We start from the raw sequence: 57,671 nt of genomic DNA on the forward strand, positions 1-57,671 counted from the left end.
CGTAACTGTCCCTGCTCCCTGAATAAATGATGTAAACAAAAAATCCCATAGTCATCCAGACTAATTTAAAAATAAAAAAGCCACTCGGTTTGTCGAGTGGCTTTATCGTTTCAGAGCCTCCTATCGGGATCGAACCAATGACCTACTGATTACAAGTCAGTTGCTCTACCAGCTGAGCTAATTGATATTCAGCATGTTACAACAATTAATAATAAATATGTCATTGAATTCTACACTCTGTAGCAAGTGAATTAATTATTTAAGATAAGAACCATTCATATCCGTTTTCTTCATTCTTCAATGCATTCTGAATACCTGTGGTAAATTCCAAAGCATTTAGACTACGATCAAGAAATGTATCGATATAACTGCTCTTGTTAGCTTGAGTGAACAGGTTATATACATTCCATAAGTTGATGTCTCCTCTATCATCACGAGAGAAACTTTCATCTTGATAGAAGTCTTTTGCAACTAGATTAATTTGACCGTCAGTGAAATGAAGTTCAGGTATAGACTTTTTTGCATCCTTTGAAAGATGCTGATAGAGTCTGCATCTTCCTACTAACTGTGCAAACTGTTGTTCAGTAAGAGAATATTCAGAAAGTTCTTTCATCTGCAAAATGTGCTTGTCCACCTTATAATTCTGAATAACACTCATAATATACCCACTTAATTGCTCCAGTGAAGACGCTTTCATCTGTTCTTGATATCCATCTGTACTTACACAAAGATTACAGCATACCAAATTCTGGAATCCTATAAAGAACTTGAATTTCTCCATACTCTTCTTTTGATACAGATTTTCCAAGTTATAACTCCTAACTCCTCCTATTGCAAGTGAGACTGTATTCCCTCCTATCTTCTCTGTTATTTCAGGAATCCTTGCAATAAATGCCATCCGTTCATAATAGATAGTTTTTTCATTGTCAAGCAGTTGACTTGCAGGTTTATGAATTGCATCTGGTGTTCTTCCTTTAATTTGATGACTTACCCTAATTTCTGGTAATTCTATGTTTATTCCTGGAATAACACTCAAACATGCATCTAAGGAGCTGTCAATAAACTCTTGATGAGAGATAGTCCTTTCATTGTCTTTTGCAAACACCGGAATGATGCAGTCATTTGAAAGATGCTGAAGCTTAACCTCCATAGTATTTGCTTCAATAAATGGTTTTCTTGCAGGTAGAGAAATTGATTGTGAAAGATCAATTTCATGATGCACGACACCATTTGACTGGGAGAATTCTTCATTCTCACCAAAGGGATTGAAATTTAAGTTCATAATTATAGATTTAAATTGAGTGAATACCCCATAAAACAGAAAGACCTACCCTTTATGAGAGTAGGTCTTCTATTCTATGGAGTAGTTTTTTAAATAAGACTTAATTCACTGAAGCAGCAATATCTTCCTTCAGGACCAATTATGATATGGTCCAGTAATGTGATATCCATCATTTCAAGTGCAGACGTCAACTTTTTTGTAAGTAAGATGTCTTGTGTTGAAGGATTCATATTACCTGAAGGGTGATTATGTGCAACAATTACCGCTGAACACATTAAATTGATTGCAGTACCAACAATGATCTTTAAATCAACCACTGTTGCACTAACACCTCCTGAAAATGTATTCATCGTACCGATTACTGTATTAGAGCGATTTAAGTAGATCACTACAAATTGTTCTTGTAGACCAACACGTTCTTGATCAATGAGAACATTTATTATCTCTACTGCTCCTTCTACATCCTTGATTACAGGTCTATTACTAAGAGTTGTGTGGTATTTATATCCAACACTTAACTCACCCAGATTGCTCAGATTCATTTTACTCCATTTGAAATAATACTTCCTAAATGAGGTATTCCATTTGTCTGATTAACATTCAATCTAAGTTGATTTGCTCTGCTGTTAAACTCTGCAATCCACTTGTCTGCTCCTTCTGTTTCTTTGTACAGTTTATAGAGGTCTTCTAGAACTAAACAGTTCTTAATTTTCTCTTCCACTATACTAGCTTTTGTAGCAGCACCTTCTACACACCACTTTGCAATCAGTTCCCCCGTATCCTGATTAATTTTAAATGGTGCATTAATATTAAAGAGTTGTGTTCGATCCTTACTCACTTTTGCATTGTGGTAAATATCAAGTTCTAGCATGATCGTAAAATCATACTCCAAACCATCACGCTGTATACCCTTCATACCTACCTTCTCAGGTACAGATTTGCCATTTTTATCAGTTATTATATAGTCTTGTTTAGATCTGATTGTGGCAATTACATGAGCTGGAGAATTAAGAATCTTTTGAATCAAAGCATTATGTCTTGGTGTAATCTTAGACCAATTGGTAAAACTGTTACCTGCCATTTGTGCATGTGATTCTAGAATTCCTCCTTCACCCTCCCATTCATGACTAAGACTGTCAATAATGATTACATCCATTGAAGATTTTTGAGATAAATCTATTGCTTCAATGTACCTTTCTGGTGTGTAGGGAGGTTTCAAAGTAATAACATTGTACTCTCCTAGATGAGAATACAAGTCTGCAGATTGATTTTCTGAATCAATTACTGCAATCTTTTTCCAATCCTTACACAATCCAAATGCAAGCAGTAAAGACGAGTAAGTCTTACCACTACCTGAAGTTCCTTGCACACCTATTCTAATGCGTGCTTGAGAACGATTTGAAAGTCGTAACTCCATAGAATTTAAATGTTTAAAATGTTAAATTATTGATTGAAATGAACTGGAATCCGTGCACGTAGATCAATTCCAGGTATTAATTAGTCTGTACACGGGGGTATACAGACTGCTTAATGCAGAGGGGGTTGAAACAAGTATAGACTCTTATTTCTCGTTGGTACAGTTGAAAAAAATTATAAATTTTAATTTTGGAATAACCCAGTTAAATAATGTACATATCCTCAAATGACATTTTTATCAATTACTTGATGAGAGTATTTCCAGAGCACTATGCTAAGATGAACTCTGAAAATGAAGCAGAATTAATTAAGATTTTTAATAAGAAAGCTCATTTAACCTCTGATACAAATGAAATCAATCAAAATTCTAGAATCTCTTGGTCATTACATTATTCACACCCGTATTTCAGAATGATGAAAAAATCACTAAATTTTAAAAGGTGTGTTAGGGAACAATTGAAGCATTATAAAAAAATCAGAGGAAATGACATATTTTAATTCTAATAATAACTAATATCTCTCAATGTAATAAACATAGGTATTTCATTTTGGTACCTAACACATTTAATCCAATCTCCAAAATCATTATATTGGTAAACATATTTATAATTTTTAGAGAGCATAGCAATATCATGAAACATAAAATCTTTTACAACATTACCAAATTCATCATATTCAAATTCTTCTTCTTGATATTTAGAATACGATGCTTCTCTCCCTCCATTATTAATAAATGATTCAGGCATATCTTTTTGGTAGGATTCAATTAATATTAGTTGGTTTAAACTGTCATACTGATAAGTTTTGAACCTATCCTGATAGACCTCCATATCTTCACCAAACTCAACTCTTCTATAAATCAGATTCTTATTACTATCAAATTTTTCAATTTGAGTTTGCTGAAGTATACCTTGACTATAAAAATCATCTGATTTATAATACTTAGTAATTACGGTATTATTGTTATCTTCATAGGTGACCATTGTGAAATTACTAACACTTCCATCGGCTTCAATTGTTTTAACACCAAACAATCTATTATATTCATCATATTTATAGTATTCTTTACCTACTAAATTCCCATCTTGAAAATTTGAGACAAGAGTAACATCTCCTAAATTATTATATTCATAATTTTGAGTAAAATTCACCTCAAGATCTGATTGAAAAAACATTTTACGTAAAACTCTCCCCTCTTTATCAAAATTCACTATACTATTTTGATTATCTATTGCCCCATCATCAAAATCTCGCTTTATCTCATCTTGAATAATTTCATCAACCTGTTCAATTGCAGTCCCTGTTACTGTCTTTATGCTTTTAATAAGAACGTCCTTATCTTGTGCACAACCGTTTAAGAATAATATTATTATCAATCCAAAAATCTTAATTGAATTATCCATATTGACAAATTTCTATTCGATCAAAAATTCCTCTTCTAATTTCAATAAATATGAAATTGTATTATTGTAATCATTTAGATTCTCAATTCTAGCCCATTTAGACTTTAACATATCAATCTCTTGAATATCTACATAAGGCTTAATAACAATCAATCTATTTCTAAATTCAAGATTCTTTTCAGATATTGATTTTTTAAAACTATGATTAAAGAAAATTAAAAGAAACAATATTACTGATGTAAATAGAAAAAGTCTATCTAGTAGCTTAACTCTTCTATCTAATGCATTAGATTTAATTGATATGCTTTTTTCTAATTCAATTAAATTATTTTCTAATTCAATATTGTTTCTTTTCTCAATCTGAGCGGGCGATAGCGTAGTATTTAAACTATCTCTAAAGGACATCTTTAATTTTGAAACCTCGTAATTAAAATTTTTAATGTTAACAAAAATTATAAATAAAACAAATTCAAATAATAAGACTAAAACTAAACTATTGTTTTGTGAAAATAAATTTGGATCATCAACTGCTATACTTTTATAATATACATTACTTATATTCTCATTAACATATATTATAAAATTAACAAATGCCTTACCTAAAATATCCAAAAATGGTTGTAAATAAAAAATAACTACACCAACTACAAATGATATTGCTATACTTTTGAAATTTCTTTTGATAAAATTCATATTAAAATTTGTTAGCTGATAACCCTCTCTACAAAAGTATCTACAAAGTCCATTACTCTTTTTAGTATTCTAGCTCCAACAGACTTTCTCTGTAGCACTGTTGGTTTATCACCTTCAATTAAATCTAACACATCATCTCGTAAAGGTTCTCTCTCTGAGAATAAGTAGTTCTCTATCAAATTTTGCGTTTTCTCAGGTGATAATTTCTCTTCTTTTACCAGCTTATCAAATGCTTTAATTTGCTCTTCAGTCCAAAACTTATCAAACTCATCTTCTAAATTTTGAGTGTCTGAGATATGAGGTAAATTCTCATTGATGAATTTTTCAATCAACTCACGCTTACTCCTTAGACTTGTTTCACCACTTAACAGATCAACTATTTCTTTCTTCTTCTTCTCTTGATCTTCTGGTTTAGAATCCTTTAATGCTGATAAAAGCTGTAGAATATAAGCAACATTTATTTCATCTCTATGAATTAGTTCTAGTTCAAAATCTACATCTTCCAGAATGGAAACTTTATCTGGTTGAATATTAGATTTCACTTTTTCATGAACATCTAAGTATTTACTCTTGTAATCTTCAAACTCCTGTTCATTGATATCAAGTACTTCCCAGGTAAAATCTACAAATGAACTCAATGTATTCTTGTATCTCATCAACTCTCTAAATGCCTTTACAAATTCAAATTCTTCCTCCTCACTTCTAAGATCATTAACTGAATCAACTGTAGGAACAAGATCTTTTAATTTAGCTACTGCTTCATTAAATTTCTCCTGATAGTTTTCAATAGGTTCCATGATGATTACATCAATCGCATTCTTATTGCTGAAGAGTGTAATAGCTTCATCTGTAGCTTGTTTGAGATTTCTAAATACAACAATATTACCCTGAGATTTCAATTCATTCAATATTCTGTTAGTTCTGCTATAAGCTTGAATTAACCCATGATACTGTAAATTCTTATCTATATATAGAGTGTTGAGTTTGGGAGAATCAAATCCAGTAAGGAACATATTCACCACTAAGAGAATATCAACCTTCTTCTCTCGTACCTTTTTGGAAATGTCATTGTAGTAGTTGTAAAAGCTCTGAGTATCACGGGTGGAAAATTTTGTACCGAAAGTCTCATTGTAGTGACTGATATACTCATCTAATTTCTCTCTGGTGTGTTTATTCAAACCGTACAATGCTCTAGGATCTTCTTCTACTACAGAGAGTTCTTCTGAAATTGATCCATTTGCATCTTTATCATCTTCATTTGCAGCATAGCTAAAGATTGTTGCAACTGTAAGATTATGTTCTCCATTCAGTTTTTTCTTTCTGAACAACTCATAATATTTGATCAATACTTCCACACTACTTACACAGAACATCCCGGTAAATTCTCTGTTGTGAGTTTTTTTAGAATGATTGGCAATAATGTAATCAGTGATTTTTTCAAGTCTACCAAAGTCTTCAATCAACTCTTTGGTGTTAATGTCTTCAACCTTAATGTCTAGAGCAGTTTTTGAACCTTCCTTTGCTTTGTATTTCCCTACATATTCAACTGAGAATTTTAAAACATTCTCATCTTTAATAGCATCAGTTATTACATATTTATGAAGACATTCTCCAAATAATTCTTTGGTTGTTCTCTTCCCCAATTCATTCTTGACTGCATTGTCAGCAAATATTGGAGTACCTGTAAATCCAAATAGTTGAATATTTGAGAAGTAAGACTTTATTCTATTATGTGTCTCTCCAAATTGACTTCTATGACACTCATCGAATATGAATACCATCCGCTCATCTTTGAGCAGATCCATCTTCTTGCTGAACTTAGCTTTACTTATTGCAGTATTAAGCTTCTGAATAGTGGTGACAATTAACTTGGTGTTATCAGAGAATTGCTCGACCAAACCTCTTGTATTTTCTGTTGCATCAACACAACCTTTACTAAAGCTGTCAAATTCTCTTGACGTCTGATAATCTAGATCTTTCCTATCTACTACAAATACTACTTTTTTAACTTCCGGTAAATTCATTAAAATCTGAGCTGATTTAAATGATGTCAAAGTCTTACCTGAACCTGTAGTATGCCAGATATATCCATTTTTCTTGGTATTGATAACTCTATCAATTAAAGCTTCCACTGAATAAAATTGATATGGTCTCAGCACCATGAGTATCTTAAATGTCTCATTAAGCACTATGTACTTACAGATCATCTTAGAAATATGACATGGATCTAAAAAATCAGAAGTAAATCCATTCAGAATATTTGTTAACCGGTTATTCTCTTTGTCCGTCCAATAGAAAGTCTGCTTGAATGATTGTTTGCTGTTATTTGCATAGTACTTGGTGTTCACTCCATTACTGATTACAAATATTTGAACATACTGGAAGAGAGCTGCACCACTTCCAAAGGAGTGTTTATGGTATCTATTAACCTGGTTAAATGCTTCTTTTAATTCTAAACCTCTTCTCTTTAGCTCTATCTGTACAAGGGGTAATCCATTAATCAAGAGTGTAACATCGTACCTATTTTTGTACTTACCCTCCATTGTGACTTGATTAGTTACCTGGAATTGATTCTGACACCAATGTTCTGTGTTAATGAATTCAAAGTATAAATCATCACCATTATCCAGCTGAATATGCTGTTTTTGACGAAGAGTCTTAGCTTTCTCAAATGCAGATCCTTTATTTAAGAGATTGAGCACTCTTTCAAATTCTGGAGCTGTAAACTTTACTTTATTGTGTTTCTCAAGCTGATTCTTCAAATTACCAATCAGACTTACTTCATCTTTAAGAGTTACATAGGTATACCCCTGTGATTGAAGTTGTTTAATGAGCTGTTCTTCAAGAACTTGTTCTGATTGACGAGACATTATTTACTGAATTAATTTTTCAATTCTATTTAGAATTCTATCTCTATCTGGTTCCCAAGTGTGATCATCATGCTTAATACCACCAAATTCTTTTTGAATTAAATATTTCAAAGAATTCCATTTCTTGCTATCATTAATTTTAAGACCATGTATAGTAGGAATTACAGCTCTTAAATCATCGAACCCTAATGGAGGAATTAAAATAGGAATACCAATTTTAGACAATACCCATGCTGCACCCATTTCACACATACTGATTTGACTTTCAAAATAATTTGGAGTGATCACGAATAACACTATTGAATTTGAGTTTATCTCTGATTTTATTCTTTCTAAAAAATCTTCCCCCAATTCAACTCCATAACCTTCAAATGAAGAGCAAAAAATTTGATTTCTACTTAACCCTATTACTTTGAGCATTTCAACAACTTCTTCAACATATTCTATATCCCTACTAGAATGACTAATAAATATTTTATTCATACCTTTTTCAGCAACTTCATTCTTAGAATAATCCCCAAACTCCTCAATACTTCCTCTAACTGCTTGAAACAAAATAATTGCATCTTCAATACCTTTATTAAAAACTTCTTTTTCAAACTTCACTCCCGCCAAATACTCAGCATAAGTAGGATTTCTTTCAAACTTTATATCCTTAAACCTTTTTGATTGAGTATTAAAATCACCAAAAATCATTGACAACCTATCTTCAACTGTTAGTTTCCAAATTTTAAATTTAGGGTTATCAACATTAGAATCTTTTAAACTCTCAGCTTCCTGTTCTAAATTAAAGAGAATTTCTATTTGCTTAATTGGTTGCATATATAGGGTCATTTAAACAAACATTTGTTGAAGTAACCCTTTCTTCCAAGTCTCAAGCTGCTCAATTTGACTTACCAACAATTCTATTTTTGAACTCAGTTTTGATATAAATTCTGCAATTTTTCTTTGCTCTGCTTCTACAACAGGGAGAGGGATTTGAGCACCATTTAAGAATGTATCATTATTAATATTCATGGTGTTTTTTGCTCCTTTTTGCACTAGAGGATTCAAATAATTATATGTGTTGATTGGAGATAGAAAATATTCATGAAGAATATAACCAAGAGCTTCTGTATCAGGAGTAAAAACTCCATATAGTGGTGAGACAACACCTGATCTATCAGTTTGATTTTGCTTAATAATTCCAAATGGAAATTCTGATGTAGGACTTTTGGTATATACAACATCCCCAGGTAGAATTACTTTATAATGTCCAATATCTTTAGCTGAATATGATCTACCTAGATGCTCTATCTGATTAATCACTCCTTTATGTTTTGCAACAGAGAATACTTCAGTTATTGAGTTCTCCTTATTTTTTGTTTTATGCTCATATAGGATTTCACTTAATTGTAATTCCTCCCAATCAGGAAAATCTTCACCATTCTCATCTTTGAATCTAATTTCTTGAGAGAACAACTGCTGCATTACTCCCTTTTTGTATTGCTCTAGTAGTTCTTTTTTTTCTTTGAGTTTATTGATCTTCTCATCTACCAAGGAGAGAAATGATGCAATTTTTTGTTGTTCAGGTTTTGTAGGCACATTTATCTGTAGTAGTCCTAATTGCTTAGGATATAAGTGTACTACAGAATTGCCTTGTGCAAGTTTTGCAATTTCAATCTTTCTCTTTCCATTTAGGTAATAGGAAAGAAACACGCCATCAATTTTAGATTTTATAATATTAAGATCACCTCCTAATGCGACCCCTTCCTTTTTCACACAAGATGCTTTAGCTATATCTATAGAACTTTCCCCAGATGCCGGTATTATGACATCATTAATTTCACTCAATATTAATTCTTTCTTAGGTGTGTTTGTTCTAGAAATGATTTCTGATATCGTTTCTCCATAATGAGTGTATAGCTCCCCATATCTAATGCACTCAAGATTACCTGATGAATCAATATCTGATTTAGATATCCCTTTACCTTTAGAAAATTTTGATACTTTACCAAGAGTAACATTATTCCAACTATCGTAGAACTCATTAAATCTAATTTCAGGTACCATATTATTTGGGTGATTCTATTCCAAGTTCATTACAGAAGACTTCAATTTGACTATCAATTGACTCTAAATCAATTTCAATAGATTTAATTCTTTCAACAGTCTCTTTTAAATCAATCTTTTCTTCCACTTCAAAAGTATCTACATAGCGTGGAATATTAAGGTTGTATTCATTCTCCTTAATCTCCTCAAGACTTGCTAAGTAAGAATACTTATCCTTCACAGTACGCTCTCTGAAGGTGCATATGATCTTTGAAATATCTTGTTCTCTTAAGTAGTTTTGAGTTTTTGCTCGCTCATAGTCATTACTTGCATCTATAAATAATACTGAGTCGGCTTGTTCTCTGCACTTTTTAAAGACTAGAATGCAGGTAGGAATTGATGTACCATAGAATATATTACCTGGTAAACCTATCACAGCATCAAGGTAGTTTTTATCTTCAATCAAAAATTGTCTGATATGTGCTTCAGCTCCACCCCTGAACAATACACCATGTGGTAATACAATTGCCATAGTACCATTATCAGCTAGGTGATATATCATGTGCTGTACAAAAGCAAAATCCGCTTTGCTTGAAGGAGCTAATTTTCCATACTGAGAAAACCTATCATCACTCATATGTAGTGGATTAGCAGACCAATTTGCTGAGAATGGAGGATTAGCAACTATTGCTTCAAACTGATAGTCAATATGCTGTGGGTATTCTAAGGTGTCTTCTTGCTTGATATCAAACTTCCTATAATGCACATCATGAAGAATCATGTTCATCCTAGCAAGGTTGTAAGTAGTTCTGTTAAGTTCTTGACCATAAAAATTACCTACTTCTTTTACTTCTTTTGCAACTCTGAGTAGGAGCGAACCTGATCCACATGTAGGATCATATACTGATTTTAATTTCTCTTTACCTGTAGTGACAATTTTTGCAAGTACTGTACTAACTTCTTGAGGAGTGTAAAATTCACCTGCTTTTTTACCTGCACCACTTGCAAACTGAGCAATCAGATATTCATAAGCATCACCTAATACATCTAACTCCGTCTCTTCCAACTTAAAGTCAATTTTATCCAGGTGAGAAAGAACTTTTGATATTAATTGATTTCTTGCTTCCGGAGTCTTACCCAACTTCGTTGAATTAAGATCCATGTCTTCAAATAAATTATCAAAGTCTTCTTCAGACTCAGATCCCATGGTACTTAACTGAATGTTATTAAGTATTCTCTGAAGATCTTCAAGAATAAAATTGCTTGAACCTTCAATATCTGAATTACCTTTTTTTGCTAATTCTGAGAATAACTCACTAGGATTGAGAAAATACCCTAACTTTTCTAATGCTTCCTCATGAATTACCTCCAGGTATTGCTTACCTAATTCAGTTTGTTCATCAATAGATTTGTAAGTGATCTTATCCTCACTAAGGATGGTATTTGCGTACAAGTCCATTTTCTCAGACAGGTACTTGTAAAAAATGAAACCTAAGATGTAATCTCTGAATTCATCAGCATTCATCTTACCTCTCAATGTGTTAGCAATATTCCAGAGCTGTTGCTCTAGTTGCTTCTTGTGATCTTCACTCATTTAATTTTGATTTGCTACTGAAAGTATCATTTTCAGCTCAACAAATGAAGAAATTAGTCTTAAAAATGTGAATATTCTTAGTAAGGAAAGACTTTATTCGCCTCCATCAAGATTGATGCTTAATCAATAGTAATGAGTTTTCAGCTTACACTTAATTATTAAGCTACATCCTTAGTTGCTATCTAGTAAAATCATGCTGGAAAGTTTTTTTGCTTGGTAATTACCTTTAATTTTCACTACAAGGTATCTGACTCAGAATGTTCTTCAGCATGGAGGTTTGCCACATTGCAATGGTTTTATTATGTACTATTTCACTTCAATTATGGCACTAGCTTCATAATATTCATTTACATTAAAAGTTTTTTTCTTAATTAATTCTCCAAATGGTAGATGATCAATTACTTTGTAATAGGAACGAGCACCTTTTGCTATTCTTTTTTTGTTGAAGTTAACAGGTTCTATAGTGCACATTACATTCAGGAGATCAAGGTCTGTTAATTCTGAAGTCCCAATAATGACATCAATATTACTTTTTCTCCTAAATTCTTCTATTATTGAAGTCAATTCATCTTTGTAAATCTTCTCTCCAATCTTAAAGTACTTATCTCTTAATGCTTTAATTGCGCTCGTCTCTTCTAAAAAATGGAATGCTAACCGAGCAGCTAAGAGAGAGAAATTTTTCTTGCTTTGTGGACTTGAAGCCTTTTTTATCATTCTTATAAGTTGTTCATGGTTCATTTTTGCTTGATATTCCTCGAACAATGAACTGATTAATATTCCTTCTTTTCCAATTTTTTCAGCAGGTAGCATCTTGAATATAAATGGATTAACCTCGAATTTTCTAAGAACATTAATAAGCATCTTTTTTTTATAAGCATTTATTTCACGGATTGTTGTTTGTCCTGATATTTTCACTTTGCTAATGTGCTCCCTGGAGATCACAGTATGTCCTTCCACTTTTAATCTTTTTTCCAAACTATCTTTGCTACTATAATAAGTATTCCTTGAATCCTGAAGTTCTAAAATTGCATCTATACCTAAGTAAGACACCTCTAGTTTTTGAATCCTATCAAATTTATCATAGAATGTTAATCTAAAACCTTCGACATTTAAGTTTTTGGTTGAATTTTCAAGCACTTTTGGAAGTTTGTTTGACAAATACTTATCACCTTCAATATTGTGCTTCATACATCCAGATAAATCGACTACATTTTTAGCACTTTCTTGTAGATCTTTCAGGTTATAGATTGGATAGGAAATACCATGTTTAAAGGATTGTACTATTTTGAAACTAGCTAACGATACTCTACACCTTCCAGCAATTTGAGTTAGTCTCGATGCAGATGGTGAATTATTTGAGTCTGTATTATCAGTTAGTGCAATGAGGTGGTAACTCTCCTCTATATCAATTCCGTTGTAGTAGGCAGAAGTTTTAAAATTGATATTTGAAGGTAAAATTCCGTCTACAATTTCACGATTAAACTTACCAGCTTTACCTTTTGAGTGAGATCCACATAGAATAGAAATATCATCTTGAGATATTCCAAGTGATGAAAGCTTGTTCGCTAAAACTTTTGACATTATTACAGAATTTAGAGCTACTACAATCTTAGTATATGGTTTACTCATCTTCACATCCTCTAGAGATTGCTTGACGAGTTCCATAATCAGCTCTATAATAGTTCCATAAGGATTTACTGCATGAAGAAGTACAATTTCGAAAACTTTCTTTTCCTCAAAGTCAAGCTTTATTCTCCTCTCAAAAGAAAGATTAGGATCATTGAATATTACAGGTGTTGCTGTAATCAGAGCTCTTTTTTGCAATGGAAATGTCTTATAGATCTTCATCGCAATATTCATTAAAGCTCTATAACTAGAGTCCATCTGCATTGAGTCAGATTCATCAATTAATAAAAAATATTCTTCTTTTTGTTCTTCAGACATTTGATCTAGGATTCTCGGTAGACTGTCAGTTACACAAATGATTTTCTTGTGAGGTATTGATGAGTTATTGAAATAGTTCTTGATATCCTCATCTGTTGGACATTCTAATTCATGTGTAGCTGACCCTACGTAAAGAGAATTAGGAGTTTTCTTAGCTTTTGCTGATGCAGTTGCTTTTGTTGGTTCTACAATAATTGAGTTCCTTGTTGCTTTAAGCTCCAATGTAGTTGCTCCAACACCAGTTTTTGTTTTGTCAATTATCCCATAAGGTGTTTCTTCTAAAACTTCTCCTAGATACTTTACATTCTTAGGGAATTCATAATGAAAATAATTGTTTACAGAATCTTCCGTGATCACCTTGACAGATGATCCTTCAATAAAATTTAACATGAATTATCTTATTAGTAGATAAGTCAGGGTCAACTCACCTAGATTAAAAAAATAATGGTCTTAAACCATTCTTCACCAATACCAGCTTTACCCTGCTGATATGGTCTTAGTCAAAAATAGATCTATTGATCGATATAAATGGAATATTGAAAATTCCTTAGAGGCAGTTTAACGTGATTTAATGATTAAATGGTTTCAATTTTTAAAAAAAAATATATAGTAATCTGTATTTCAAGTATTTAAACACATAAAACTTCCCTAATGATTTCATCATTCATTTTGTCAAGCACCTCTTGATCAAACAACTCAAGATATATTCCTGTAACAGAGTTGCCATATTCATGTCCCAGTGCTTCAGCAATTAGATCCTTACTATACCCAAGTTTTTTTGCAATATTGGCATAAGAGTACCTAAATACATAGGTTGTTAGCTTCTCATTAGTACCGATCATCTCTCCTATTTTGGTCAATTTATAGTTTAATCTTTTTGTAATCTGAGCACGGTAATGAATTGATTTAGACTCATTTCCAATATATTCATCTAGTACCATACCTAATAAAGTACTTCTATCATTTTTAAACAAATCTAAAATTCTAGTCATTTCTGGATGTAACCCAATTGAGTACATCTTACCTGTTTTTCCTCTTTTATAAATGATTCTATCTCCCTTGATGTTCTTTTCAGTTAAGAAAACTAAATCTCTGAGATTGATACCTCGGAGCATAAAAATTAACTTCCCTACATTCCATGCTTTATACAATGGACTGTTTTGCTGAATATCTGCATCAAAATAATTTCTCATCTCCTCTAATGAGATAACTCTGGGTACAGTCTTCTCAGACTTAATTTTATACCTCCTAAATGGGTACCATTCAAGGTCGGCTAGATTGTAATTGATAGCTCGGTTACAAACAGCTCTGAATGTTCGCATGTAGACACCAATTGAATTGTAATTATTCCCTCTAAGTCTTAACTCTTTTTCTACAGTCTGAAGCTGTTTAATACCAATACTTCTGAAGTTGCAATCAAGGTTAATTATCTTGGAAAATACAGATAGGGTGTTTTTGTAAGTTTTTGCAGATCCTCCTCTATTTGATTTCAGTAATAAATCAATGTTATCCTCCCAAAATTCTCTAACAGTTAACTCATTTGGTTGCTTTTGAAGGATGCTAAATTTTATATCCTCTAGAGAATACGTCCTACCAATATTGTCAAATTGAAATTGCCTTAGTCTTTTGGAGTATTTAGCTTTTATTTCTTCAAGTTGAAGCTGTAGTTCAATATCTCCTAAAACCCCTTTATTAGCGTCAAATTTGTCTTTAGAGAGGTAAATACCTGTTGGTATATCAAAATACCTATTAAGATGTCTAATCCTTATTACAACAGCTTGTGTGGTATCTTTCCTTTTTCTGCTGTTTAAAGTGATAAGTAGTGTTGCCATATCTAGTAAGATTATGGCTACAGAGTGTAAGTGAAATTGTCATTGAAATCACCACTATTACCTAGTCACATAGGTGGTAATTCATAAAAATCAATAACTATTCTAATTACATCTAGGATTAAAATAAGAAAAGAGTCACACATTATGTGCAACTCTTATTCTTAGAGCCTCCTATCGGGATCGAACCAATGACCTACTGATTACAAGTCAGTTGCTCTACCAGCTGAGCTAAGGAGGCTTTTTCCTTTAACGTGGTGCAAATATAGGCCTTGCTTATATTCACTCCAAACCCTGCTAAAGGATTTTTTCTATCTCTCTAATTCTGAGAGAGATTAATTTAAAACTCTCTTAAGATGGATAGTTTTTTCTTCAACTTATCAATCTCTTCTTCTGCTTTCTGAATCTTCACATCAAACTGATCCTTCAGCTTATCTGCAGTTTTGGAAGCTGCAAAAAACTCCAAGTTGTTTTTCCAAAGGGTAATGTTATTCTCAAGGTCAGAAATCTGTTTTCTAATGCCATGCTCCTTCTTATTTAAGGTTTTCACAGCATTAGGATCCGATTGAATTTTATTCAAGTTTAATCTGAACAAGAAATCATCCCGATCAAAATTCTCTGGATCAAGTTTTTCAAGATAAGTATCGACAGCAGCTTTAAATTGAGCCTGGATTTCCTTCATGCTCTTTCTTGGCACAAATCCGATTTCATTGAATGTACCTACAAGTTCTGTAAGCTCTTCCTCACTTGCCTCTCCTTTTCCTGCAGAAGTCTCAATCTTCTTGATTACTTCCTGCTTCTTGACAAGGTTGGACTCAAATTCCGCATTATTCTGCTTGTTGGCATTTCTTCGATTATCAAAGAAGGTATCACAAGCAGCTTTGAATTTTTTATACAAAGCATCTCTGCTTTTTTCTGGAGTTGGTCCCAATCGCTTCCAATCTTGCTGCAATTTCACCAATTGATTTGCAGTATTCTGCCAATCGGTATTATTCATCAACTCCTCTGCTTTGGTTATCAATTCCTCTGCTTTGGCTTGATTAGTTGCACGGATTTCATCCAGTTCCTTAAAGAAGAGATTCTTATTATGGAAGAAAAGCTTAAATGCAGCCCAGAAGGCTTTATTCACTTCTTTTCCGGATTCTTTTGGCACAGGACCTATTTTTTCCCAAGCCTTTTGAATCTCTAAAATTTCTTTGGTCTTGGTATTCCAGTCTTTGATTCTCTCAGCTTTAAAATCAGAGAATGATTCCAGCTTCTTGATCAAAGCTTCTTTCTCTTCTTGATTTTTTTGGAAAACCTCTTTTTGACCTTCGTAATATTCTTTTCTTCGATCGTAAACTGCATCAGATGCTGCTTTGAAACGTTGCCACAAAGCTTCTTGCTCATCTCTTGGCACAGGGCCGATGTGCTTGAATTCCTCATGCAATTCATTTAAAGCTTTGATCGCATCTTTCAGATCTTTGACATCCTTTAATGCTTCAGCTTTTTCACAAAGTTCAGTCTTACTTTCAAGATTTTTCTTTCTGTCAAGCTCTTTCAGTTCAAAATAGATACTTCTATTATCATAGAATCTATCCATTAGGGCATTATAGCTTGCCCATAAACTTCTGTTTTGAGAAGAAGGAACTGGTCCGATAGACTTCCACTCTTCCTGAATAGCTTTAATTGAGGCCATGCTGAGAGTAGTCTCCTCCCCATCTACATGTTCTCTTAATTTATTGAGCAACTCCGTTTTAGCAGCTAGATTTGTTTCTTTTTGCTTTTCGGCGTCTTTTCTGATTGTATTTACCTGCTTTCTGAATTCGTAATAATAGGTATTGAATTCTTTTTCTTCGTCGCTTGGTCTAAAGTCGAAATCATCTTCCGCTCCACCCTCTGCTTTGAATTTCTCCAATGCCTCATCACGCTCTTTATGAATAAATTCATCAAAAGCAGCCTTAATTTCATGTACAAGTTTATCAAGCTTCAACACATTACCTTGTTGAGCTTTTTCTTTTAGAAGTTTGACTAGTTGAGTTTTTGTAAGAGAGGACAAATCAATTTCTTCTTCATGATGATCCTCTTCCTCTTCTTCTGAGTTCTCCTCCTCATCTGAATCATCTGTAGCAGCTACCGCAGCCACTTCTTCTTTGGCTTCAGCTTGTTCCTGAACCTCAGTAGCTTCCTCTTCTTTTTCTACTTCAGAAACATCTTCTGATTCCACGGCATCAACACTGGCTTCCACTTCTTCCGAAGTTTCTGCTTCAGCTTTTACCTCCTCCTCAGTAGCCTCTTCTGTAGATTCTACACTTTGTTCTTTTTCGATACCCTTTCCCTCTTCATTTTGGGAGGTTTGAGTCACCTTGTCCTTGTCGGACAAATCATTACTTTTTTCAGTCATAAAAACGGTACTATTTCAAGGCAATATGGGCAAAAGTAAGGATTTTGCCTAATTTAATCTTGGGTCTAGGGGATAATTTGCCATTACCTTAAACTCCCCTCCCATGTTTTTCAAGAGCTTTCTCCAAAGCTCTTCTGGTGTATATTCAAAAGTTTGTAAATCCACTTCTTCTCTACAAACAATCCAGGTATTTTCTTCTAATTCCTCTTCCAACTGATTTAAACCCCAGCCACTATATCCGATAAAGAAACGGACTTTTTCAGGATCAATTAATCCTGTTTTCAATTTTTCAACTAATTGCTCATAATCTCCTCCCCACCACAGTTCCTGACCTATTTGTATACTTCTATCCAAGGCCTTCTCTCCTAGGTAGATATAATGCAAGGTATTCTGTTCCACTGGTCCTCCTACAAAGACTTCATTTTCTAAAAATTCCAGCTCTTCCACTAATTCTCCCAATTTGAGAATGGAAAGCTTATTAAAAACCAAACCAAAACTTCCTTCTTCATTGTGTTCACAAAGCAGCACAACAGATCTGACGAAGTTTTCGTCTTGCAAAAACGGCTCGGAAATCAACAAATCTCCTGCCTTGGGTTTTATCTTTTCATTTTGACTCATTCAGTAACTGATATAATTAAAGGAAAAATATAGATCATAATTTTTTAAAATCAATAGCCATAGTACATTTATCTAACAAATTTTACTGAAAATTAACTTGTGATGAATATTTCAGCTATTCGTAAAGACTATAGTCTCAAAACATTGGAAATCAGTAGTTTAAATACTGATCCATTGCAACAATTTAAGGTATGGCTGCAAGAAGCAATAAATGCGGAAGCTCTGGAAGTAAATGCCATGACTTTGGCTACAATAGGATTAGACGGAATGCCAAGTGGTAGAATCGTGCTCCTGAAAGAGGTGGATACGGGCTTCGTTTTCTACACAAACTATGAAAGTCAGAAAGGAAAAGAGATTGAAAATAATCCCGTTTGTTCACTTACATTTTTCTGGCCTGAATTGGAAAGGCAAGTAAGAATCAAAGGGAATATAGAAAAAGTAAGTGCTCAAGAGTCAGATGAATATTTCCTCTCCAGACCTGTAGGTTCTCAAATTGGCGCATGGACCTCCCCTCAAAGTCAAAAGATAAGTTCTCGTGAGGAACTCCTTTCAAGACAAGCCACAATAGAGAAACAGTTTGAAAACAGCCCGATTACAAGACCTCCTCATTGGGGTGGTTATCGAGTAATACCAAGTACTGTTGAATTTTGGCAAGGCAGACCTAGTAGATTACATGATAGAGTACGATATCAGGCTTCAGAAAATGGAAATTGGGAGCTTTCTATTTTAGCTCCCTGAGATTATTTCAAATCGAATAAATCTGAAACTCCAATATATCTTTCCACTGTAAAACCCTCCCCATAGGTACTCATGATCCTATGACCAAAATCCCTTGCTCGAGATTCAATGAAAGGGAGAAATTCAGGATCGGATATAAAACTTGCTGGCTCCTGATTATTGGGATCAAAAAATTGGGATTTAAAGGCTTTAATGCTTTCCACCTTTTGATCCCAAAATGGAGTTATATCCACGATAAAGTCGGGCTCAATGTAATTATTTTGAATGTAGTGGTAAACGAACTTTGGCCTCCAAGCTTCTTGTTTTTTCCCTTCGAAGCTAGTTTCTATTTTCCTTAAACCACTCATAAAACAGGCTTTAGTAGCCAATTCTGCACCTTTTCCATGATCAGGATGACGGTCATTGACTGCATTTGCCAAAACAATTTCAGGTCTGTATTTTCTTATTACCTGAATAAGTTGATGCTGATGCTCTTCATCATTAGCAAAATAAATGTCTTTAAATCCCATATTCTCACGGGCAGACAATTTCAATATTTTACCAGCTGCTTCTGCCTCTTGAAGCCTGGTCTCTGGTGTTCCTCGGGTTCCCATTTCACCTTGTGTGAAATCTACAATCCCTACTTTATATCCCTTTTCTACTTGAGATAAGATAGTACCTGCACAGCCTAATTCAGCATCATCCGGATGTGCTGCAAAAACCAAAATATCAAGTTTTGTCATTTTTGACCAAAGTTTAAGTCTTTACCTCACTCGGAGATTCTGACCAATTCTTAATATACTTCTAGTAGAAATTCCATTCAAACGGGTGATAGTGTTGATTGAAACTCCATATTTCCTTGCAATTGAACCTAAAGTCTCTCCCTTTTTCACACGGTGATAGGCCGCAGTTCTAGCTTTGACAACTTGTGAAAAGGTACTTGGTGTAATTAAATAGTTTGGGCCGATTATTTTAGCCTCATCAAATTCGTAAACCAATTGTGGGTCAAATGGTAAGCCTCGATACCTGAGCTCATAATGAAGGTGTGAACCTGTACTTCTTCCTGTACTCCCTCCTTTTGCAATCAGATCTCCTGCTTTTACTTCTTGACCCACATCTACAAGAAACTTTGAAAGGTGTCCATAGAGTGTTTCTAAACCATTTTTATGACGAACCACCAAATAATATCCGTAGCCATAGCGATCATAGGATCTAACTCTGACAATTCCATCAAAACCACTGTAGACAGGATCTCCAGTATTTAAGTCTAAATCAGTCCCATAATGCCATCTTCCCCATCTAGATCCAAAAGTGGATGTTACAGGAGTTTTCTCAAGAGGCATTTTCCAATCATAACCGAAAAACGGATCATATAATCGAATATTGACTGAATCAGTGAATGTCTTTGGATCAAAGTTATAAATGTCAATCTTTTTGCTATCCCAACTGGAATAATACTCGTAAGCTGTGATCCATATACTGTCTATTTGTATCTGCTCAGAAACTTTTACCAGTTGATTGGTCGGAGCCCAAATCATAACATTCGGGTCTTCACTTACAATGGATCTGACTTTGCCCAGATTGACATTATTTTCAAAAATAATGGAATCTGTGACGGAGGACAGTGTTCTTAAATATGACTCTTGGTCAAATCCTCTTAATTCTATATTTTTTCTCTCCTGAGTACCAGAAGATTGCGTGGTATTATTATTTCTCTTGATAATCTTTGGAAAAACTTGAGCATTGGCTTCTGTCAAACCAATGCTCAAAAATATTCCTAAAACTAACTTTAGAACTGTGGACCTCATGAATTGGGTTTATGGATTCTCTATTTCGGCTAAATACCGTTCTGCATCCAAAGCAGCCATACAGCCTGTTCCTGCGGCAGTAACAGCTTGTCTATAAACATTATCTTGGGCATCTCCGCAAGCGAATACTCCTTCAATATTTGTTTTTGAACTACCTGGAATAGTTTTGATATAGCCAGAATTATCCATGTGGATAATGTCTTTGAAAATTTCAGTATTTGGTTGATGTCCAATAGCAACAAAGAAGCCAGAAATTGCCAATTCTGATTTTTCTCCGGTTTTATTGTTAAAAATTCTAACGCCGGTTACTTCTTCCTCACCCAGGATCTCATCTGTCTCTGAATTCCAAAGGATTTCAATCTTTGGATTGTTCATTACACGTTTTTGCATGATTTGAGATGCTCTCATCTCATCTTTTCTCACCAACATGTATACTTTGCTGCAAATATTGGATAAATAAGTAGCCTCTTCGCATGCTGTATCTCCAGCACCAACGATAGCAACTTCCTGATTTCTAAAGAAAAAGCCATCACAAACCGCACATGCTGATACTCCTTTTCCATTCAGGCGCTGCTCACTTTCCAAACCAAGCCATTTGGCTGATGCTCCAGTGGAAATAATAACTGTTTCAGCATGAACAGTCACTTGATCGTCTACGGTCACTACTCTTGGATGTACATTGAAGTCAACCTTAGTAACCATTCCGTATCTCACTTGGGTACCGAATCTTTCTGCCTGCTTACGGAAATCCTCCATCATTTGTGGTCCCATGACACCATCTGGGTATCCCGGATAATTTTCCACATCATTGGTAATAGTCAATTGACCTCCAGGCTGTCCTCCTGTATATAAAACTGGCGATAAACCTGCCCTTGAGGCATAAATTGCTGCAGTATATCCTGCTGGTCCTGAACCGATGATCAGTACTCGAACCTTTTCAATTTCTTGATTCATTAATAGCTTGTATTAAATCGGTTAAATTTTGTCAATTATGATGGGTAAACAATATTCGGCTCTGTTAAAATTCCCTAAGAGAATTCAAGCTTGTAATTCAAATCTGAAAATGTTCTGATTTGAAAAAGAGTACCAGTACCGTGTATATTAAAAAAGGGGCTAAAAGCCCCTTTCTATTTTTTTGACTTTTATCCCAAATAGGGCTTCAAGGTCTTGCTTCTTGAAGTATGTCTAAGTCTCCTGATTGCTTTTTCTTTGATTTGCCTTACTCTTTCCCGAGTCAGGTTAAATTTCTCCCCGATCTCTTCCAAAGTCATGGCATGCTCTCCGTTCAGTCCAAAATAAAGGGTGATGACATCGGCTTCACGTTGAGTCAAAGTAGATAAAGCTCTCTGAACTTCCTTACGAAGAGAATCATTCATCAAACCATCATCTGGTTTTTCATCTCCATCGTTTTCCAAAACGTCCAAAAGGCTATTCTCTTCTCCTTGAACAAATGGAGCATCCATTGAAACGTGTCTACCAGAAATCTTCATGGTATCAACAACTTCACTTGCAGTTACTTCCAAAACCTCAGCTAATTCTTCCGGAGATGGCTCTCTTTCGAATTTCTGCTCAAGTTCACTGAAAGTCTTGCTTATTTTATTCAAAGAACCAACTCTATTCAAAGGCAAACGAACAATTCTAGATTGTTCAGCCAAAGCTTGCAAGATAGATTGTCTAATCCACCATACAGCATAGGAAATGAATTTGAAACCACGAGTTTCATCGAATCTTTGAGCAGCTTTTATTAGACCCAAGTTACCCTCATTGATCAAATCACCTAATGATAAACCTTGGTTCTGGTACTGTTTTGCTACAGAAACGACAAATCGAAGGTTGGCTTTAGTCAATTTTTCCAAAGCCAATTGGTCGCCTTCTCTGATTCTTTTGGCCAGAACTACCTCTTCATCTGCTGTCAACAGGTCTACCTTTCCAATCTCCTGAAGATATTTATCCAGTGACTGGCTTTCTCTGTTGGTAATCTGTTTGCTAATTTTTAGCTGCCTCATTCAGAATTATGATTTGTGAATTTTAATTTAATAATATAGTGTCAAAATAATCAAATAGGAAATTAACCCTGTTCTTTAGATGCAGGTTTTTCAGGTTTTGGCAATAAAGCCTTTCTTGAAAGTTTAAATTTCCCGGTCTTTTTATCGATATCGATTAGTTTAACCATAATTTCTTCTCCCGGCTCCAATACACCATCCATGGTCTCTACTCTCTCCCATTTGATCTCCGAGATATGTAGTAAACCATCTTTACCCGGCATAAATTCCACAAATGCACCGAAAGGTTGAATATTTTTCACTTTTCCAGTATAAGTCTCTCCTATTTCAGGCTGAGCCACAATAGCTTTGATTCTGCTAATCGCAGCATCCATGTTATTTTGGTTCGCAGAGAATACACTGATCTTTCCTTGATTATCTACTTCCTCGATCACAATCGTGGTAGAAGTATCTTTTTGGATCTCTTGGATCACTTTACCTCCAGGCCCGATTACAGCTCCGATCAACTCCTTAGGAATCATCATCATAAATGATCTTGGAGTATGTGGTTTCAAATCAGCTTTTGGCTCAGCCAAAGTCTTGGAGATTTCATCCATAATATGAAGTCTTCCTTCTCTCGCCTGATACAAAGCTTCCTTCAATACAGAGTAATCCAAACCTTCTACTTTAAGGTCCATCTGACAAGCAGTGATCCCAGCTCTAGTTCCAGTTACTTTGAAATCCATGTCACCCAAATGATCTTCATCACCAAGGATATCAGAAAGGATTGCATAGTTTCCAGTTTTCGCATCAGAAATCATACCCATTGCAATTCCTGTAACAGGAGCTTTGATTTTGATACCTGCATCCATCATGGCCAATGACCCAGCACAAACTGTTGCCATAGAAGATGAACCGTTTGATTCTAAAATATCAGAGACAATTCGAATAGTGTATGGATTCTCCAATTCAGAAGGCAAAACCTTCTTCAAAGCTCTCATAGCCAAGTTGCCATGACCTACTTCTCTTCTACCTGGACCTCTGTTAGGCTTTACTTCGCCTGTAGAGAAACCTGGGAAATTATAGTGTAGGTAGAATTTATTGTAACCAGAAATAACAGCTCCATCAACCATCATTTCATCCATCTTAGTACCTAAAGTACAAGTGGTTACAGATTGAGTTTCTCCTCTGGTAAATACAGCAGAACCATGTGCAGAAGGCAAATAATCAACGACTGACCAAATTGGTCTAACCTCGTTCAATTTCCTTCCATCCAATCTCTTCTTTTCCTGAAGGGTTAGATTTCTTGCTGCTTCCTTATGGATTTTATGGAAATAAGGACCGATTAAGCTGGATTCAAATTCATGTTCTTCGCCTAAACTTGCCACAAACTCATCCTTGATTTCTTTGATCAATGCTGATCTTTCAGACTTATTAGCGATCTGCTTGCTTACTGAGGCATATAATTTGTCATAAACCTCAGCTCTCATTTTCTCATACAAAGCAGGATCAGACTTCTCGTGAGAATATTCTCTCTTCACTTCTTTTCCAACAGCTTTGGTCAATTCCAACTGAACCTGACAATGCTTTTTAATTTCTTCGTGAGCGAATTGCATTGCCTCAACCAATTCATCTTCAGAAATCTCACTAGACTCCCCTTCTACCATAAGGATGTAATCCAATGAACCGGCTACTATAAATTCCAAAGTTGCCTCAGCTAATACAGCAGGACTTGGGTTAATACAAAGTTTGCCATCTACTTTTGCAACTCTAACTTCTGAAATAGGTCCATTGAAAGGAATATCAGAAACTGCAAGGGCAGCTGAAGCAGCTAGGCCAGCAAGACAATCAGGTAAAACCTCATCATCTGCAGACATCAAAGTGATAGCTATTTGTGTATCTGCATGATAATCGTCTGGAAAAATCGGACGAATTGCTCTATCAACGATACGGCTAATTAAAATTTCGTAATCAGAAAGTCTACCCTCTCTTTTCAAAAATCCTCCGGGAATCTTTCCGGATGCAGCAAATTTCTCTTGGTAATCAACGGATAAAGGTAAAAAATCCACCCCTTCCAAAGCCTCTTTTTTGGAAACAACTGTAGCCAAAAGCATGGCTTTTCCCAACTTCACTACAACAGATCCATCAGCTTGTTTAGCCAATGCACCTGTTTCAATAATAATTTCTCTTCCATCTTCGAGTTTGATGGATTTGGTGATCAAGTTTGGTAACATAAATGCGTGTTAGTATGAAAGCGTCTAAATATAAAAATGTTTGGTACTACCCTAAAAAAAGAAAAAGTAAGGTTCTCAACATAGAGAACCTTACAATAAGGGTTATTTTCTGATTCCTAAATCGGCAATGATAGCTCTGTATCGCTCGATTTCTTTTTTATGAAGATAGTCAAGTAGAGATCTTCTCTTACCTACTAATTTCAAAAGACCAAGTCTAGAGGAGTGATCCTTCTTGTTTGACTTCAAATGCTCAGTCAAATGCTTGATTCTGTGTGTAAAGAGGGCAATCTGAGACTCAGGAGATCCTGTGTCAGTTTCAGATTTTAACCGTCCATGATTCTTAAACAACTCTTGTTTCTTCTCTGAATTTAAATACATGTTTAGCTAAATTTTTATAAAACAACCACAAAGGTAAGGCTATTATTGAAATAATAAAAGGTCAGGCCGATTTTGACTGAAGAACTTTCACTCGTTTCTGAATACTTTTCCAAATACCCAAATAGAAATCCGGCTCAAATAATCTGGCATCTTTTCTGGCTTGCTTCAAAAAGAACAAACCAAAAGGAATAAGACACAAATTGGAAAACCAAGTTCCAAAAAGAGGGTCAACCAATCCTTCTTTGGCCCATTTTTCTCCGGAAATAGTCAGCATATAAAAAATGATAAAGAAGATAATCGAAATCAATACAGGCATCCCTAATCCACCTTTTTTGATAATAGCGCCTAATGGAGCTCCGATCAAGAACATCGCAAAACAAGCAAAAGCTTGAGTGTATTTTTGATACCAGGCAATCTGATATCTTCTAAATTCTCTTTCATCCGTGTCTATTTGAGACTTTTTGATATCATAGGAATTTTTCAGATTTCTGGCATTATTTGAAGCCATCGTCATAGCATTCGTAATCAATCCTTTGTCATAGACAGCGGAATCAATTCTGGCTTTCTCCTCCTCTGTTAATGGCTCGGTCCGGATGTATTTTGTTGAAGTGACTTTCTTAATTGCCACTACTCCTGTTTCTATGTCCTGATCGGAAATGGAATCTATTTCAGCATTGTCATTTCTTCTAATCTCCCTTTTTTTCAGGAACAAGGAATCACTGTTTTGGGATTTGGCAACATTAGTGACGGAGCCCTGAACATTCCTTCCATCATTCACTGAAGGAGGTTTTTGATCTTCTAAAACCTTTGCACGCTGGGTGCTATCCTGTTTCTCCTTGAGCCTTCCTAGGGAATCGGTAATGGCCCGTTCCTTCTCCATTTTGAGCTGTCTCAAGGAATCATCGTAGACTCTTCTCTCTTTGACATGAGGCAATGGCTCCAGTTTTCGATTTCGGGTGTAAAAAGAAAAATTCGCCTCAGTAGCCTGGTAGTTCTGATAGATCTTATCGTTTACCAAGGTATTGATCGAGTCAAGGCCAAGTTTTATACCTTCTATATCTTTTATAGCACGGTTGGTAGACCAAAGATCCTCCGGCGTTCTATCCATCTGAAAGGCATCTAAACTGAAAATGATCTCATTTTCATCAAATTTTGCGCGAGTAAAATTGACTGGTTTTTCGTTTATGCCTCGAGTATTTCTTTCTTCATTATAATTGGTCCCATTGTAAAGGGTCATCCGCATATAATTATCATTGAAAAAAGGCTCCATACGGCCTGAATCAGCTAAAGTAACATCTAGATTCCCTTGAGGACCATTATGGCTATAAATGATGATGTCTTTTAATCGCACATCATCCAGTTTCTTATTGACCTTAATGCTAAATCCCGGAATACCATTGTAAAAAACACCTTCCTTGATATCAAAAGCCGGTGATTTCATACGGATATCGTAAAGCAAGCTGAAAGTTTTCAGATTGACTTTTGGAACAAGGTGATTATTGGAAAGGTAAGCTGCAAAGGATAAAATGACGACAAAGACACCGATTGGTCTCAAGGCTCTCACAAGTGAAATCCCACTGCTCTTAATGGCAGTCAGTTCAAAATGCTCTCCCAAATTACCAAAAGTCATCAAACTGGAAAGCAATACTGCAAGTGGTAAGGCCATAGGAGATATGCTGATCACGAAATACGAAATCAGCTCCATATATATCCAAAAACCCAGGCCTTTACCGAAGATTTCATCAAAATACTTCAGCATGTTGACGGTCAATAGAATAAAATCGACCACCAGAAATGTTAATAAAAATGGGCCTATAAAAGACCCAAGAATAAGCTTATCAAGTTTTTTCATGCGTTAACTTACTTCCAAATGGCTTTACGTCCTTTTAGAAATGAAGTTCAAAAATGGTGATTTGTCTTCACATTACCCACCAATTATCTCTTTAAGACTTCCAATTAATCCTTCCCAAATAGCTGTCAGTTCTTCGTCATCATAGCTATCGGAATAATCAATGACTTTCAAAAACAAAGTCTGAGTCAATTCATTCTCTTCCAATTTGAATTCAATAAAGGAATGATCTGAAGATTCTGGATTTTTTGGATCGTAAAATTCAAATTTTACATGAGAGTTGGTACGGATCGAAGCCAACTTGGCATAGTGGTCTTCGTTGTCGAAATTGAATATATAGTTTTTATCCTCGTTTATTTTTACCTCATCAGCAAACCACTCCTCCAATCCACTCGCGGTACTTAAATATTGGAAAACAATTTTTTTGGAGGCATTGATTTGATAATCAGCAACAAATTTATTTTTGACCATGATATCTACTTTTTCTTTGCGAAAAATTCACTTTTTTAAAGAACTGTAACTTGCATTTCACAGTACAAGACCTCATATTTGCATTCCCATTCGGAAGGGAGGTTTTCGGGTTACATTAATTTAACTGAAAGCCATTGAGATTTTGATCTTCGACGGCGGTTTAATATAGCCATTAATTTCAAAATTCAATACCTGAAAAACGTTTCTGGTATTTAAAAAAACCTAAATAGAATTTTGACCAAATAAAAAATACCTGGCGAGGTAGCTCATCCTCGATAGTTATCGGGAGGTTAGAGTGCAGGATTCATAATTACAAAAGTAAATATGGGTTCAATTCAGCTTCAGGTTAGTAAAATATTAAAATACCTGGCGAGGTAGCTCAGTTGGTTAGAGCGCAGGATTCATAACCCTGAGGTCACGAGTTCAACTCTCGTCCTCGCTACAAAGGCTTTCAGAAATGGAAGCCTTTTTTATTTTTATCTCATGAATGAATTTGTAGTCTATGTTCTTTTTTCAAAATCCTCTGGCAAAACATACACAGGTATGACTTCTGATTTGATTACTAGATTCCATTTTCACAACACTAAATCTACCAAGGGATTTACAACCAGATACAGACCTTGGATGGTTATTCATGTTGAGTTCTTCAAATCCAAAAAAGAGGCAATGCTGAGAGAGAAAGAATTAAAAACAGGAAAAGGGAGAGACTGGATAAAAAAGTTTCTTTTTCCCTTTTACAAATTATGACCGTAGGATTCAAATCCCTGCCTGCCGGCAGGCAGGCGCTGCTCTGGACACGAGTTCAACTCTCTCCCGATTATTATCGGGACTCGCTACAAAGGCTTTCGGAAACGGAAGCCTTTTTTTATTTAGAAAAATTGCAGGATTCAAATCCCTGCCTGCCGGCAGGCAGGCGCTGCTCTGGACACGAGTTCAACTCTCTCCCGATTATTATCGGGACTCGCTATCCCGATAGCAATCGGGACTTTTCAGAAATGGAAGCCTTTTTTATTTTTATCTCATGAATGAATTTGTAGTCTATGTACTTTTTTCAAAATCCTCTTGCAAAACATACACAGGTATGACTTCTGATTTGATTACTAGATTCCATTTTCACAACACTAAATCTACCAAGGGATTTACAACCAGATACAGACCTTGGATAGTAATTCATGTTGAGTTTTTCAAATCCAAAAAAGAGGCAATGCTGAGAGAGAAAGAATTAAAAACAGGAAAAGGGAGAGCCTGGATAAAAAAGTTTCTTTTTCCCTTTTACAAATTATGACCGTAGGATTCATATCCCTGCCTGCCGGCAGGCAGGCGCTGCACCGGACACTAGTACAACTCTCTCCCGATTATTATCGGGACTCGCTATCCCGATAGCAATCAAGACTTTTCGGAAACGGAGCCTTTTTTTTGTTTTAAATCTATATCCTGTTTTCTACTTGTATAACTCCAAAAAGAAACTTAGAATAAGTTAAATTCTAGATTTTAGGCCACTTCGGTCATCTGTCATCGGACTTCCAACTAAAGAACTATAGAAATTAAGAATACTGGCATCTTTTTGAATAATCATATTTTCCTATTTTTAATCAATGACATCGCCCAAAATAAAAAATCCACCTTCCTTATTTTTTGAAAAACTAAAATTCTTAGGCCCTGGGTTTATTCTCTCTGCATCCATTGTTGGTTCGGGTGAATTAATAGCCACCACAGTGCTCGGAGCGGAAGGGGGATTCATTACTTTCTGGGTTATTCTTGTCAGTTGCTTGATCAAAGTAGCCATCCAACTGGAATTCGGGAAAAACACGATTCTCACAGGCAAACCTGTCATGTCTTCTTTTTCTAGTTTGCCCGGCCCTAAAAACTGGGCAGTCTGGAGCACTTTTATCCTAACGGGATTTAAAATTATTCAACTAGGAGGCATGATTGGAGGTGCCGCTATAGCATTAAACCTTTTACTCCCCTCTTTATCTCCCTTTTTACTTGCTTTCTTTTTGGGGATAATTGCCAGCCTTCTGATTTATAAGAATTATTATAAGCTAGTAGAGCGAACTTCCATGTTCATGGTATTTGGCTTCACCCTATTTACACTGGCTTCCTTAATCGCTGTCAATTTTAGCCCTTACAGTTTTGGCCTATCCTCTATTCTAAGCGGATTGACTTTCGAACTCCCACCTCATTTACTGTTTGTAGCCATAGGAGCATTTGGGATCACAGGAGTGGCCAGTGACGAGATCATAGCCTATACCTATTGGTGTCTAGAAAAAGGCTATGCAAAATTCACCGGAGTAAATGATGGCTCTGAGGAATGGAAACAACGAGCAAACGGCTGGATCAAAGTCATGTATTTAGACGCCTTTGTAGCTATGCTTATTTATACTTTGGTAACCTCGGCTTTCTATTTACTTGGAGCAGCTATTCTTTATGGAAATAAGGAGATTCCATCGGGAAATCAATTGATCGAAACCTTGGCAAATATTTACACCCAGACGCTAGGTGAAGGTGCCAGAACCATGTATATCACAGGAGCCTTTTTTGTCTTGTTCTCCAGCGTATTTGCCACTTTGGCCTATTGGACCAGACTGCTACCAGACATTTTTGGGGAATTGGGCTGGATCAACTGGAATGATGTGAGGATCCGGAATAAATGGGTTGCTATTTTGGCTTGGACTCTTCCTGTTTCTTGGGCATTGGCATTTGCATTTTTGAAGCTACCCGCATTTATGGTTTTGTCTGGAGGGGTGGTCGGATCTGTATTATTGCTTCTTGTGGTTTATGCAGGAGTTCAATTCAGATTGAGAAATAAAAAATATAAGCTTGCAGATGGCTTAGCCTATCAAATGCTATTCTGGCTCAGCGTACTTTCAATTGGAATGGTTTCGCTTTATGGTATAATCAAACTCTTTTGAAAAAGCATAAAACAAAAAAAGCCTTCCCGAAGGAAGGCTTTCGCAAAATAAGGTAGTGCGACCTTATTTTACTCTTTCAACTACAGCTTTAAATGCTTCTGGGTGATTCATAGCTAAATCAGCCAAAACCTTACGGTTAAGTTCGATTTCTGCTTTCTTCAATAATCCCATTAATTGAGAATAGGAAATGCCATGTGCTCTTGCACCTGCATTGATACGCTGAATCCACAAAGCTCTGAATTCTCTTTTCTTCGCTTTACGGTCTCTGTAAGCGTACTGAAGACCTTTCTCATACTTGTTTTTTGCTACTGTCCAAACGTTGCTACCTCTTCCGAAATAACCTCTAGTGGCCTTAAGCACTTTTTTCCTTCTTGCTCTTGACGCTACCGCGTTGACTGATCTAGGCATAGTTTTTTGTTTTTTGACGCTTGGTGTTCCATTTTACCGGAATCTTGTCAACCAAAGTGTCTGGTGAATAAATAAACCTTAATTAATTTTGAAACAGGTTGATCAGATTCTCAACATGTCTTTTACTCTACCTTCGTCAGAAGTGTGAACTAGACCAGCTTTGGTCAATTCTCTCTTTCTTTTAGTAGATTTTTTGGTCAGGATGTGGCTTTTGAAAGCGTGTTTCCTTTTGATTTTGCCGGTTCCTGTCAAAGTGAACCGCTTCTTTGCACTTGATTTGGTTTTTACTTTTGGCATTTTGCTGTGTATTTAAGTTGAAATTTATTTTTTTCCTGCTTTCGGCGTAATAAAGATGTTCATACGCTTTCCTTCCATTTTTGGAAGCTGCTCCACAGCACCATATTCTTCTAATGCCTGCGCAAACTTCAATAGCAACATCTCTCCTCTTTCTTTGAAGACAATCGTACGACCAACGAAATGAACGTAAGCCTTTACTTTTGCTCCCTCTTTCAGAAAGTTTTGAGCATGCTTTACTTTGAAGTTAAAGTCATGATCATCGGTATTAGGACCGAATCTAATTTCCTTCAAAACAACCTTCGCAGCGTTAGCTTTGATTTCTTTTTGCTTCTTTTTCTGCTCGTATTTAAACTTTGCGTAATCAAGAATCTTACAAACTGGTGGATCAACATTCGGAGAAATCTCAACAAGATCCAGATCATTTTCCTGGGCTAGCTTAATTGCTTTATCTGTTGGAAGCAATGCATTGCCTCCCTCTACGAATTCTCCCACTACCCGTACTTCACGAGCTCTGATTTTCTGGTTTACTTTATAAGGTTCCTCTTGTCTACCTCTAAATGGTTGTCTGTTGTTGTTTCTCAAGTTTGATTTGATTGTTTTTATGAAATTGCCTGCAAATATCGGAATAAATTCTAATTAAGAAAAGATATGTCAATTATTCGCAGCTGATGACTGATTCAAAGAATCTGAAATAATCCCTTGAAAGTATGCTATAAACTCCTCTGGTGAGTAGTTACCTAGATCTCCCTGACCATGTTTTCTGACTGAAAGTTTACGCTCCTCCTGCTCCTTTTCCCCTACAATAAGCATAAACGGTACTTTTTTCACTTCAGAATCCCTGATCTTTCGACCAATTTTCTCATCCCGATTATCAATAGAACCTGTGATACCGGCATCTTCTAAAATACTTTTAATTTCCTCAGCATAATCTACAAATTTCTCAGAAATAGGCAGAATATTTATTTGCTCCGGAGCCAACCAAAGCGGGAAATTACCGGCACAGTGCTCAATTAAAACGGCAACGAATCGCTCCAAAGAACCAAACGGTGCTCTGTGGATCATCACTGGTCTGTGTTTCTGATTGTCGGATCCAATGTATTCCAACTGGAACCTTTCTGGCAACTGATAATCTACTTGTATAGTTCCCAACTGCCATTTTCTGCCCAAAGCATCTTTGACCATGAAATCAAGTTTTGGACCGTAAAAAGCAGCCTCTCCGAGTTCAGTTACAGTCTCCAATCCTTTTTCAGCAGCAGCCTCTATAATTGCAGATTCAGCTTTATTCCAAGCTTCATCCCCGCCAATGTACTTGGATGGATTTTCAGGATCTCTCAAAGAGATTTGAGCGGTATAATTTTCAAAACCCAAGGCCCTGAATACATACAATACCAAATCAATTACTTTGATAAATTCATCCTTCACCTGATCAGGTCTACAGAAAATATGCGCATCATCCTGAGTAAATCCTCTTACTCGAGTCAAACCATGCAATTCTCCACTTTGCTCATATCTGTAAACAGTTCCGAATTCCGCGTAGCGGATTGGCAACTCCTTATAAGAATGTGGCTTATGCTTATAGATTTCACAGTGATGAGGACAGTTCATCGGCTTCAATAAAAACTCCTCCCCTTCATGCGGAGTCGCAATAGGCTGAAAGGAATCTTTCCCATATTTTTCGTAGTGACCAGAAGTCTCATACAATACTTTATGACCGATATGCGGAGTTGTTACCTGCTGATAACCAGACTTATCCTGCGCCTTTTTCATGAAATTGATCAAGCGCTCTCTCAAAAGGGTACCCTTTGGCAACCAAAGTGGAAGTCCCATTCCCACTTTTTCTGAGAAAGTAAATAGCTCAAGCTCTCTACCGATTTTTCTATGATCTCGCTTTTTAGCTTCTTCTAAAAGAGTCAGATAATCCTGAAGTTCTTTGGCCTTCGGAAAAGTAACACCATAGATACGAGTCAGCATTTTACGCTTCTCATCTCCTCTCCAATAAGCTCCGGCAATATTGGTAAGCTTTACAGCCTTGATAAATCCGGTATTTGGAATATGCGGACCTCTACAAAGGTCTACGAAGTTACCCTGCTGGTAAAAAGTGATCGAACCATCTTCCAATCCTTCCAAAAGATCCAACTTGTACTCATCACCTTTCTCCTGGAAATAAGCTATTGCTTCTTTTTTGGAAATATCTTTTCTGATGTATTCGTTCTTTTCGCGAGCCAATTCCACCATTTTCTTTTCTATGGCTTCCAACTCGGATCCGTCTAGGGTTTTATCCCCAAAATCCACATCATAATAGAATCCGGTTTCGATCGGAGGACCGATGCCGAATTTGATTCCTGGGTGAAGTGCTTCCAAAGCTTCCGCCAATAAGTGAGCGGAGGAATGCCAGAAGGTGTTTTTACCCTCTCCATCATTCCAGGTTAAAAGTTGAACTGAAGCATCTTCTTGGATAGGACGAGTAGCGTCCCAAACCTGTCCATTTACTTTTGCGGCTAGAACGTTTCTCGCTAAACCCTCGCTGATACTGGCAGCAATCTGTAGTCCGGAAGTTCCTTTTTCATACATTCTTTCGGAGCCATCCGGAAGAGTGATCTTGATTTGTTGTGACATGTGTGTTTATTCTCTGCCCATACAAACAGGCATTTGGTTTAAGTTGCAAATATGCAAATAGCACCTGCAACCAAAAAATTTATGGGAAAGGAATCCAAAAAAGAATGCTTATTTCTTGGAAGTATAGACGATCAACACTGGATTTTCGGAATCCTTGGCCTCAAAAGCTGCTTGAGCAAAGTTTTTACCCTTTCCTTTTACATATTCTTCAAAAGCCTCTTGCCCAAGTTCTTCTTTCTTTTTTTGTAAGATTTCAAAAAGATTCTTGCCAGGGATTCTTAGCCCAACTTTATCCATTCCAAAATTGTGGTTAAACCCGAATGGATCATATCCAGCATCTATATCATTCTCAATCGTTCTTCCTAACACACTCGTTTCACCGGTTTTTCTATTGTAAAAAACATTATAACTTTCCTGTTCATACTTAAAACCAGAATGAAAAAGAGAACTGTTAATAAACCAAGCGTGTGGAATAAAATAAAGCTTTGCCTTTTTATTAATAAATTCTAATTCTTCTGGTGGGGATAAGTTTTTTTTATTGCTTTTTAGTTCCGCTACATTTTGCTTGTAAGAACCAAAATCTAAAAACAATTTAGGTTCAAATTGTCCCTCTGACAATTTCAAAATAGTATCATTAAATGGTCTTCCTAAATAGATCTCATCGCTAATTATAAAGTTGTTTCTGCTAGGAAAGCTTCCATAGTATCCATCCAAATCAAAAGGAAAGTATCTCATTGTGTCTTGGAAGGATTTATTGACACTTGTAAGAAAATATTCTTCTGGACCTATAAAGGGTGAATAAAAATAATAGCGAAGGTCTTCCTCAGAATATACCCCCGAACCAATATGCTGTTTAAGTTTTTCTTCTCTTAAAAAATCTCCATTCAAAGAAAACCACATCAATTTCGGAGGAAAAACTCCCATTAATAACAATTCATTATTTACAATTTGAGCATCATCAAATTCGAGGTATTTTTCAGGCCCTTCTCCATATGCTCTGATTTTTGATAGGTAATTGCCCGATTTATCAAAGACCTTGATACAATGGCAGCCAAAAATATCCAAGGTCAGGATTTTATCTTCATGAAAAATAATATTGTGTAATCCACCGCTTAATTGAGCATCCTCCGAATCATCCTTGAGCCAGATATATTCAATTTCAGGCTCAAAAAACTCAGAGAGTTTACCATCTCTTGCTTCGGAGAGATCAATTTTGATGATTTCTAATCCATTATTTACTTCATCCGAACTTACCTTATCATCTGAAGAACAGGAAAAAAAAACGCCTGATAAAAGGAGGAGTAAAAATAAGATAGACTTCTTCATAATAAATTGATTATTTCAATGCTCTCTAAAAAGGTTCTTTTGATTGGGGAGTTAAGCATTTTGTAGAGTAAAAAGTCAATTGGTTAAAAACTCTTTCCAAAACTCAATCCAGCAAACCTTGGCTCAAAATTCCAAGTTTTGTCTTCTCTAATTGGAATATTAATTAATGGAGTATATCCTACTCGGAAAAAAAATCCCCCATTAGGCTTCTGGTATCTATATCCAATTCTAACAGGAAGGATTGCACCAAAAACCACCTTATCTACACTTTCAAATGTTTCCTGATCAAAATATATACTATTGCCCAAGTATGAAGTAACTCCAGCCCCCAATTCCAGATGGTGTTTTGACTTACCATAGAATGCTGTTAGCTCAACGGGTATAGCTGGGAGCCATCTTGTATTAGAAATTGATCCCTGATACCACATGGAAAACCCAGCACTTGCACTTAGCTTTAGCTTCCCTTTTTGATGGAAAACTCTCCCATAAGTAACGGCATATTGTCCGGCATTCCCACCGAGGTCTAGATAGACAATATTTTTGGCAGTAAATATTTCAGCCTTGGATTGAGCCTTACTTTCTATTGAAATAAAGAAAAATAAAGCACCAAAAATGGCTAAAATTGGGTTGAATAAAGATTTTGTATTCTTCATTCAACTAAAATAGTAAAAATTCCTAGAGTATTATCTGTGCGCTTATTTTTACCGCAAATGGCTTTGCTTCAGGACTATCCAGATAAGTCATTCTATGGAAGAAGTCTACTCGGAAAAACTTAAAGATATTCTCTATTCCGTATCCAAGTTCCACATAGGGTTTCTGAGGATCCAACCTACCAAATGTTTCCAAAGGATTTCCCTCAGGATCTACATTGGGAACATTGCTGATGTTTTTATCCTGAACCGAACCAAAAAGCACATTGGCATTGGCCACAGCTCTCCATTTGAGCTTCTTGATAGCTGGGATTTTATTCAAAAGAAAACCCTCGAAGAAATGTCTATACCTCAAGCTCACAAACTGATCTGAAGCAAATTCATTGAAATTCATCGTATTAAATGCCGCAGAGGTATAAAACAGCGTTTCATTCCCCAAGTGGTTCTTTAGAATAGGATACGGAACTTCCCCAAATACTTTACCTGCATCTAACTCATATCTGGAAACTCCCAGCATGCCCATATTCAGGCGCTGATAGAGATAAAAGCTTAATTTATCATAGGTCAAGTCCCCTCCTAGCCATCTCAATCCTCTGGCATAGCCAACTTGCACAATTGGCCATTTAGAAGGACCAAAGGAAACTCTTTCGTTATCATTGATGATGATAATTTCATCCCTTCCATACCGTACTGCAAACCTAGCCTCGGTGGTCTCAAAGCTGGATCTGTAATCTCTTGTATCCTTGTCCAGATAATAAAAGTCAAACAAAGGATCAAACCGAGCCACATTTGCATCTGCACTGAAAAGCAGGCCTTTAAAAAGTTCTCTCTGGAAATTCAATCGATGATTGGTGGTGATATAAGGTCTTCGCAAAGTCCCAAACCTACTTGCAGCCAGGAAAATACTATTACCTTCTAAACTAGCGATCTCCAAACCCACCTGATCAATCTCTTTTTGAGATGTCAAGCTCATCGTAGTCCAGTGGGTTCTGTCCAAAATCCTTGTTATCGAACCTGTGTATTTAAAGCGTTCGTCTTTAAAACCATAAGCCAAATAGCCCTGTAAGAGCCATTTTTTGCTGAAATCTGCATTGGTTCGGAATCCCATCCCCAATCGAATCCCTTCTACATTGTTGTAATTAAAGAATCCAGGCCAAGGCCCCACATCGATTTTGCCATGTTTTAAATAGCCTGTGGCAAAGAACTTTAAGCCTTCGGAATAAAATCTAACAATAGGAATTTTCTTCAGAGTATCCACCATCTGCAATACTGCGAGATCTTCGGCACTCAGTGGGTCCTGTCTGTTTTGCCTCCAGAACTCATCTGAGGCCTGATCAAAGTCTGGCCGCAACTCCACTGCCTGATTGAAGAATGAAGTGGGTTCTGGTTCACCTATTTTCACACTGTCTGAGGAGGTATAAAACTTGGCCAAAAGTCCAGCTGTTTTTGGAGTTACCTGACCTATCTTAATTAAAATCCTGCTTTTAGAGGGAATCAAAGGCCCTGCAGTAGTGGGAACCAGTTCCTGCTGGATTTTGATTCGCTCCACAAAATTAAGGTTGGTCTCTTTCGGAATGGTCAAATCCACCTGCTTCAGCGCATAGGTTTCTTTATTGATCCAAATGGTCCCGGAAAATGCCAAATCCTGCTCTCTTCTTGGATAAACCTGAAGTTTGTAGCAGGAATCCTGTCCCACCAAAACCGAATCGAGTAAATCGTAATCATAAAAAGCTTTCCATCCATCTGCTATTGGAGAAACAAAATCCTTTTCGAGGATATTCAGCCAGTTTTTATAAAAGTTGTACTCCTGAAAAACAGATCCAGTAATCTGGGAAGTAGTGGATCCATCAGTAATTCCCACTCCGGTTACTTTCGATTTTTCGACTATTTCTTTTCGAAGCTCAGGATTGTTTCGGTAGTAAAATTTAGAAAGGGTTTCGGAAAAGAAAACAGGTAAAATCTTCTCGCCCTCGTCATTGGTCAACTGCTTGATACTATCCAAAACTGAGGTAACTTTCTGTACAGACTTTCGCTGAGAAAACTCCTCAGAGACATGATCAATGTCTACTTCAATCTTTGTATAGTTCTTTGTTTCATAAGCATTTAAGCTCCTCTTGTCAAAGTCCTTTTTCTTTGCTACCGCCTGTCGGATTATTTCAAATGCAGGGTTTTCTCCGGATTCAAAAACAAAAGCCTCCAGCTCAAAATCTGATGGTCTTAATTGAAAATTCAGGACTTGTTCTGGCTTGTTTTCCAGCGCTTTTTCCTGAGTCAAATACCCAATATAACTGACTACAATACTATCTGGAAGTGAGTTGGAACTCAAGGAATAATTTCCTTCAAAATCTGTGTTCATTCCAATGGTAGTACCCTTCAAAAGTACAGAAGCAAATGGAATTGGATCTCCAGTCTCAGCATCTGTTATTTTGCCTTTCACGACAAATTGAGCAGAAGCCTCAGACCAGAATAGGAAGGTAAAAATCAATAATAATGCTCTATACATGCTTTGGTGGTTCCCGCAATAAAATCTGATGCAAGATAAATTCAATGATTGAGGTATTTATTTATAATTCGTTAAAAATTCCCTCCTACAAGCAAATTGATCTGGAGGGAAGTTCATGAAATTGAAATTTGCTCCTGTATATTTGAAGCTCAAACAGGATTAGTATGATATACGACATTGTCATCGTTGGAGGAGGAATTGTTGGGTTGGCAACCGGCTTAAAAATTCAAAAAGCAAATCCAGCCTTGAAAATTGCCATTTTGGAGAAGGAAAATCAGCTGGCTAAACATCAAACTGGTAATAACAGCGGAGTAATCCACTCAGGATTGTATTACAAGCCAGGGTCTTTGAAAGCTACCAATTGCATCAATGGATATCATGAATTGGTTCGATTTTGCGAGGAAGAAAAAATTCCATTTGAAATCACTGGAAAGGTTGTTGTCGCAACCCGCCAAGAGCAAATTCCTCTATTAAATACACTTTTAGAAAGAGGCCTGCAAAATGGTCTTACCGGCACTCGTTCCATTACATTGGAGGAGCTTAAAGAATACGAACCGCATTGTGCAGGAGTAGCTGCGATTCACGTGCCCCAAACTGGAATCGTGGATTATTACAATGTTGCCATCGCGTATGGAAGAAAGATTGTACAGCAAGGCGGAGAGATATTTTTAAATCATAAAGTATTAAATATCAATCATAAAGAAGGTATCAATTACATTGAAACTTCAAAAAAGGAATTCCAATCTAAATTGATCATCAATTGTGCCGGTCTCTATTCTGATAAAGTTGCTCAGATGAATGAAGAGGAAGCGATTGATGTCAAAATCATTCCTTTTAGAGGTGAATATTACAAGTTGAAAGCTGAAAAGGAATACCTGGTGAAGAATCTGATTTACCCGGTTCCGGATCCCAACTTTCCATTTTTAGGTGTGCATTTTACCCGTATGAAAAAAGGAGGCGTGGAAGCAGGCCCAAATGCTGTTTTGGCTTTCAAAAGAGAGGGATATAAGAAATCGCAGATTAATCTGGGCGAACTGGCTGAAAGTCTTGCTTGGCCAGGTTTTCAGAAAGTCGCTGCCAAATATTGGAAAACAGGGTTTGGAGAGGTTTATCGATCCTTTTCAAAGTCTGCCTTTACCAAAGCATTGCAGGAATTGATCCCAGAAATTCAGGAATCTGACTTGGTAGATGGAGGAGCGGGCGTACGTGCACAGGCCTGCGATAGAACTGGCGGTCTTTTGGATGATTTTGCCATCCGAGAATCACAATACGCCATTAATGTGCTAAATGCTCCTTCCCCGGCAGCTACAAGCTCTCTGGCTATCGGCGGAACAGTCGCAGCTATGGCACTGAAGAGGTTTTAAGGCTTTCTAAAGCATTTTTCTCCCGCAAAATCGCCAAGGCGCAAACAAAGATGTAGTAACCGAATTTTCTGGAAAAAAGCTACTCTTTCCATTAGCCTATGTTTGCTTTTCGGATAGAAATAATAAAACCTTCGAGAATATAAAAACCTCAAAGCTTATCTAAAATTGCGTCTTTGCGGGATACTTCTAAATCTAAACTTGAGTATTCACAGTATCAGGGAAGTAGCGGTTGGCCAACTTCACCATTTCATCTCCTTTGACCAGATCATGGATGCTGATTTCTGAGGTATGGGTATGCCCAGTAGCGCCTAAAAGTTCCTGAACAGCATGAACAGTGTTTTTATGAAAATTATAAACCCGCTCCGCTTTATCGGTTACTACCAATCCCTTCATCAGGCTTTTTTTCTGGGTTGCCACTCCTGTTGGGCATTCATTGGTATTGCATCTCAATGCCTGAATACAACCCAAACTAAACATAAATCCTCTGGCAGAATTGCAAAGATCCGCTCCCAAAGCTATATTCTTGATGATAGAGAATGCCGACAATGCTTTTCCTGAGGCTATGATTCGAATTTTCTCTCTGAGATGATATTTTTCCAATGTACCATTGACAAAAATCAGGGCTGGTTCAAGTGGTAAGCCCACACTATCCGAAAATTCCAATGGTGCCGCTCCGGTTCCTCCCTCTGCCCCATCCACTGTAATGAAGTCTGGCCAGGTATGCTGAGCAACCATTTCCTTGCAGAGATTGACAAATTCCTCCGTTCTTCCCACGCAAAGCTTAAATCCAATTGGCTTTCCTCCAGATAATTCACGGAGTTGGGCAATAAACTGAACCAATCCCTTAGCATCATTAAAGGCAGTATGAGCCGGTGGAGACAAAATAGTTGTTCCCGGTTCCACTCCCCTGATTTCAGCAATCTCATGGGTATTTTTTACTCCAGGCAAAACCCCACCATGCCCGGGCTTGGCTCCTTGTGAAAGTTTGATTTCTATTAATTTTACCTGCGGCCAATTCGCTTTTTCCTTAAATTTCTCAGGATCAAAATTTCCATCCTTATCCCTGCAACCGAAATAGCCTGTACCAATCTGCCAAACTAAATCTCCTCCTCCATCTCTATGATGATGACTGATTCCTCCTTCTCCTGTATTATGATAAAAGCCTCCTTTTTTGGCTCCTTTGTTTAAAGCTAATACGGCATTGGCACTTAAGGAACCAAAGCTCATTGCCGAAATATTAAAAATGGAGGCAGAATAAGGTTGCTTGCAAAATTCGTTTCCAATCGTAACTCTTGGCTCTTCTTTGAGGGGCTTCACCGCATAAATTGAATGCCTCAAAGCCATGTATTCCTCTCCTCCCAAATCTCTTTGGGTACCGAAAGGATGGGTATCATTTACGTTTTTGGCTCTTCTGTAGGCTAGAGAGCGGATATTCCTACTAAATGGTCTTCCATCTGTATTGCTCTCTATAAAATATTGCTGAATTTCTGGAGATATGGCTTCAAACATGTATCTGAAATGCCCCACAATCGGAAAATTCTTAAGAATCGCATGTTTGGACTGGATTACATCATAAAGGCCAATCAGGAAAAGAACCAGCAATATTCCCAAAAAGATATATCCAAAACCAAAGAAATAAATTGTAAATGCAGTGATTCCAATTAGTACAAGGGCGCTGGTAAAAAAGATTGTTCTCATAAAAAAACCTGTATTATTTAATGTAAAACTAACAATTCAGCGCTTAGTTTTAGTCTATTAGAAATTCCAGAAGCCTGTTTTCTGCCCAGGTAAACTCCTGCCCTTTCTGTGTAAAGCCCGTATGTCCACCTCTTTTGGGCATTTCCAAGAAGAGATTTTCCTTCGTTTTAGCCAAATTAATTGGATAGCATTCTGGACCTAACAAGGGATCGTTTAGGGCGTTGATGATCAAGGTCGGAACAGCTATAGCATGCATCCAATTATCAGGACTCACCGATTGATAGAAATCCGCTGCATCCCTAAATCCATGCAATCTAGCAGTGAAATGGGTATCGAAGCTATCGAAGTCACTAACCTCTTCCAGTAACTTTAGATCGATCAACTCGGGAAACTGACTGGCTTTGGCAGCAATTTTCTTCTTGAGTTTGCTCAGGAATTTCTTTTTGTAGAATACGTTGGACTTGATTTTCAAAGTTGCTGCACTGGATGGCAAATTGCAAGGAGTGGAATAAACCCCCGCTTTCTTGATTTCTTTTGGCAACTCCTCTCCTTTTTCTCCCAAGTACTTCAAAGTTTGAGCTCCTCCCATACTGATACCGGAGAGATAAATTTCTTCGTATTGGTAGTTTTCCAGGACATATTGGATGGTGGTATCGAGATCATAACTCGCACCATGATGATACAAAACAGGAAGTTCGTTGAGTTCTCCGCCACAGGTTCTGTTATTCCAGACCAAAACATCGATTTGATGCTGATTGAATAGCTTCACCAAACCTTTTGCATAATGCCGATGGGAATCTCCTTCAAGTCCATGGGAAATAAGCAGTAATTTTTTGCTCTGCACCTCCGACCAATCCAAATTTAAAAAGTCTCCATCCGGAGTGGGTATTTTTTCCCTTCTGTAGGATACACCTTCTACTTTCCTGTACAGACTTGGAATGATGGTTTCTAAATGTCCATTGAAAAGATAAGCTGGAGGGCCTGGATAAGAAGAAGGGATAATTGGCATGGAATAATAAAGGAATTCCTTTACAAGAAGTTCATTTTTAGGTAACCTCTTTTGAAAATCGAGAGACTACATTTGTCTCATTCTTCATAGGGTAATATAATATAAAAAGCGGAGCGGCGGGTGTTGCTCCTTTTTTGTTATAGCAGGCTTTTGACATCTGCAATAGCTGCAGTCAGCATCTGGTTAAAAACCACTAAATGCTCGGAAAACTCCTTGGTGAATCCATCGGATTCCAGGATTTCCTTTCCTTTTTGCATTTCCACAATCAGGTTTTCAAACTCAAACATTGCCAAGGTAGGCTTCACCTTATGTCTGATTTGCTGGATTTTAACGATGTCCTGCTGTTCTACACCTTCTGAATAAACTTCTTTCAGTTCAATCAGACCTTGGTAAATTGCATTGGTAAGCTCTAGTTTGAACTCTTCATCACCTTCAGCAATTTCTAGAATCTTTTGATTAAGCTCAGGGTAAAGTCGAATCATATTGAATTATTTACTGATGAAATTCCGGCTAGATATCCTGTGGACCAAGCAGCTTGAAAATTGAATCCTCCAGTGATACCATCTAGGTTTAATACTTCCCCGGCAAAGTAAAGATTTGGGTGATAGATACTTTCCATTGTTTCCGGATTAACTTCTTTGAGAGAAATTCCTCCAGCAGTTACAAACTCTTCTTTAAAGGTGGTTTTACCTTTGACGGTCAAAATATAGCAAAAAAGATTTTGTACCATCTTATTAAACTGCTTTTTAGACAAAGTATTAAATATTTGGGTGGAATCTATCTCTGATTTTTCGCAAAAATGCTCCCAAAGTCTACTTGGAATGTCAAAAAGCGGATAATTCACCACCTTTCTATGCGGGTGACTTTTGGCATAAGTTTGCAAATGCTCCAAGTATTTTGGCTCATTAAAGTCTGAATTCCAATTGATTATTGCTCTGGCCTCATAGGCATGTTCATGCATCCATTCAGCTCCAAAAGCCGATAATTTTAAAACCGCAGGTCCTGATATTCCCCAATGCGTAATCAACAAAGAACCTTGATAATTAAGCTTTGTACCTTCTATTTTAACATGGGCATCAGGCACAGCCAAGCCCATCAACTTTCTTATTGGTTCCTGAGGTGTATTAAAGGTAAACAAGGATGGAATAGGTTGGTCGATTTGATGCTTAAGTTGAGACAAGAAAGCATAGCCATCCAATTTGGGATGACCTCCTCCTGCAACTATGACCTTATCTACGATAAATTCTCCCTTCTCGGATTTCAACACAAAAGCATTTTCTTTAGGCTGAATGCTTTTTATTCCAGTGGAGGTAAGAACCTTTATTCCCAATTTCCGGGCTTCAATTTGCAAGGCATCAATGATGCTCTGTGAATCATCAGAAACAGGAAAAACTCTTCCATCTGATTCGATCTTTAAAGGAACTGACCGGGATTCAAACCACTGCATGGTATCCTCGCTTTTAAAATGCCGGAAAACCCGCTTAAGAAATTTTTCTCCTCTAGGATAATTCTTGACCAATTTGGAAATCTCCAAAGGTTGATGGGTAACATTGCATCTTCCTCCACCGGATACTTTTACTTTGGAAAGCAGCTTGGGTGATTTTTCGAAAATAGTGACTGAATGAGCCTTAGAACTGGCATGAATGGCAGCAAAATAGCCCGCAGCCCCTCCTCCTATTACTGCAATTTCCAAACTCTTATTCAATTAATTATCAATACTTTATACTTACCTTCTTTTACCAGAAAATGAACCTAGAATTCCCCTGGCTAACTCGCGGAAAAGAGTTCTACCCAATTGGCGAACCATGGTGTTCTTGCTCAGTTCTTCTATGAGTGATTCTTCTTCTTTTACCCTTCCTCTAGGTTTTGGAATAGAAGGTCTTGGTAGCTCAGCCTTTTCTTGGGCTTTTTCCACTTCGTCCATCTTTTGCTCCAGCATCTCAAAAGCACTTTCCCTATCCAGCTCCTGATTGTATTTGAATACCAAATCAGAATTACCGACCAGACTATCTATCTCTGAATCTGTAAGAATATTCATTCTACTGATAGGAGCTCGGACTAAAGTATGTGCCAAAGGTGTTGGAATCCCTTTTTCATTCAAAGCAGTAATCAAAGCCTCTCCAATCCCCATTTTAGTGAGGACTTCAGAGGTATCATAAAAAGGTGAATCAGGATAGTTTTCGGCAGTTTTTTGAATCGCTTTTCTATCTTTTGCGGTAAAGGCCCTTAATGCATGCTGAACCTTCAAACCCAGTTGCCCCAAGATACTCTCTGGAACATCAGTAGGCGTCTGGGTACAGAAATAGACTCCTACACCTTTTGAACGGATCAATTTGACAATGGCTTCAATCTTTTCCAGCAGATCCTTGGATGCCGTGGAAAACACCAAATGGGCTTCGTCTATAAACAAGCAGAGTTTTGGCTGATCTGCATCTCCCTGCTCTGGAAAGGTCTCATAGATCTCAGACAAGAGGCTGAGCATAAAGGTTGAGAATAGCTTTGGAGTAGATTGAATATCAGTCAAACGAATCACTGAGATCACACCTTTCCCATCTTTTTGTCTGACGAAATCGGCAACTTCAAATGATTTCTCTCCAAAAAAGCGTTCGGCCCCCTGTTGCTCCAACTCAATGATTTTACGCATAATGGTATTCACAGAAGCAGAGGAAACCTGGCCAAACTCCTTGGTGATGATCTCTTTGCCTTCATTGGAGATGAATTGAAGCACTCTTTTGAGGTCTTTCAAATCCAAAAGTGGTAAATGTTGTGTATCGCAATATCTAAATACCAAAGCAATGACTCCTTGCTGGGTATCATTCAAATCCAGAATCTGTGAAATAAGAACAGGACCAAATTCAGAAACCGTAGCTTTCAGCTTCACTCCCTTTTCCTTGGAAATAGACATCAATTCCACGGGTAACCCCATTGGATTGTACTCCACTCCTATGACATCAGATCGCTTTTGGATGAAATCATTCAGTTCACCTGGCTTGGCCAATCCGGAAAGATCTCCCTTTAAGTCCATCAACACAGAAGGAATGCCTTTGAGTGAAAGTTGCTCGGCAATTACCTGTAAAGTCTTTGTTTTCCCAGTTCCTGTAGCCCCGGCAATCAAACCATGGCGGTTTAAGGTTTTTAAAGGGACCTTGATCTGTGCATTTTCTACGGGTATGCCATCTAATACACCAGTACCCAAAACGATAAAATCCCGCTTATAAACTTGACCTTCAGCCAAGTGGTTTTTAAATAATTCTGTATTACTCATCGCAAAAAAGATTTGAATTCTAAACTACAAAAAAAACCTTGATGCCATCGGCAAAAAGGTTTTTCATGAAAAAAGGTATTTACAAAAATTCTTAATGAGTCACTACCGGATCCAAAGTCTTGGCATGCTCAATGTATTTTTCTACCTGAGAAAGTGCAGGAACTGCTCTGGTCAATCCTTTTTCTTCCTGAGTTTTCACCAATGCAGCGTGAAGATTTGCGGCATTTCTGGTTCTCAATTCTTTAACTGTATCTACGCCAGCTGCTTTTAATAATTCTGCAAATTGACTTCCTACTCCGTCAATTCTGAAAAGATCGGCCATATTCACCCAATCCAAAATTTTACCTTCAGCAATGCCTGAGGCATCAGCAATTGCTTTTCTGCCAGACTTAGAGGCACCTTTTTCTAATAATCCTTCCACTGAAGTTACGCCCGCTGCACCTAATTTTTCTTTCATTACCGGACCGATACTTTCAATCATTGTGATTGGTTTTGCCATAATTATTCGGATTTAAATTGTTATAGTGATTAAAATAAACTTAAAGAATGACTTTTGAAATCAGTTAGATGCCATGAAGCATTCGAAATCCTAAAATAAAGACAATTTTTATCTTCCAAAATCCATTTTCAATAATTCTTGAAAATTCTACGCTTTATAAAGTTTAACTTTTACTTCAGGAAACATCTAACTTTATTGCGTCAATAAATGATTTGAATACCCGTGAAATCTAAAATAACCTCTCTCTTTCCCTTCCTCATTACGCTGTTTTTACTCGCAGGTAGCTTTAATTCCTTCGGGCAAATCGGCCCCAACCTTGGACAGACCGATAGCTGGATGAAAAGTGCAGTAGCAGCCATGGAGCGAAATGATTACCAAGCAGCCAATGGGATTTTCAGAAATCTGATTGATTCTGGACTTCCCCTGCCTGAGGAAATGCCTTATTATTTTGCAGAAACGCTTTTTCAATTAGGTCAATACGATAACTCAGCCAACTTCCTCAATAAATACCTAGAGCTATCCGGGTTTACAGGAGACCATTACAAAGGTGCTCAGGAACTCCAGAAAAAGCTGGAAGGACCGCTTCATGACATACAATCCTGCCAGCTTTGTGATAGAAAGGGCTATAGATATAAAGTATGCTTCACCTGTGATGGCAACAAGCAGATCGAGCAGGAATGCAGCTATTGTAAAGCCAAAGGAGTGGTAGGATGCAGCAGATGTGGTGGCACAGGTATGATCACCAAAAAGAACATTTTCAATATTGTGGAATACTTCGAATGCGAGCGATGTAGCGGTAAAGGAAGATTGACCTGTCCTGTTTGCAATGCCTCATTAAAAGAAGTAAGTGCCTGCAGAACCTGTGGCGGTTCAGGAAGATTGGCTTCTGAAGTTCTTTGTGATCACAAAGCAGAAGAAGAACATACACATTAAAAAATCGAGATATCAAGACATAAAAAAACCGGCCAATTCATTTAGCCGGTTTTCTTTTTTATATCATTTACAATATTTCTCCAAGGCTTCGCTGGCACCTGGATATTCCAGACCATTTGCCAATTGGAAATCCTCACAGGAACTTCCAATATTTCCTAGGGCTACTTTCAACAAGCCTCTGTTATAATAAGCCTGTCCAAATTCCTTATCCCTTTTGATCGCATTAGCATAAGAAGTCAAAGCTTCCTCTGATTTACCCATTTGATGCAAGGCTCTTGCCTTGATAAAGGAAGCCATTGCTGGCGCGCCTGGGATCTCTTCTGCCCTGCTGGCATAAAGCAATGCATTGGTATAGTTCTTTTCCTTATGGTGCAAATTTGCAAGGCTCAACAAGACTTGAAAATTATTGGGATCTAATTCCAAAGCTTTCTCGAAGTCATTTTTCGCATTTTCAAACTCCCCCTGCTCTTCATAGGCTCTTCCTCTATTGTAGAGCATACGCACATCATTGGGGTTGAATTTTAAGGTTTCAGAATATTCCGAAACTGCTTTGGCATATTCGCCTGCGCTGAAATACTTATCACCTGGATTTTGCTCCGGTTTCGAACAAGCCCAGATCATTCCTGATAGGGCTATCAGAAGCAAGGCTTGGTTTAACTTTTTCATTTTAGTTGGTTTAGACTGCTACACTATTATCTCTTAGCGCATCATTTAACGATGTTTTAAGATCAGTAGACGCTTTTCTCTTACCAATAATTAATGCACATGGTACATGGAAAGTTCCCGCTGCAAATTCCTTTGGAAGGGATCCTGGGATCACCACAGATCTTTCCGGAACAATTCCTTTGTATTCCACAGGCTCAGAACCTGTTACATCAATGATTTTTGAACTTGCTGTCAAGGTAACTCCCGCACCAATTACTGCTTCTTTACAGATCCTGACACCTTCTACGATAATCGCTCTCGAACCAATGAAAGCACCATCTTCGATGATTACAGGAGCTGCTTGAACTGGCTCCAACACGCCTCCGATACCTACTCCACCACTTAAATGAACATTTTTGCCGATTTGCGCACAAGAACCGACTGTAGCCCAGGTATCAACCATCGTGCCACCGTCCACATAAGCGCCGATATTAACATAACTTGGCATCATCACCACTCCACTCGCCAAAAAAGCACCATATCTTGCCACAGCATGGGGAACTACACGGACTCCCTGCTTTGCATAATTGGTTTTAAGGGCCATCTTATCATGAAACTCAAAAGGTCCCACTTCTATAGTCTGCATCTTCTGAATCGGGAAATAAAGGATAACTGCCTTCTTCACCCAATCATTTACCTGCCAGTTACCATCAGCTAAAGGCTCAGCAACTCGAGTATGACCTGAATCCAAATCGTCAATGACTGCTTTTATAGCTAACTGTGTTTCTTTCTCCTTTAATAATTCTCGGTTTTCCCAAGCTTTTTCGATGATGGTTTTCAGTTCCATTATTTTAATTAGTTTCGTTTATGGGTCAAAGTCCAACTGCTAAAATCCCCGTTTTAATCGCCTCGAGCCTAAAACCGCTCCGAGATACCAGAGCCTGGGAGAAGCTTGGACTTTCACTGCGTGAAACAAATAAATACGCCCTAAACATCATAGGATTTTCAAGTAAATTCATCCAAAAAAATCAAAGTACAGAAGATGTACGCTGGTTTTCCTCGCTTCGAAATACCCAATCCACCTGGCAAAGATTCTTTTCCCAGTTTCGTTTCATGCGGGCAATTTGGATCAGTAAACCAAAAATCCTGATCTGCTGTACCTATGAATACCTTCCTATAGCCAGTATTTTCAAACCTATTTTTGGCTATAAATTGATCTATGATGTACAGGAAAACTATATCAAAAACCTGGATCTAAATCCCAATTTGACTAGCTCAAAAAAGAAGAGAGCCAAGGAATTTATCCAGCTATGTGAGGGAATAAAGGGAATCGATTTTTACTTTTTGGCAGAAAAATGTTACCAAAAAGAGATGCCTGAAAAGCAACCTTTCCTACTCTTGGAAAACAAAAGTGCTCTGGAAATCCTACCAAAATCTGTATTGAATTATCAGGGAAAATCAGGATTTCGCTTTTTGATTTCTGGCACCTTAAGTCCAGCATTTGGAACCTTGGAAGGCATACAATTCTTTTTGGAAATCCTAAAGTTTTTCCCTGAGTCAAGCCTCAAAATTATCGGCCATACACCTCTCAAAAAGTACCGGGAAGCCATCCAAAATCTGATCAAAAACAAGCCTCAGATTTCAATAAATGTTTCCGAAAACCCAATCGCTCAAGCTCTGATTTTGGAGGAATTTAAGCGGGCGGATTTCTGTCTTTTAACCTATCAAAATCATGAGGCAATCAAGGATAAAATGCCCACAAAACTCTTCGATGCTATGGCTCTGGGAGTACCGGTTTTGATCAGTAAAAATCCCCTTTGGGAGGAATTCTTAGCAAGCTACCGAGGAGGAATTTCACTCGACTTCCAAAAGCCTGATGAGGCAGCAGAGGAATTCCAATCAGCGATCCAAGCTCCATTTTTTACCAGTCTGCCAGGAGCAGAAGTTCTATGGGATTCCCAAAAATCCGAACTCCTTTCCTTCCTTTCTCAGCTGGATTAAGTATTCACAGCCTTGTGGATATCCACAATAGTTATCCACCCACCTCCTCTTTTTTACACCCAAATACCTGAAACGGAAACTCCTTTTCAAAGACCCATTTTTTCGTTCTTTGAAATTTATCAGTCAAGAATCAGTCTATAAAATACTGTATTTCAATAATATAGGATTTTTATTTTTACAGTCTAAATATATTTTTAGCCTATCCTAAAATCGAAATAACATTAAAATTTAGCTTATCCACAGTCGATTTAGTCTCTATCAATATTTTATTTAGGTATCTCTAAATAAATATTTATATTTGTCCAATAAATTCATGTAAGAATGGAATTGACTACAGCAGAAGAGAATTATTTAAAAGCCATATACCATCTCTCCGATGGGGGAAAGAAAAGTGTCTCCACCAATGATATCGCCGCAGAGATCAAAACCAAACCGGCATCCGTCAGTGATATGCTGAGGAAACTCGGAGATAAAGAGGTCATCGAATACCGAAAATATTACGGAGTAAACATCACGGAGGAGGGTAAAAAAAGAGCCCTCGGCACCATTCGTAAACACCGACTTTGGGAAGTCTTTTTAGTGGAAAAATTACAGTTCGCCTGGGACGAAGTTCATGAGGTTGCGGAGGAATTGGAACACATCCAATCCCCCCTACTCATCCAGCGTTTGGATGCCTATTTAAACTATCCAAAATTCGACCCACATGGTGATCCGATTCCGGACGAATTTGGGGATGTGAAGGCTAGACCAAGAGTAGCTTTAAACGAAATGGAACTGGAGCAAACCGGACAAATCGTAGCAGTAAAAGATAGCTCCGCTGCCTTCCTCAGATACCTGGATAAAGTGGGTGCCTACATCGGCGCAAGGATTAAAGTTTTGGATAAGGTGGAGTTTGACGGTTCATTAGAAATTCTGGTCGACCAAAAGAAAACTCTCTTCATGTCAAAAGATGTGGCAGCAAATATTCTTGTCCAGCAATCATGAAAATTTCCTCTCTCCTTCTTCTGCTTTGCCTGGCTTTTTTCTCCTGTAAAAGGGAGAACAAAACGCAACGCTCCAAACCTCTGATCGTTGCCACCACCAGCATACTTGCGGATGGTGTTAGAAATCTGGTAGGTGACAAAGCGGATGTCAAAGCTTTGATGCCGGCTGGAGTGGATCCCCATCTTTACAAAGCCTCAGTCAGAGATCTGGACTTATTACAAGAAGCTGATATGGTCATTTACCATGGACTCTTTTTGGAAGGAAAAATGACTGAGATCTTCGAGAAATTAGCCTATAGTCAAAACCTGATTAATGCAGCAGAGGAAATTCCTCAAGACTTATTACTTCGATCCGGACCGGAAGCGCATAGCGTGGATCCGCATATTTGGTTTGATGTCAAGCTTTGGAAATTAGCCCTGACACATGTCTCTAAGGAATTAGCTCTTTGGCAGCCTACATGGAAAGATGCCTTAGCAGAAAACACCAGCTCCTATTTAAATCAATTGGAGCAATTAGATCAGGAAATTCAAACTCGAGTGGATGAGCTTCGTCAAGCCAACCAAGCTCTGATCACCGCTCATGATGCCTTTGCCTATTTTGGGGAGTCTTACAATTTCGAAGTAAAGGGACTTCAGGGCTTATCCACCTTAAGCGAACCCGGACTGCGTGATTTGACGGGATTGATCACATTTATAGTAGATAGAAATATCCATGCGGTCTTTGCAGAACAGACCATTTCACCCAAAGCCATAGAAGCTGTAGTGGCGGGCTGCGAAAACCAAGGACATAACATAACATTGGCGGGCCCCCTATTCACTGATAGCCTTGATGCTCCAGATACTCCCGCCGGAACGTACATAGGAATGGTTGAAACCAATCTCAACACCATTTTCAAAAGCCTAAAACCATGATCACACAAGTAGATAATCCTATTCTTGAAATACATGACCTGATCGTCAGCTATGATCAAAGTCCCGTGCTTTGGAACGTGGACCTGAGCTTACCATCGGGGAAACTGATCGGAATCCTTGGCCCCAATGGAGCCGGGAAGTCCACACTTATCAAAGCCATTATGGGATTGGTCAAGCCTAGCAGCGGCTATGTAAAGATATTTGACAAAACCCTGGAGCAGGTTCGGTCCAGAATCAGCTATGTTCCCCAGCGGGAATCCGTAGACTGGAATTTCCCCGCATCTGTGCTGGATGTGGTCATGATGGGAACTTATGGGAAATTGGGCCTTTTCAAAAGACCGGGTAAAAAGGAGAAAGACATTGCTTTGAGTTGCTTGGATCAGGTGGGCATGATGTCCTTTGTGAACAGGCAGATTTCTGAGCTTTCCGGAGGACAGCAGCAACGCGTTTTTATCGCTAGAGCCTTGGCACAGGAAGCAGATCTTTACCTGATGGATGAGCCATTCGCAGGCGTGGATATGTCTACCGAAACAGCCATTTTCCATTTATTACAGGAAATGACTGCCCAAGGCAAAACCGTGATCGTGGTACACCATGATATCCATTCAGCCATGAACTACTTCGATTGGATGATTATGCTAAACCTGCATTTGGTAGCTTCTGGACCCAATGAAAAAGTGATGTCGGAAGAGTTACTCCGAAAAACATATGGAGGAAAACTCAATCTTTTGACCAAGGTCACAGACATCATCAAACAAAAAGACTTCAACCCATTGAAAAACTGATATGGAAGATTTTCTATACTTCTTCACTTTTCAGGATAGCTCCATCGCCTTTGTGGTGATAGGAATCACCCTTTTGGGTTTGGGTTCGGCATATGTAGGCACCTACAGCTTTCTGGACAAAAAAGCCTTGTTGGGAGATGCCATTTCCCATGCCGTACTTCCAGGAATCTGCTTAGGCTTTATGTTGGCCGGAGAAAAGAATCCGATCTACATCGTAAGCGGAGCCTTCTTTTCAGGAGCTTTGGCCACATTCCTTACTTCTTGGATCAGAAACAACACGAAGCTTTCTGAGGATGCGATTATTGCGTCTATTCTCTCCATCTTTTTTGGATTTGGAGTAGTGCTCTTGACGGTGATTCAAAAATCGGGCAACCCAGAGATGGCAGGATTGAATCAATTTATTTTCGGAAATGCTATCGCCATTCTGGAAGAAGACCTCTATATCTATGGTGGATTGGCCATTCTGATTATCATCACCCTGACGGTATTCCAAAAGGAATTCAGTCTACTTGTCTTTAATCCTGACTTTGGGATAGCAGTTGGATATCCCATGGGATTGATCCGATTGATATTTAATGTGCTGATGATCCTGGCTGTGGTGATAGGAATCCAAGCCATAGGAGTTGTGCTGATGGCTGCCTTATTAATCACTCCCGGAGCAGCCGCCAGATTCTGGACAGATCGATTGCATAAGCTACTTATCATTTCAGGAATATTTTCCGTGATTTCAGGCATAGCCGGCACTTACATTTCCTTTATACTTCCTCAAATGCCAACAGGTCCTTGGGTTGTGGTTTGCTTATCCTTTTTGGCTTTGTTCTCCTTTCTATTTGCTCCTAACAAAGGGGTACTTTCTAGGACAATTTCAAGGAACAAATACCTTCGAAAAACTCATCAGGATCACTTATTGAAAGCCCTGCATCATGCAATAGAAGAAGGCAAGAAATACCTCACCATAGAAGAAATCTATGAGGCCTTCCCCTACCAAAAGCAGAAAAACAACAAGTCAATCGATGATTTAATAAAAAATCGATTAGTAACTAAAAATCAGAATATTATAATCCTTACTAATGAAGGGAAATCCGAATCAAAACGGATTGTACGATTGCATAGATTATGGGAATTGTACCTCAATGAGTACATGAATATAGCTCCGGATCACGTGCATGATACTGCCGAAAAACTCGAACATATCCTCACTCCTGAGATGGAAGCACTACTAGAAAAGCGACTGAACTTTCCTAAGCTGGACCCCCATCAAGAAAACATTCCAAGAGACTATGATGACCTTTGATCAAAACGCATTTCTAATCATTTTAACAGCTTCCCTGATCGCCATTTCCTGCGGTTTGCTGGGAGTGTTTATGATGCTTCGTAAAATGTCAATGACAGGAGATGCCATATCCCATGCGGTATTGCCAGGAATCGTTATTGGCTTTTTCGTTTCCGGAAGCCAAAGAGGCCTGGAAGTAATTATAGGAGCCGGAATCTTGGGCATTATCGCTACGCTGGTTATCGATTGGCTTAGACAAAAAGCAAGAGTTCAACTTGATGCTTCCATTGGAATTACCTTTACCCTCCTCTTTGCCATAGGCATTATCCTGATAAACCTCTTGGCCTACAAAGTAGATTTGGATCAGGAATGTGTACTCTATGGTGAAATCGCCTACCTACCCATTGACCTTTGGATCTCTGATTCAGGTTTTAATTTCGGCCCAAGAATCACCTATTTAGCTGTACTCAATGTCACTTTGGTAGTAGCATTTATTACCCTACTCTTCAAAGAGTTATCCCTGACCAGCTTCGATGAAAACTTCAGCACTGTAATCGGCCTGCCAACCAAAGGAATCAACTTGGCTTTGATGAGCATGGTATCCTATACCACGGTGAGTAGTTTTGAAGCGGTGGGAGCAATTTTGGTCGTTGCCCTATTGGTTGTCCCTCCTGCCACAGCCTTCCTTTGGACCAAGAAATTAATGCCTCTGATTCAGCTCACTTCTGCTTTGGGCATTTTTATTGCAATAACAGGGTATTACTGTGCTTACTTGGTGGATAGCTCCATTGCAGGGATGATGGTAGCTGTTTCTGGCGTCTTGTTTTTGGGCACAGTGATAATTAAAGGTAAAAAGTCTAATTTTACATTTGAACTTCCTTGGAAAAAGAGTCGTTTAGCCTTAGAAGACAAAACTTTATGAAAAAGATATTCTTACTAGCATTTACTTTCATTTTTGCCCTAGCGGTTCAAGCGCAGGATAAAATTGAATGGATGAAATTTGAGGAGGCAGTTGCTGCCAATCAGGCCAACCCAAAAATGCTTATAGTAGATGTTTATACAGACTGGTGCGGTTGGTGCAAGAAAATGGATGCCTTGACTTTCCAAGATCCTAAGGTGGTAGAATATATCAATGATCAGTTTTATGCTGTCAAGCTAAACGCAGAGGATACGCAACGCACCTTTGAATTTATGGGAAAGAAATATTCCGAAGCTGAAATGGCTGCCGTGATGCGCGTTCAATCCTACCCTAACTTCGTGATCATCGATCCTACCTTGAAAAATATCACCCAATTACCAGGCTACCGTGAACCAGAACAATTTTTAGAAGGTTTGGGCTACATCGTAAAAAAAGGATTTAGAGGACAATGAGTTTTTCCCTTTCCGAAAGGAATGATACCATTATTGCTTTGGCAACACCCCAAGGAGTTGGAGCCATTGCAGTTATTAGATTATCCGGAAAAGATGCCATCAAACTCACCAATGAGGTGTTTTATGGCAAGGATCTGGAAAAACAGGATTCCCATACCATTCATTTTGGAACCATCCGTGATGGCGAAAAAGTCATTGATGAGGTATTGGTTTCCCTATTTATCGCTCCTAAAAGCTTTACCAAGGAAAATGTGGTTGAAATCTCAACTCACGGTTCCTCCTATATCATCAATCAGGTCATCAAGCTTTTCCTAAAGAAAGGCGTAAGACCGGCAAAAGCAGGAGAATTCACCCAGCGTGCTTTCCTCAATGGACAATTCGATTTGGCGCAAGCGGAAGCGGTGGCAGATTTGATCCATGCAGACTCTGAAGCCAGCCATCAGGCAGCATTAAGCCAGATGCGTGGAGGTTTCAGCGGTGAAATCCAGCAGTTGCGGGAGAAACTGATCCATTTTGCTTCCATGATTGAATTGGAACTTGATTTTGGTGAGGAAGATGTAGAGTTCGCCAGCAGGGAAGAGTTAAAAACCTTAGTAGAGCGGCTACTTCGCGTAGTGGAGGAATTGATCCTGAGTTTTGATTTGGGAAATGTGATCAAAAATGGAGTGCCCACGGTGATCGCTGGAAAACCCAATGCAGGTAAGTCTACCCTATTGAATGCCTTGCTCAACGAGGAAAAAGCTATTGTTTCAGACATTGCCGGAACTACGCGGGATTTTATAGAAGATGAAATCAATATAGGCGGAGTGATTTTCCGCTTTATCGATACAGCAGGTTTGCGGGAAACGACCGATACCATTGAGGCGATTGGGGTCAGCCGAACTCAGGAAAAAATGAAGACTGCTTCTCTGATCCTTTATCTTTTTGACTTGGGAGATACAGACCTGATAGAAATCAACCAGGATGTAAATAAACTGGAAAATCTGGGTGTCCCTTTTCTTAAAGTTGCCAATAAAATAGATAAGGCTAAACCTCTTCTTGTAAATGAATTAAAAGAGAAGCATCCGGATAGTATTTTTATTTCTGCAGGAAATAAGGAGAATCTGGAAGGGCTGAAAGTCAAGATCCTGGAACTGGTGAATCTGGATAAGTTTAAAACCGGAAATACGGTTGTGACCAATGTGCGTCATTACGATTCCCTGATCAAAACCAGAGATTCGCTTTTGGATATTCTAAGAGGAATTGATAAGCAGATCACCAATGATTTTGTGGCGATGGATATCCGTCGTTCTTTACATTACTTAGGAGAAATCACTGGAGAGATTACTACGGATGACCTTTTAGCAAATATCTTTTCCAAATTCTGTATCGGAAAGTAATTACATTTCCTTTACTACTCTAAACCCTTCTTTTACTATCATTTAGGCGGTTTTTCTTTCCTTTACTTGTTGCTAATTTTCCCTTTTTTTGCTTATATTTGTTTCTAATCTGTTGTTGGTAGCAACAGGTTTGTTGGTAGCAACAAGATTTTTAGCAACAGGCGAAATCATGTTACATAGAGATACACCCCGATACAAAGGGATATTCTCTGAGACATTTTTAAGCCAAAAAGGAAAACACCATGAGCAGCAGTATAGAAGTTCCAAAGATTTGTCAGGACTGCGGAAAGTCTTTCATCGCAAAGACAACCGTAACCAAATTTTGCAGCCACAAGTGCGCCTCCCGAAACTACAAGAAGCGTAAGCGAGAAGAAAAGGTTGAGGAGGTCGCCCCTATCGTGGTACAGAGAATTGAATACAATCAGGAACAGTTGAAGGACAAAGATTTTCTCAGTGTAGAGGAAACCTGCAAGCTCTTAGGTGCAAGCCGCATGACAATCTATCGGCAGATAAAAGCCGGAAACATTCGAGCGGCAAAGATTGGCAGTCGCACAATCATCAAGAGAACCGAAATCGATAAACTGTTTCAGATATGAAGGTAACACTAAGACAACGCAACCAGGGCGGACAGACCAGCTTATACCTCGACTATTACCACAAGGGAAAGCGGAAAACCGAGTACCTAAAATTGTACCTCGACCCCAATGCAAAGACCAAGGAGGAAAAAGAGGTCAATAAAAAGACCATGCAACTTGCAGAAACCATCAGGGCGCAAAGACAAATCGAAATCCAAAACGGTGTTTATGGCTTTCGTGATCAGGAGAAGCAAAAAGGCAGCTTCCTTTCCTACATTGAATTGCTTGCGCAGCAAAGAGACGACAGCCCCGGCAATCATGGCAATTGGACCAGCATGATTAAACACCTGAAAGCCTTTTGCACCTATGATTTATCTTTCACCGAAGTTGACAGGCAATTTGTCCAGGACTTCAAACAATACCTTGATAAGAAGGCCATAGCCCACGGAAACCAGAAACTATCTCAAAATTCCAAGTACTCCTATTTCAACAAGCTTAGGGCAGCACTAAAACAGGCCGTAAAAGATGGCATCATTCCAACCAATCCTTCTGAAGGTGTAGAAGCTTTCAAGCAAGGAGAACCTGAAAGAGAGTTTTTGACACTGGATGAGCTGCAAGCAGCAGTAAAGGCAGAATGTGAAATTCCCATCCTGAAAACGGCATTCATTTTTTCATGCCTTACAGGGCTTCGCTGGTCAGATATAAATAAGCTCCTTTGGTCTGAGGTGCAGCACTCAAATGAAATGGGCTACTACATCCGGTTTA

At 37.7% G+C, this 57,671-nt stretch carries 53 protein-coding genes and 2 tRNA genes (1 of these 55 only partly in view); 18 read left to right on the forward strand and 37 right to left on the reverse strand.

Features of this window, described 5'->3' with window-relative positions; genetic code table 11:
* Positions 1-259 precede the first annotated feature (259 nt).
* The 14 genes from J0A69_RS15195 to J0A69_RS15260 form a co-directional block, all read right to left on the reverse strand.
* A complete protein-coding gene (locus J0A69_RS15195) occupies positions 260-1,282 on the reverse strand; it encodes a DUF3871 family protein (protein ID WP_206587457.1) in 1,023 nt (340 codons plus the stop codon).
* A gap of 89 nt (positions 1,283-1,371) precedes the next feature.
* Entirely contained in the window at positions 1,372-1,824 is a 453-nt protein-coding gene (locus tag J0A69_RS15200; RefSeq protein WP_206587458.1) for a JAB domain-containing protein, read from the reverse strand.
* Positions 1,821-2,699, reverse strand: a complete 879-nt coding sequence (locus J0A69_RS15205; protein ID WP_206587459.1) for an AAA family ATPase — start codon at positions 2,697-2,699, stop codon at positions 1,821-1,823. The genes J0A69_RS15200 and J0A69_RS15205 overlap by 4 nt, the downstream gene beginning before the upstream one ends.
* Before the next feature lie 499 nt (positions 2,700-3,198).
* The gene (locus J0A69_RS15210; RefSeq protein ID WP_206587460.1) at positions 3,199-4,101 is read right to left on the reverse strand and encodes a hypothetical protein; all 903 of its coding nucleotides are present in this window, start codon (positions 4,099-4,101) and stop codon (positions 3,199-3,201) included.
* 12 nt (positions 4,102-4,113) lie between these two features.
* Complete coding sequence (locus J0A69_RS15215) at positions 4,114-4,794, reverse strand: hypothetical protein (protein WP_206587461.1); 681 nt, start codon at positions 4,792-4,794, stop codon at positions 4,114-4,116.
* 11 nt (positions 4,795-4,805) lie between these two features.
* Entirely contained in the window at positions 4,806-7,664 is a 2,859-nt protein-coding gene (locus tag J0A69_RS15220; RefSeq protein WP_206587462.1) for a type I restriction endonuclease subunit R, read from the reverse strand.
* 3 nt (positions 7,665-7,667) lie between these two features.
* The gene (locus J0A69_RS15225) at positions 7,668-8,486 is read right to left on the reverse strand and encodes a toll/interleukin-1 receptor domain-containing protein (RefSeq protein ID WP_206587463.1); all 819 of its coding nucleotides are present in this window, start codon (positions 8,484-8,486) and stop codon (positions 7,668-7,670) included.
* Positions 8,487-8,498: 12 nt separating this feature from the next.
* On the reverse strand, positions 8,499-9,716 hold the full coding sequence (locus tag J0A69_RS15230; RefSeq protein ID WP_206587464.1) for a restriction endonuclease subunit S: 1,218 nt from the start codon (positions 9,714-9,716) through the stop codon (positions 8,499-8,501).
* 1 nt (position 9,717) lies between these two features.
* The gene (locus tag J0A69_RS15235) at positions 9,718-11,289 is read right to left on the reverse strand and encodes a type I restriction-modification system subunit M (protein ID WP_206587465.1); all 1,572 of its coding nucleotides are present in this window, start codon (positions 11,287-11,289) and stop codon (positions 9,718-9,720) included.
* 306 nt (positions 11,290-11,595) lie between these two features.
* Complete coding sequence (locus J0A69_RS15240) at positions 11,596-13,623, reverse strand: hypothetical protein (RefSeq protein ID WP_206587466.1); 2,028 nt, start codon at positions 13,621-13,623, stop codon at positions 11,596-11,598.
* A gap of 239 nt (positions 13,624-13,862) precedes the next feature.
* Positions 13,863-15,065: a tyrosine-type recombinase/integrase gene (locus J0A69_RS15245; protein ID WP_206587467.1), complete on the reverse strand. Its 1,203-nt coding sequence runs from the start codon at positions 15,063-15,065 to the stop codon at positions 13,863-13,865.
* 165 nt (positions 15,066-15,230) lie between these two features.
* Positions 15,231-15,303, reverse strand: a tRNA-Thr gene (locus J0A69_RS15250).
* Between the two features lie 99 nt (positions 15,304-15,402).
* Positions 15,403-17,445 (reverse strand): DUF349 domain-containing protein, encoded by a 2,043-nt coding sequence (locus J0A69_RS15255; RefSeq protein WP_236032893.1) that lies wholly within the window; start codon positions 17,443-17,445, stop codon positions 15,403-15,405.
* Between the two features lie 48 nt (positions 17,446-17,493).
* Entirely contained in the window at positions 17,494-18,063 is a 570-nt protein-coding gene (locus tag J0A69_RS15260; RefSeq protein WP_206587468.1) for a YqgE/AlgH family protein, read from the reverse strand.
* A gap of 102 nt (positions 18,064-18,165) precedes the next feature.
* On the opposite strand from J0A69_RS15260, the gene pdxH reads away from it, so the two are divergent.
* A complete protein-coding gene (pdxH, locus tag J0A69_RS15265; protein WP_206587469.1) occupies positions 18,166-18,801 on the forward strand; it encodes a pyridoxamine 5'-phosphate oxidase in 636 nt (211 codons plus the stop codon).
* A gap of 2 nt (positions 18,802-18,803) precedes the next feature.
* Here pdxH and bshB1 read toward each other — a convergent pair whose 3' ends face one another.
* The 8 genes from bshB1 to J0A69_RS15305 all read right to left on the reverse strand — a co-directional run bounded on the left by bshB1 (position 18,804) and on the right by J0A69_RS15305 (position 27,502).
* Entirely contained in the window at positions 18,804-19,523 is a 720-nt protein-coding gene (gene bshB1 / locus J0A69_RS15270) for a bacillithiol biosynthesis deacetylase BshB1 (RefSeq protein WP_206587470.1), read from the reverse strand.
* Positions 19,524-19,544: 21 nt separating this feature from the next.
* Entirely contained in the window at positions 19,545-20,588 is a 1,044-nt protein-coding gene (locus J0A69_RS15275; RefSeq protein WP_206587471.1) for a peptidoglycan DD-metalloendopeptidase family protein, read from the reverse strand.
* A gap of 9 nt (positions 20,589-20,597) precedes the next feature.
* Positions 20,598-21,542, reverse strand: coding sequence for a thioredoxin-disulfide reductase (trxB, locus tag J0A69_RS15280; protein ID WP_206587472.1), 945 nt, complete (start codon positions 21,540-21,542; stop codon positions 20,598-20,600).
* 188 nt (positions 21,543-21,730) lie between these two features.
* Complete coding sequence (locus tag J0A69_RS15285) at positions 21,731-22,594, reverse strand: sigma-70 family RNA polymerase sigma factor (RefSeq protein ID WP_026954085.1); 864 nt, start codon at positions 22,592-22,594, stop codon at positions 21,731-21,733.
* 62 nt (positions 22,595-22,656) lie between these two features.
* Positions 22,657-24,804 carry a polyribonucleotide nucleotidyltransferase gene (pnp, locus tag J0A69_RS15290; RefSeq protein WP_206587473.1) on the reverse strand — a complete coding sequence of 716 codons (2,148 nt, stop codon included), beginning with the start codon at positions 24,802-24,804 and terminating at the stop codon, positions 22,657-22,659.
* A 102-nt stretch (positions 24,805-24,906) separates the two neighbouring features.
* Positions 24,907-25,182 carry a 30S ribosomal protein S15 gene (gene rpsO, locus J0A69_RS15295; RefSeq protein ID WP_184497409.1) on the reverse strand — a complete coding sequence of 92 codons (276 nt, stop codon included), beginning with the start codon at positions 25,180-25,182 and terminating at the stop codon, positions 24,907-24,909.
* Between the two features lie 61 nt (positions 25,183-25,243).
* Positions 25,244-27,034 (reverse strand): LptF/LptG family permease, encoded by a 1,791-nt coding sequence (locus tag J0A69_RS15300; RefSeq protein ID WP_206587474.1) that lies wholly within the window; start codon positions 27,032-27,034, stop codon positions 25,244-25,246.
* Between the two features lie 72 nt (positions 27,035-27,106).
* Complete coding sequence (locus J0A69_RS15305; protein WP_206587475.1) at positions 27,107-27,502, reverse strand: START-like domain-containing protein; 396 nt, start codon at positions 27,500-27,502, stop codon at positions 27,107-27,109.
* Positions 27,503-27,870: 368 nt separating this feature from the next.
* On the opposite strand from J0A69_RS15305, the gene J0A69_RS15310 reads away from it, so the two are divergent.
* The 5 genes from J0A69_RS15310 to J0A69_RS15330 all read left to right on the forward strand — a co-directional run bounded on the left by J0A69_RS15310 (position 27,871) and on the right by J0A69_RS15330 (position 30,414).
* Positions 27,871-27,944: transfer RNA gene (locus J0A69_RS15310), tRNA-Met, on the forward strand.
* 41 nt (positions 27,945-27,985) lie between these two features.
* Positions 27,986-28,249 carry a GIY-YIG nuclease family protein gene (locus J0A69_RS15315; protein WP_206587476.1) on the forward strand — a complete coding sequence of 88 codons (264 nt, stop codon included), beginning with the start codon at positions 27,986-27,988 and terminating at the stop codon, positions 28,247-28,249.
* Positions 28,246-28,527: a hypothetical protein gene (locus J0A69_RS15320; RefSeq protein WP_206587477.1), complete on the forward strand. Its 282-nt coding sequence runs from the start codon at positions 28,246-28,248 to the stop codon at positions 28,525-28,527. The genes J0A69_RS15315 and J0A69_RS15320 overlap by 4 nt, the downstream gene beginning before the upstream one ends.
* On the forward strand, positions 28,524-28,787 hold the full coding sequence (locus J0A69_RS15325) for a GIY-YIG nuclease family protein (protein ID WP_206587478.1): 264 nt from the start codon (positions 28,524-28,526) through the stop codon (positions 28,785-28,787). The genes J0A69_RS15320 and J0A69_RS15325 overlap by 4 nt, the downstream gene beginning before the upstream one ends.
* Positions 28,788-29,097: 310 nt before the next feature.
* On the forward strand, positions 29,098-30,414 hold the full coding sequence (locus tag J0A69_RS15330; RefSeq protein WP_206587479.1) for an Nramp family divalent metal transporter: 1,317 nt from the start codon (positions 29,098-29,100) through the stop codon (positions 30,412-30,414).
* Positions 30,415-30,477: 63 nt separating this feature from the next.
* Here the strand turns inward: J0A69_RS15330 and rplT are convergent, their stop codons facing one another.
* The 7 genes from rplT to J0A69_RS15365 all read right to left on the reverse strand — a co-directional run bounded on the left by rplT (position 30,478) and on the right by J0A69_RS15365 (position 38,214).
* Entirely contained in the window at positions 30,478-30,822 is a 345-nt protein-coding gene (gene rplT, locus J0A69_RS15335) for a 50S ribosomal protein L20 (protein WP_206587480.1), read from the reverse strand.
* Positions 30,823-30,924: 102 nt separating this feature from the next.
* A complete protein-coding gene (gene rpmI / locus J0A69_RS15340; RefSeq protein WP_206587481.1) occupies positions 30,925-31,119 on the reverse strand; it encodes a 50S ribosomal protein L35 in 195 nt (64 codons plus the stop codon).
* A gap of 24 nt (positions 31,120-31,143) precedes the next feature.
* Complete coding sequence (gene infC / locus J0A69_RS15345; RefSeq protein ID WP_206587482.1) at positions 31,144-31,701, reverse strand: translation initiation factor IF-3; 558 nt, start codon at positions 31,699-31,701, stop codon at positions 31,144-31,146.
* A 69-nt stretch (positions 31,702-31,770) separates the two neighbouring features.
* The gene (gene thrS / locus J0A69_RS15350; protein WP_206587483.1) at positions 31,771-33,735 is read right to left on the reverse strand and encodes a threonine--tRNA ligase; all 1,965 of its coding nucleotides are present in this window, start codon (positions 33,733-33,735) and stop codon (positions 31,771-31,773) included.
* Between the two features lie 108 nt (positions 33,736-33,843).
* Positions 33,844-35,061, reverse strand: coding sequence for a 6-bladed beta-propeller (locus tag J0A69_RS15355; RefSeq protein ID WP_206587484.1), 1,218 nt, complete (start codon positions 35,059-35,061; stop codon positions 33,844-33,846).
* An 83-nt stretch (positions 35,062-35,144) separates the two neighbouring features.
* Positions 35,145-35,714 carry a hypothetical protein gene (locus J0A69_RS15360; RefSeq protein WP_206587485.1) on the reverse strand — a complete coding sequence of 190 codons (570 nt, stop codon included), beginning with the start codon at positions 35,712-35,714 and terminating at the stop codon, positions 35,145-35,147.
* Positions 35,715-35,736: 22 nt separating this feature from the next.
* Positions 35,737-38,214, reverse strand: coding sequence for a DUF5686 and carboxypeptidase-like regulatory domain-containing protein (locus J0A69_RS15365; RefSeq protein WP_206587486.1), 2,478 nt, complete (start codon positions 38,212-38,214; stop codon positions 35,737-35,739).
* Positions 38,215-38,378: 164 nt separating this feature from the next.
* On the opposite strand from J0A69_RS15365, the gene lhgO reads away from it, so the two are divergent.
* Positions 38,379-39,578, forward strand: coding sequence for an L-2-hydroxyglutarate oxidase (lhgO, locus tag J0A69_RS15370; RefSeq protein WP_206587487.1), 1,200 nt, complete (start codon positions 38,379-38,381; stop codon positions 39,576-39,578).
* 192 nt (positions 39,579-39,770) lie between these two features.
* On the opposite strand, the gene J0A69_RS15375 is transcribed toward lhgO, so the two are convergent.
* The 6 genes from J0A69_RS15375 to J0A69_RS15400 form a co-directional block, all read right to left on the reverse strand.
* Positions 39,771-41,276: an FMN-binding glutamate synthase family protein gene (locus tag J0A69_RS15375; RefSeq protein ID WP_206587488.1), complete on the reverse strand. Its 1,506-nt coding sequence runs from the start codon at positions 41,274-41,276 to the stop codon at positions 39,771-39,773.
* A gap of 49 nt (positions 41,277-41,325) precedes the next feature.
* On the reverse strand, positions 41,326-42,285 hold the full coding sequence (locus tag J0A69_RS15380) for a YheT family hydrolase (RefSeq protein WP_206587489.1): 960 nt from the start codon (positions 42,283-42,285) through the stop codon (positions 41,326-41,328).
* A 137-nt stretch (positions 42,286-42,422) separates the two neighbouring features.
* Positions 42,423-42,767 (reverse strand): hypothetical protein, encoded by a 345-nt coding sequence (locus tag J0A69_RS15385; RefSeq protein WP_206587490.1) that lies wholly within the window; start codon positions 42,765-42,767, stop codon positions 42,423-42,425.
* Positions 42,764-43,990 carry a BaiN/RdsA family NAD(P)/FAD-dependent oxidoreductase gene (locus J0A69_RS15390; RefSeq protein ID WP_236032900.1) on the reverse strand — a complete coding sequence of 409 codons (1,227 nt, stop codon included), beginning with the start codon at positions 43,988-43,990 and terminating at the stop codon, positions 42,764-42,766. The genes J0A69_RS15385 and J0A69_RS15390 overlap by 4 nt, the downstream gene beginning before the upstream one ends.
* Positions 43,991-44,011: 21 nt before the next feature.
* Positions 44,012-45,550 (reverse strand): helicase HerA-like domain-containing protein, encoded by a 1,539-nt coding sequence (locus J0A69_RS15395; RefSeq protein ID WP_206587491.1) that lies wholly within the window; start codon positions 45,548-45,550, stop codon positions 44,012-44,014.
* 91 nt (positions 45,551-45,641) lie between these two features.
* Positions 45,642-46,049 (reverse strand): DUF4332 domain-containing protein, encoded by a 408-nt coding sequence (locus tag J0A69_RS15400; protein WP_206587492.1) that lies wholly within the window; start codon positions 46,047-46,049, stop codon positions 45,642-45,644.
* Between the two features lie 222 nt (positions 46,050-46,271).
* Here J0A69_RS15400 and J0A69_RS15405 point away from each other — a divergent pair, with 222 nt between their 5' ends.
* Complete coding sequence (locus J0A69_RS15405) at positions 46,272-46,982, forward strand: outer membrane protein assembly factor BamD (RefSeq protein ID WP_317194873.1); 711 nt, start codon at positions 46,272-46,274, stop codon at positions 46,980-46,982.
* Positions 46,983-47,045: 63 nt separating this feature from the next.
* Here the strand turns inward: J0A69_RS15405 and J0A69_RS15410 are convergent, their stop codons facing one another.
* Positions 47,046-47,648, reverse strand: a complete 603-nt coding sequence (locus J0A69_RS15410) for a tetratricopeptide repeat protein (RefSeq protein ID WP_206587493.1) — start codon at positions 47,646-47,648, stop codon at positions 47,046-47,048.
* A gap of 10 nt (positions 47,649-47,658) precedes the next feature.
* The gene (locus J0A69_RS15415; protein ID WP_206587494.1) at positions 47,659-48,474 is read right to left on the reverse strand and encodes a 2,3,4,5-tetrahydropyridine-2,6-dicarboxylate N-succinyltransferase; all 816 of its coding nucleotides are present in this window, start codon (positions 48,472-48,474) and stop codon (positions 47,659-47,661) included.
* A gap of 20 nt (positions 48,475-48,494) precedes the next feature.
* Between J0A69_RS15415 and J0A69_RS15420 the strand changes: the two genes are divergently transcribed.
* From J0A69_RS15420 to J0A69_RS15465, 10 genes are all read left to right on the forward strand, one after another.
* Entirely contained in the window at positions 48,495-49,628 is a 1,134-nt protein-coding gene (locus J0A69_RS15420) for a glycosyltransferase family protein (protein WP_206587495.1), read from the forward strand.
* Positions 49,629-49,949: 321 nt separating this feature from the next.
* Entirely contained in the window at positions 49,950-50,612 is a 663-nt protein-coding gene (locus tag J0A69_RS15425; RefSeq protein WP_206587496.1) for a metal-dependent transcriptional regulator, read from the forward strand.
* The gene (locus J0A69_RS15430) at positions 50,609-51,523 is read left to right on the forward strand and encodes a metal ABC transporter solute-binding protein, Zn/Mn family (protein ID WP_206587497.1); all 915 of its coding nucleotides are present in this window, start codon (positions 50,609-50,611) and stop codon (positions 51,521-51,523) included. The genes J0A69_RS15425 and J0A69_RS15430 overlap by 4 nt, the downstream gene beginning before the upstream one ends.
* The gene (locus tag J0A69_RS15435; RefSeq protein WP_206587498.1) at positions 51,520-52,308 is read left to right on the forward strand and encodes a metal ABC transporter ATP-binding protein; all 789 of its coding nucleotides are present in this window, start codon (positions 51,520-51,522) and stop codon (positions 52,306-52,308) included. Before J0A69_RS15430 ends, J0A69_RS15435 begins: the two co-directional genes overlap by 4 nt.
* A gap of 1 nt (position 52,309) precedes the next feature.
* The gene (locus tag J0A69_RS15440; RefSeq protein WP_206587499.1) at positions 52,310-53,602 is read left to right on the forward strand and encodes a metal ABC transporter permease; all 1,293 of its coding nucleotides are present in this window, start codon (positions 52,310-52,312) and stop codon (positions 53,600-53,602) included.
* The gene (locus J0A69_RS15445) at positions 53,589-54,503 is read left to right on the forward strand and encodes a metal ABC transporter permease (RefSeq protein WP_236032902.1); all 915 of its coding nucleotides are present in this window, start codon (positions 53,589-53,591) and stop codon (positions 54,501-54,503) included. Before J0A69_RS15440 ends, J0A69_RS15445 begins: the two co-directional genes overlap by 14 nt.
* Positions 54,500-54,952, forward strand: coding sequence for a thioredoxin family protein (locus tag J0A69_RS15450; protein WP_206587500.1), 453 nt, complete (start codon positions 54,500-54,502; stop codon positions 54,950-54,952). The genes J0A69_RS15445 and J0A69_RS15450 overlap by 4 nt, the downstream gene beginning before the upstream one ends.
* Positions 54,949-56,331 carry a tRNA uridine-5-carboxymethylaminomethyl(34) synthesis GTPase MnmE gene (gene mnmE / locus J0A69_RS15455; protein WP_206587501.1) on the forward strand — a complete coding sequence of 461 codons (1,383 nt, stop codon included), beginning with the start codon at positions 54,949-54,951 and terminating at the stop codon, positions 56,329-56,331. The genes J0A69_RS15450 and mnmE overlap by 4 nt, the downstream gene beginning before the upstream one ends.
* Positions 56,332-56,573: 242 nt before the next feature.
* Positions 56,574-56,927 carry a helix-turn-helix domain-containing protein gene (locus tag J0A69_RS15460; protein ID WP_184497459.1) on the forward strand — a complete coding sequence of 118 codons (354 nt, stop codon included), beginning with the start codon at positions 56,574-56,576 and terminating at the stop codon, positions 56,925-56,927.
* Positions 56,924-57,671, forward strand: partial view of a site-specific integrase gene (locus tag J0A69_RS15465; RefSeq protein WP_206587502.1) — the 5' portion only. 347 nt of this gene lie beyond the right edge of the window; only the first 748 of its 1,095 coding nucleotides appear in the window; it begins with the start codon at positions 56,924-56,926; its stop codon lies off the right edge, out of view. The genes J0A69_RS15460 and J0A69_RS15465 overlap by 4 nt, the downstream gene beginning before the upstream one ends.

This window comes from Algoriphagus pacificus (genome assembly GCF_017254845.1).
GTDB classification, from domain to species: domain Bacteria; phylum Bacteroidota; class Bacteroidia; order Cytophagales; family Cyclobacteriaceae; genus Algoriphagus; species Algoriphagus pacificus.

Coding starts and splice junctions, on each gene's coding strand:
- J0A69_RS15260 (WP_206587468.1), bottom strand. CDS start 18,063: ATGAGTCAAAATGAAAAGATAAAACCCAAGGCAGGAGATTTGTTGATT.
- J0A69_RS15325 (WP_206587478.1), top strand. CDS start 28,524: ATGAATGAATTTGTAGTCTATGTACTTTTTTCAAAATCCTCTTGCAAA.
- J0A69_RS15460 (WP_184497459.1), top strand. CDS start 56,574: ATGAGCAGCAGTATAGAAGTTCCAAAGATTTGTCAGGACTGCGGAAAG.
- J0A69_RS15235 (WP_206587465.1), bottom strand. CDS start 11,289: ATGAGTGAAGATCACAAGAAGCAACTAGAGCAACAGCTCTGGAATATT.
- J0A69_RS15415 (WP_206587494.1), bottom strand. CDS start 48,474: ATGGAACTGAAAACCATCATCGAAAAAGCTTGGGAAAACCGAGAATTA.
- J0A69_RS15425 (WP_206587496.1), top strand. CDS start 49,950: ATGGAATTGACTACAGCAGAAGAGAATTATTTAAAAGCCATATACCAT.
- J0A69_RS15205 (WP_206587459.1), bottom strand. CDS start 2,699: ATGGAGTTACGACTTTCAAATCGTTCTCAAGCACGCATTAGAATAGGT.
- J0A69_RS15435 (WP_206587498.1), top strand. CDS start 51,520: ATGATCACACAAGTAGATAATCCTATTCTTGAAATACATGACCTGATC.
- J0A69_RS15245 (WP_206587467.1), bottom strand. CDS start 15,065: ATGGCAACACTACTTATCACTTTAAACAGCAGAAAAAGGAAAGATACC.
- mnmE (WP_206587501.1), top strand. CDS start 54,949: ATGAGTTTTTCCCTTTCCGAAAGGAATGATACCATTATTGCTTTGGCA.
- J0A69_RS15315 (WP_206587476.1), top strand. CDS start 27,986: ATGAATGAATTTGTAGTCTATGTTCTTTTTTCAAAATCCTCTGGCAAA.
- rpsO (WP_184497409.1), bottom strand. CDS start 25,182: ATGTATTTAAATTCAGAGAAGAAACAAGAGTTGTTTAAGAATCATGGA.
- rplT (WP_206587480.1), bottom strand. CDS start 30,822: ATGCCTAGATCAGTCAACGCGGTAGCGTCAAGAGCAAGAAGGAAAAAA.
- J0A69_RS15275 (WP_206587471.1), bottom strand. CDS start 20,588: ATGAGGTCCACAGTTCTAAAGTTAGTTTTAGGAATATTTTTGAGCATT.
- J0A69_RS15195 (WP_206587457.1), bottom strand. CDS start 1,282: ATGAACTTAAATTTCAATCCCTTTGGTGAGAATGAAGAATTCTCCCAG.
- J0A69_RS15200 (WP_206587458.1), bottom strand. CDS start 1,824: ATGAATCTGAGCAATCTGGGTGAGTTAAGTGTTGGATATAAATACCAC.
- J0A69_RS15375 (WP_206587488.1), bottom strand. CDS start 41,276: ATGAGAACAATCTTTTTTACCAGCGCCCTTGTACTAATTGGAATCACT.
- J0A69_RS15385 (WP_206587490.1), bottom strand. CDS start 42,767: ATGATTCGACTTTACCCTGAGCTTAATCAAAAGATTCTAGAAATTGCT.
- J0A69_RS15445 (WP_236032902.1), top strand. CDS start 53,589: ATGATGACCTTTGATCAAAACGCATTTCTAATCATTTTAACAGCTTCC.
- J0A69_RS15305 (WP_206587475.1), bottom strand. CDS start 27,502: ATGGTCAAAAATAAATTTGTTGCTGATTATCAAATCAATGCCTCCAAA.
- J0A69_RS15360 (WP_206587485.1), bottom strand. CDS start 35,714: ATGAAGAATACAAAATCTTTATTCAACCCAATTTTAGCCATTTTTGGT.
- J0A69_RS15395 (WP_206587491.1), bottom strand. CDS start 45,550: ATGAGTAATACAGAATTATTTAAAAACCACTTGGCTGAAGGTCAAGTT.
- J0A69_RS15330 (WP_206587479.1), top strand. CDS start 29,098: ATGACATCGCCCAAAATAAAAAATCCACCTTCCTTATTTTTTGAAAAA.
- bshB1 (WP_206587470.1), bottom strand. CDS start 19,523: ATGACAAAACTTGATATTTTGGTTTTTGCAGCACATCCGGATGATGCT.
- J0A69_RS15355 (WP_206587484.1), bottom strand. CDS start 35,061: ATGAAGAAGTCTATCTTATTTTTACTCCTCCTTTTATCAGGCGTTTTT.
- J0A69_RS15380 (WP_206587489.1), bottom strand. CDS start 42,285: ATGCCAATTATCCCTTCTTCTTATCCAGGCCCTCCAGCTTATCTTTTC.
- J0A69_RS15410 (WP_206587493.1), bottom strand. CDS start 47,648: ATGAAAAAGTTAAACCAAGCCTTGCTTCTGATAGCCCTATCAGGAATG.
- J0A69_RS15230 (WP_206587464.1), bottom strand. CDS start 9,716: ATGGTACCTGAAATTAGATTTAATGAGTTCTACGATAGTTGGAATAAT.
- J0A69_RS15255 (WP_236032893.1), bottom strand. CDS start 17,445: ATGACTGAAAAAAGTAATGATTTGTCCGACAAGGACAAGGTGACTCAA.
- J0A69_RS15240 (WP_206587466.1), bottom strand. CDS start 13,623: ATGTTAAATTTTATTGAAGGATCATCTGTCAAGGTGATCACGGAAGAT.
- J0A69_RS15210 (WP_206587460.1), bottom strand. CDS start 4,101: ATGGATAATTCAATTAAGATTTTTGGATTGATAATAATATTATTCTTA.
- pdxH (WP_206587469.1), top strand. CDS start 18,166: ATGAATATTTCAGCTATTCGTAAAGACTATAGTCTCAAAACATTGGAA.
- lhgO (WP_206587487.1), top strand. CDS start 38,379: ATGATATACGACATTGTCATCGTTGGAGGAGGAATTGTTGGGTTGGCA.
- J0A69_RS15225 (WP_206587463.1), bottom strand. CDS start 8,486: ATGCAACCAATTAAGCAAATAGAAATTCTCTTTAATTTAGAACAGGAA.
- J0A69_RS15320 (WP_206587477.1), top strand. CDS start 28,246: ATGACCGTAGGATTCAAATCCCTGCCTGCCGGCAGGCAGGCGCTGCTC.
- J0A69_RS15450 (WP_206587500.1), top strand. CDS start 54,500: ATGAAAAAGATATTCTTACTAGCATTTACTTTCATTTTTGCCCTAGCG.
- rpmI (WP_206587481.1), bottom strand. CDS start 31,119: ATGCCAAAAGTAAAAACCAAATCAAGTGCAAAGAAGCGGTTCACTTTG.
- J0A69_RS15400 (WP_206587492.1), bottom strand. CDS start 46,049: ATGGCAAAACCAATCACAATGATTGAAAGTATCGGTCCGGTAATGAAA.
- J0A69_RS15365 (WP_206587486.1), bottom strand. CDS start 38,214: ATGTATAGAGCATTATTATTGATTTTTACCTTCCTATTCTGGTCTGAG.
- J0A69_RS15420 (WP_206587495.1), top strand. CDS start 48,495: ATGGGTCAAAGTCCAACTGCTAAAATCCCCGTTTTAATCGCCTCGAGC.
- J0A69_RS15285 (WP_026954085.1), bottom strand. CDS start 22,594: ATGAGGCAGCTAAAAATTAGCAAACAGATTACCAACAGAGAAAGCCAG.
- J0A69_RS15220 (WP_206587462.1), bottom strand. CDS start 7,664: ATGTCTCGTCAATCAGAACAAGTTCTTGAAGAACAGCTCATTAAACAA.
- J0A69_RS15430 (WP_206587497.1), top strand. CDS start 50,609: ATGAAAATTTCCTCTCTCCTTCTTCTGCTTTGCCTGGCTTTTTTCTCC.
- pnp (WP_206587473.1), bottom strand. CDS start 24,804: ATGTTACCAAACTTGATCACCAAATCCATCAAACTCGAAGATGGAAGA.
- J0A69_RS15300 (WP_206587474.1), bottom strand. CDS start 27,034: ATGAAAAAACTTGATAAGCTTATTCTTGGGTCTTTTATAGGCCCATTT.
- trxB (WP_206587472.1), bottom strand. CDS start 21,542: ATGAATCAAGAAATTGAAAAGGTTCGAGTACTGATCATCGGTTCAGGA.
- J0A69_RS15440 (WP_206587499.1), top strand. CDS start 52,310: ATGGAAGATTTTCTATACTTCTTCACTTTTCAGGATAGCTCCATCGCC.
- J0A69_RS15215 (WP_206587461.1), bottom strand. CDS start 4,794: ATGAATTTTATCAAAAGAAATTTCAAAAGTATAGCAATATCATTTGTA.
- thrS (WP_206587483.1), bottom strand. CDS start 33,735: ATGTCACAACAAATCAAGATCACTCTTCCGGATGGCTCCGAAAGAATG.